Genomic DNA, 56910 nt, shown 5'->3' on the forward strand with positions numbered 1-56910 from the left:
TACGGGGTCGTGTTGTAACGCGACGCGGCCCGGTTTCGTCGAGCCTGCTCGCCTGTCGAAAGACACGCGTGCGCTCGCGTCCCGCGTTTCGGTTACGCCCGGTACGCAGCGAACCCCGCCCGTTTCACGGCATGCATCACGCTTCCGCGACCTCGATCACCGGCTCGCACCGGATCGGGAAGTTCACGGAGTTCGCCACATAGCACTTCGCATGCGCGTCATGATGCAGCCGCTCGGCGAGCGCACGATCGTCGCCCGCCTGGATCGTCACGCGCGGATGCAGCACGATTTCGGTGAAGCGCCCCGGCCCGGGGCTGTCGAGCATCGTCCCTTCCGCGTCATCCACATACGCCAGCACGCGGATGCCCGCATCGGAACACAGATGCAGATACCAGAGCTTGTGACACGCCGAGGCCGACGCGAGCAGCAAGTCTTCCGGATTCCAGCGCGCCGCGTCGCCGCGGAACGCCGCGTCCGACGAGCCCGGAATGTCCGGCTTCGAACCCGCGCGGATCACGTAATCGCGGCCGTATTCGCGATACCCCGAAGTGCCGGTTCCCCGGTTGCCGGTCCACTCCACTGCCACGCGGTACTTGTGTTCGCCATGCGCCATCTCGCTCTCCTTCGATATCGGAACGTGAGGCCGTCATTGTGGCACCGGAATGTCATTTGGTATACCATTATTCCAAAATGAGGAGCACGGGAACATGGAAGCCAGACTCGATTCGACGGCGGACGCGGTGGCTGCATCGTTGCGGGAGATGATCATCAACGGCGAGTTGCAGGCAGGCGAGCGGCTCGTCGAGCGCGACCTCGCCGAACGCTTCGGCATCAGCCGGATTCCGATGCGCGAGGCGATCCAGCGCCTCGAACGCGAAGGATTGCTGGATATCTTCAGGAATCGCGGCGCGGTCGTGCGGATGCTGAGCGCATCCGACGTGCAGGAGATCTACGACATGCGCGCGCTGCTCGAAGGCGACGCGATCTACCGCAGCGTGAAGCGGCTCGATGACGAAACACTCGCGCGCGCCGAACTCGTGCACAGGCTGCTCGGCGAATCGAACGTGCCGCGCCGGCAAGGCGAGCTGAACCGCGAATTCCATGCGCTGCTGTATTCATGCTGCGGCAACGAGCGGCAGTTGAAAGCGATCGCGGAGCTGCGCAGCCAGGTCGAGCGCTACGAGCGACTGCAGGCGACGTTGCTCGCGGATACGCCGTCATTCCAGGTCGAGCATGAGGAAATCCTGCAAGCGTGCCGCGAACGCAATGCACGTGGCGCCCGCGCGATGACGGTCGCGCACCTCGATTCGGCCCGACGCATCGTGATGCGGCTCGTCGAGGACGATCTGCGCCTTGGGGCGTGATCGAGCCACTCGTGTGATTCCATCTACCGGCCCGCGGCCGGCCTCTACTCAGGCTTAGCCCGTCGGCTTCGGCTTCGGCTTCGGCTTCGGCTTCGGCTTCGGCTTCGGCTTCGGCTTCGGCTTCGGCTTCGGCTTCGGCAAGCATGACACTACGCGACGCGCCCCGCGTGGCCGCCTTCTCCCGCTAAGCCATCGCGCACCGCCCCCGTCGTCCCTCGCACCACCAGCCGCGGCACCGACGCCGTCCGCACGCGCGATGCATCGTCGACCTGACCGCCCGCCTCGCGCAACGCGTTGAGCAGTTCGACCGCGAGCCCCGCGGCCTCGGCGGTCGGAATCGCGACGGTCGTCAACGTAGGACGCGTATCGCTCGCCAGATGAATATCGGTGATGCCGACGATCGACAGATCGTCGGGCACACGCCGGCCGCGATCGGCGGCCGCATGCAGCGCGCCGATCGCGGGCAGGTCGTTGGTCGCGACCAGCGCGGTCAGCCCGGGATGAGCGTCGAGCAGCCGCCCGGCCGCACGCACGCCGCCTTCGATCGAATCGGGCTCGGCCGCGACGATCGACGCGTCGAGCCCCGCTTCGCGCATCACATCGACGAAGCCGTCGTAGCGCGCCGCCTGCACACCGCTCGCCGAGCCGCCGACGATCACACCAATGGACTTGTGCCCGAGCTCGACCAGATGCCGCGTCGCAATCCGCCCCGCCTCGCGAAAATCCACCGCGACGCACGGCAAGCCTTCGGGCGGCGCATCGGGCCGCTCCCACAGACACAGCACGACCGGCACGCCGCGCCGCGCGACGTCGACCAGATCCGGCAGGTGCAGGTTCGCGTTGGTCACGAGAATCCCCTCGGAAATCGTGCCGGCGATCTGGTCGAGATACGCGCGCCCCTGCAACGGATCTTCGTTCGTATTGCAGACGATCAGGAATTGCCCGTTGCGCCGCACCGCGCGCTCGACCGCGAGCGCGAACTCCGGATAGAACGGGTTCGCGATGCTCGACACCATCAGCGCGACCGTCGGCGCGCGCCCTTCAGCCAGCGCCCGCGCGGCCAGATGCGGCCGGTAGCCGAGCGCCTGCACCGCTTCGAGCACCCGCGCGCGGGTGGCTTCGCCGACCCGGCCGCGGTTGCGCAGCACGTTCGAGACCGTCGCGGCCGTCACGCCGGCGCGACGGGCCACTTCATCCAGTGTCGCCATGATTTGCCCACTATATGAGACGTCGATCCAGTATTTGCTTCGCTCACCGAAGCGGCGCACTATCGCCGCACACCCTGCCGCCCGACCGACGGGCGCGACTCGGCCGCGATCGCGATCGGCTCTTTTTTTGATCGCGATGCTTAAGCGCTTAAGCATCGACGAAAGCGCATTAGAACATGGAGCGGAGACAATGGCGAGCATCTCGATGCGACGCGTGCAGAAAGCCTATGGCGAGCACGCGCCGGTCATTCGCGACGTCGATCTGGAGATCGGCGCGCACGAGTTCTGCGTGTTCCTCGGCCCGTCCGGCTGCGGCAAGTCGACCCTGCTGCGGATGATCGCGGGCCTCGAGGACCTGAGCGACGGCGAGCTGTCGATCGACGGCCGCCGCGTCGACGACGTGCCGGCCGCCGAGCGCGGCGTCGCGATGGTGTTCCAGAGCTACGCGCTGTTTCCGCACATGACGGTCTACGAGAACATGGCGTTCGGGCTGAAGCTCGCGCGCGTGCCGAAGGCCGAGATCGACCGGAAGGTGCGCGACGCCGCGCGGATCCTGCAGCTCGACACGCTGCTCGAGCGCAAGCCGAAGGCGCTGTCCGGCGGCCAGCGGCAGCGCGTCGCGATCGGCCGCGCGATCGTGCGCGAGCCCGGCGTGTTCCTGTTCGACGAGCCGCTGTCGAACCTCGACGCGGCGCTGCGCGGCCAGACCCGCATCGAGATCGCGAAACTGCACCGGCAGTTCGAGCGCGCGAGCGTCGTCTACGTGACGCACGACCAGACCGAAGCGATGACGCTCGCCGACAAGATCGTGCTGCTGCACGCCGGCGCGGACACCGCGCGACACGGCAGCATCGCGCAGGTCGGCGCGCCGCTCGACCTCTATCACCATCCGGCGAGCCGCTTCGTCGCCGGCTTCATCGGCTCGCCGCGGATGAACTTCCTGCCAGCCGTCGTCACCGCCTGCGACGCGCGGCGCACGATCGTCACCGTCGTGTTGTCCGGCGAAACCTTCACGCTGCCGCGCGACGGTTCCGCGCTCGCGGTCGGCGCGGCCGTCACGCTCGGTATCCGCCCCGAACACCTGACGCTCGACGCCGCGCACGACGCGACGACGCTCGCGCGCGACGTCGCGCTCGTCGAACGCCTCGGCGAGCAGACCTACGTGCACCTCGACCAGCCCGGCGGCACGCCGCTGATCGCGAAGGTGCCCGGCGACGCCCCGCTGCGCCGCGGCGAACGCGTGCACGCGCATGCGCCGGCCGCCGCCTGCCACCTCTTCACCGAAGACGGCCGCGCGGTGCCCGCGTGCGCCGACCTTCCCGTCCACCACTACGCATAAGGATCGGGCATGCGCCTCGGAGTCTGTTACTACCCGGAACACTGGCCGGAATCGATGTGGGCCGACGACGCCCGCCGGATGAAGGCACTCGGCATCGCGCAGGTGCGGATCGCCGAATTCGCGTGGAGCCGCATCGAGCCGTCGCCGGGCGAATACGACTGGGGCTGGCTCGACCGCGCGATCGACGTGCTCGGCACGACCGGCCTCGAGATCGTGATGTGCACGCCGACCGCGACACCGCCGAAATGGCTCGTCGACCGTCACCCCGACATCCTCGCGATCGGCGCGGACGGCCGGCCGCGCAAGTTCGGCTCGCGCCGCCACTACGACTTCTCGTCGCCGACCTATCTGGAAGCGTCGCGCCGCATCTGCACCGCGGTCGCCGAGCGCTACGGCCGCCACCCGGCCGTGCGCTACTGGCAGACCGACAACGAACTCGGCTGCCATCAGACGGTCGTCAGCTACTCGCCCGCCGCGCTCGTGCGTTTTCGTGCATGGCTGCAGGCGCGCTACGGCACGATCGACGCGCTGAACCGTGCGTGGGGCACCGTGTTCTGGAGCATGGAGTACCGGCATTTCGACGAAGTCGATGCGCCGGTCGGCACCGTGACCGAAGCGCATCCGTCGCACCGCCTCGACTACCGGCGCTTCGCGTCGGATGAAGTCGCACGCTATCACCGGATGCAGGTCGACGTGATCCGCGCGCATTCGCCGGGCCGCCCCGTCGCGCACAACTTCATGCAGCTCTTCACCGAGTTCGATCATTACGAAGTGGCGCGCGACCTCGACGTCGCGACCTGGGACAGCTATCCGCTCGGCGCGCTCGAGGAGCAATGGTTCGCGCCCGACGTGAAGGCGCGCTGGCTGCGCACCGGCCATCCGGATTTCGCGTCGTTCAATCACGACCTCTATCGCGGCATGTCGAAGCTGCCGTTCTGGGTGATGGAGCAGCAGCCGGGCCCCGTGAACTGGGCACAGTGGAACCCCGCGCCGCTGCCGGGCATGGTGCGGCTGTGGAGCTGGGAAGCGTTCGCGCACGGCGCCGGCTGCGTGTCGTACTTCCGCTGGCGGCAGGCGCCGTTCGCGCAGGAGCAGATGCATGCGGGCCTGCACACGCCCGACGACCGGCTCGACGAAGGCGGCCGCGAAGCGCAGCGCGTCGCGCAGGAGATCGCCGCCGTGCTCGACGCAGGTGCCGATGCCGACGCGAACGGCGCGGTGCGTGCACCCGTCGCGCTGGTGTTCGACTACGAAGCGAAGTGGCTGTTCGAAGTGCAGCCGCAAGGCGCCGATTTCCACTACCCGCGCTTCGCGTTCGAGTACTACTCGGCGCTGCGTTCGCTCGGCCTCGACGTCGACATCGTGTCCGCGCACGCGCCGCTCGACGGCTACCGGCTCGTCGTCGTGCCGCCGCTGCCGGTCGTGCCGGACGACTTCGCGGCACGGCTCGCCGCCTCCGGCGCGCATGCGGTGTTCGGTCCGCGCACCGGCTCGAAGACCGCCGACCTGCGGATTCCGCCGACGCTGCCGCCCGGCCCGCTCGCGTCGATCCTGCCGGTGCGCGTGTGGCGCGTCGAATCGCTGCGACCGAACGTGACCGAGCGGATCGACGGCACGCTGCGCGACGGCGCGCCGCTCACCGGCGACGCGCGTCACTGGCGCGACCTCGTCGAACTGCGCGACGACGACGCGCGCAGCGTCGTGCGCGCGCGTTTCGCCGACGGTCATCCGGCCTGCGTGTCGCACGGCACGCTGCACTACTGGGCCGCGCTGTTCGACGACGCGACCACCGCGCGCCTGTTCGCCGACGTCGCGGCCGAAGCCGGCCTGACACCGTCGCCGCTCGGCGACGGCGTGCGCGTGAGCCGGCGCGGCGGCCTGACCTACGTATTCAACTACGGCAGCACGCCGCACACGATCGATGCAGTGCCGCCGTCCGCGTTCGTGGTCGGCGCCGCGCAGGTCGAGCCGCAAGGCGTCGCCGTGTATCGAAGCGGTTCGTAGCAGCCGTTCGTAGCAACCGCCCCCGGCGCCGCGACGCGCCGGTCACGCACAACGACAGACAGGAATGGAGACACCCATGACACATCGCCCCCTTCGCGTCGCCGCCCGGCTTGCGACCGCCGCCGCCATCGCGTTCGCTTCGTTCGGCGCCGCGGCGCCGGCCGACGCGGGCACGCTGACGATCAACATCGCGTTCAAGGGCGCCAGCCAGCGCGCGGTCTGGCAGTCGACGATCGAAGCGTTCCACAAGGCCCATCCCGACATCGACGTGAAGCCCACCTTCGTCGACGAGGAAGCGTACAAGGTGCAGCTCCCCGCATGGCTCACGACCGTCGCGCCCGACGTCGTGAACTGGCACGCGGGCGAGCGCATGGCGTACTACGCGAAGCGCGGGCTGTTCGAGGACCTGAGCGGCGACTGGAAGAAGAACGGCTGGGATGCGATGTACGCGTCGACGCGCAGCGCATCGTCCTATAACGGCAAGCAGTATGCGGCGCCGACCGTCTATTACTCGTGGGGGCTGTTCTACCGCAAGGACCTGTTCGGCAAGGTCGGCATCGCCGACGAGCCGAAGACCTGGGACCAGTTTCTCGATGCATGCAGGAAACTGAAGGCGGCCGGCATCACGCCGATCGCGATCGGCGGCCGCGACGCGTGGACGCTCGCCGGCTGGTTCGACTATCTCGACCTGCGCCTGAACGGCAACGCGTTCCACCAGCAGCTGATGGCTGGCGACGTGCCGTATACCGATCCACGCGTGAAGAAGGTCTACACGACGTGGAAATCGCTGATCGACTCGGGCTACTTCATCGACAACGCGCTGTCCTACGATCTCGACGGCGCGCAGCCGTTCCTGTTCCAGGGCAAGGCCGCGATGATGCTGATGGGCACCTTCATCGCCGCGGGCTTTCCGCCGAACGTGAAGCAGGAAATGGGCTATTACCGTTTCCCGATCATCGACCCGAAGGTGCCGACCGCCGAGGACGGCCCGGTCGAATCGCTGCACATCCCGACCAAGGCGAAGAACAAGGCCGACGCGCATACCTTCCTCGCGTTCGTCGAAACGCCCGAGATGGGCGCGAAGCTCGCCGAAGGGCTCGGTTCGCTGTCGGCCAACGGCAAGTCGCCGGAGCCGGCCGATCCGATCTCGCGCATCGGCTTCCGGATCCTCGCCGACACCCGCGGCGGCGTCGCGCAGTTCTACGACCGCGACATGACGAAGGAAATGGCCGACGAAGGGATGAAGGGGATGCAGCAGTTCGTCGCGAATCCCGCGCAGCTCGACACCGTGCTCGCGCAACTCGAACAGACCCGCAAGCGGATCTACAAGAAGTAGCCGCGTGACCCCTGCGGCGGCCGAGTGCCGCCGCGTCCGCCCAGGAGGCTTGCCGTGTCCAGTCCGATCACGTCCAGACCCGTTGCAACGCCGGCTACCCCGGCCGCACCGCCCGCCGCCGCGCCGCCGGCCCGCAGCTCGCCTGCCGCGCTGCGCGCGCGCCGCCCGTCGCCGGCCGTGCGGCGACAACGGCGCGCCGCGTGGCTCTTTCTCGCGCCCGCGTGCGCAATGGTTGCCGTCTATGTGATCTGGCCGATCCTGTCGACGCTGTGGCTGAGCCTCTGCAACTGGGACGGGATGACCGAGCGCACGTTCGTCGGCCTCGCGAACTACGCCGAGCTGCTGCAAGCGCCGACGTTCTACACCGCGCTGCGCAACAACGTGATCTGGCTCGCGCTGTTCATGCTCGCGCCACCGCTCGGCCTCGCGCTCGCGCTGTACCTGAACCAGGCGGTCGCCGGCATCCGGCTCGTGAAGTCGCTGTTCTTCGCGCCGTTCGTGCTGTCGGGCGTGGTCGTCGGCCTGATCTTCTCGTGGTTCTACGATCCGACCTTCGGGCTGCTCGCGCTGATCGCCGGGCACGGGATTCCGGTGCTCGGCGATGCACGCTATGCGACCTTCGGCATCGTGTTCGCCGCGCTGTGGCCGCAGACCGCGTACTGCATGATCCTGTACCTCACCGGCCTCACGTCGGTGAACCCGGAGCAGATCGAAGCGGCACGGATGGAAGGCGCGCGCGGCTTCGCGCTGCTGTGGCACGTCGTGCTGCCGCAATTGCGGCCGACCACGTTCATGGCGATCGTCGTCACGGTGATCGGCGCGCTGCGCAGCTTCGACCTGATTTCGGTGATGACGGGCGGCGGCCCGTTCGAGAGCTCGACCGTGCTCGCGTATTACATGTACGACCAGGCGATCAAGTATTACCGGCTCGGCTATTCCGCGTCGATCGCGGTCGTGCTGTTCGCGATCATGCTCGTCTACATCGTGTTCCAGTTGCGCCGCATGCTGCGCAACGAGCAGTGATTTGACCTTCCGGGGAACCATTCATCATGTTTCCAACGCCCGTTGCCCACTGGAAGCCGGTATCGCGCCGGCTGTACAAGCTGTCGCTGCCCGTCGCGCTCGTGATCTGGCTGCTGCCGATGATCGCGGTGTTCGTCACGTCGGTGCGCTCGACCGAGGAACTGGTCGAAGGACACTACTGGGGCTGGCCGCGGCACTTCTCGATGATCGAGAACTATCGCGACGCGCTGACCACGTCGCCGATGCTGCATTACTTCTGGAACAGCGTGCAGATCACGGTGCCGTCGGTGCTCGGGTCGATTGCGCTCGCGGCGATGGCCGGGTTCGCGCTGGCGACTTACCGGTTTCGCGGGAATGCCGCGCTGTTCGGGACCTTCGTCGCGGGGAATTTCGTGCCGGTGCAGGTGCTGATGATTCCGGTTCGCGACTTGTCGCTGAGGCTCGGGGTGTTCAATACGGTCGAGGCGCTGATTCTCTTTCACGTCGCGTTTCAGACGGGGTTCTGTACGCTGTTTCTGCGCAATTTCATCAAGCAGCTGCCGTTCGAGCTGATCGAGGCGGCGCGGATCGAAGGCGCGGGCGAGTGGACGGTGTTCTGGCGGATCGTGTTGCCGTTGATCCGGCCGGCGCTGGCCGCGCTCGCGATTCTCGTGTTTACGTTCGTGTGGAACGATTACTTCTGGGCGCTGTGTCTCACGCAAGGTGACGAGGCCGCGCCGATTACCGCGGGTGTGGCGGCGCTGAAGGGGCAATGGACGACGTCCTGGAACCTTGTTTCGGCCGGGTCGATTCTCGCGGCGCTGCCGTCGGTCGCGATGTTCTTCGCGATGCAGAAGCATTTCGTCGCGGGGCTCACGTTTGGGGCGACGAAAGGGTGAGCCGACGCCGAGCGCTGATCGCGGCTGTCTGCTCGCGGATTCGCATCTCCCCCTCTTCATCGAGAGGATTGCCCGCTTCGGCGGGCTTTTTTGCGCGTTTCGGGTACGAACTACACCCCAATTTCGCCCGATTCAACCGCCTGAGCGCATGTCGCGCAGCGGCTAAACAGGTCGTGTCGGGCCACGCATCGAATAGGCCGCATCGCCAGCTCGACATGCTTGACACACGCCCTGACGTCATCGGCCACGCTGGTTCACGTGACTCAAGTCCACCCTTCGAGCCGCAACGTCGAGCGCACGAGCCGCTGCTCCTCCTCTTCGATCTCGCGCAGATACTCGACGCACTGCCGGATATGCTCGCTCGCCGCCTTGCGCGCCTGGTCGGGCAGCCGCCCCGTCACCGCGTTATAGAGCCGCGCGTGCTGGCGGTCGATCTGCTTCTTCAGCGGCTCGCGATGATAGAGGTTGTTCACCGACGCGAACACGGAGCTGAGCAGCAGATCGGTCAGCGACTGCAGCGTGTTGACCAGCACCGGATTGTGCGACGCCTCGCAGATCGCGAGATGGAACGCATGGTCGAGCTTCGCGCGCGCGGCCGGATCGAGATCCTGCGCATCGGCCGCCGTCATCTCCTCGTAGCGGCGCTTGATCAGGATGAAGTCGGCGGGTGTGCCGCGCAGCGCGGCGAGCCGCGCGGCTTCGGTCTCGAGCATGCCGCGCACCTCGAACAGGTCGTACAGCGTGCGCGGCTGCGAGCCGAGCAGATGCATCATCGGCGAGACTTCGCGCTGCGGGGTCAGGCTCGCGACGAACGAGCCCTTGCCGTGCGTCGTGTCGATGATCCCGCGCGCGCGCAGCAGCTTCATCCCTTCGCGCACGGCCGTGCGCGACACGCCGAGCTTCTCGGTCAGCCGACGTTCGGACGGCAGCGCCTGCCCGGCCTTCAACACGCCGTCGACGATCAGCTGCTCGATCCGCTCGGCGACGACATCGGCGACATTGCGCGCCGGCGCTTGTCGATTCTGCATTTCCATACTGGTATGACCACTTTGGACCGATGTCGCCGATTTTCGCACAAACCCTTGTGCGGATTGCGTTTCCTGTCACATCGAGTCACTTCTCAAAAACACTCTAGGAAAAACTGGTATGACCACGCGGGCGGCATCTGGACACGCCCCCGCCGCCCGCCAAGAATGCCGTCCATCGGCGTGCCGCGCGTCCTGCGGCCGCCTGCACGATGAAGATGGTGGAGACGGAGACACACGATGAGTTTCACCTACGACGAACGGATCGACGGCCCGTTGGCGACCGTCGACCGCGACACGCTCGTCGCCGCGCTCGACGCGGCGGCGCCCGGCCTCGACGTGCTGCACGAGCGCGAGGCGCTGAAGCCGTTCGAATGCGACGGCCTCGCCGCGTACCGCACGGTGCCGCTCGCGGTCGTGCTGCCCGACACGGTCGAGCAGGTGCGCGCGGTGCTGCGCGTCGCGGCCGCGCACGGCGTGCCGGTCGTCGCGCGCGGCGCGGGCACCGGGCTGTCGGGCGGCGCGATGCCGCTCGAAAAAGGCATCCTGCTCGTGATGTCGAAGTTCAACCGGATCCTGGAAATCGACGCCGACGCCGGCATCGCGCGCGTGCAGCCGGGCGTGCGCAACCTCGCGATCTCGCAGGCCGCGGCACCCTACGGCCTCTACTACGCGCCCGATCCGTCGTCGCAGATCGCCTGCTCGATCGGCGGCAACGTCGCCGAAAACGCGGGCGGCGTGCACTGCCTGAAATACGGGCTGACGGTGCACAACATCCTGAAGGCCGAGACCCTGACGATCGACGGCGACACGCTGACGCTCGGCGCCGACGCGCTCGACGCCCCCGGCTTCGACCTGCTCGCGCTGTTCACCGGCTCCGAGGGGATGCTCGGCATCGTCACCGAGGTGACGGTGAAGCTGCTGCCGAAACCGTCGAGCGTGAAGGTGCTGATGGCGAGCTTCGACGACGTGGCCGAAGCCGGCGCGGCGGTCGCGCGGATCATCGGCGCGGGCGTGATTCCCGGCGGGCTCGAGATGATGGACAACCTCGCGATCCGCGCGGCCGAGGACTTCATCCACGCCGGCTACCCGGTCGACGCGCAGGCGATCCTGCTGTGCGAACTCGACGGCGCCGCGACCGATGTCGACGAAGACGCCGAACGCGTGGCCGCGCTGCTGCGCGACGCCGGCGCGTCGGAGATCCGCGTCGCGCGCGACGAAGCGGAGCGGCAACGCTTCTGGGCCGGCCGCAAGAACGCGTTCCCGGCGGTCGGCCGCATGTCGCCCGACTACTACTGCATGGACGGCACGATCCCGCGCCGCGAGCTGCCGCGCGTGCTCGAAGGGATCGCCGCGCTGTCCGCGCAATACGCGCTGCCGGTCGCGAACGTGTTCCATGCGGGCGACGGCAACATGCATCCGCTGATCCTGTTCGACGCGAACCGTCCCGGCGAGCTCGACCGCGCGGAAGCGCTCGGCGGCAAGATCCTCGAACTGTGCGTCGCGGCAGGCGGCAGCATCACCGGCGAACACGGTGTCGGGCGCGAGAAGATCAACCAGATGTGCGTGCAGTTCAACGCCGACGAAATCACGTTCTTCCACGCGGTGAAGGCCGCGTTCGATCCGCAGCGCCTGCTCAACCCCGGCAAGAACATCCCGACGCTGCACCGCTGCGCCGAGTTCGGCGCGATGCACGTCCATCACGGCAAGCTGCCGTTTCCCGAACTGGAGCGCTTCTGATGCGACGCGAACGCGAACCCGAATCGATCGACGACAGCGCGGCGCTCGTCGCGCAGGTCGACGCCGCGATCCACGCGCGCCAGCCGCTGCACATCCGCGGCGCGGGCACGAAGGCGTTCGTCGGCCGCGCGGTCGAAGGCCGCGCGCTCGACGTGCGCACGCACCGCGGCATCGTCGCGTACGACCCGACCGAACTTGTCATCACCGCACGCGCGGGCACGCCGCTCGCCGAACTGGAAGCGATGCTCGACGCGGCCGGCCAGATGCTGCCGTGCGAGCCGCCCACGTTCGGCGGCACGGCAACGGTCGGCGGCATGTTCGCGGCGGCGCTGTCGGGGCCGCGCCGCCCGTGGGCCGGCGCGGTGCGCGACTTCGTGCTCGGCTGTCGCGTGATCACCGGCCACGCGAAGCACCTGCGCTTCGGCGGCGAGGTGATGAAGAACGTCGCGGGCTACGACGTGTCGCGGCTCCTCGCGGGCAGTTTCGGCTGTCTCGGCGTCGTGACGGAAGTGTCGCTGAAGGTGCTGCCGAAGCCGCGCGCGACCGGCGATCTCGCCTTACAGCTCGCTGCCGCCGAAGCCGTGCAACGCGTCGCGGCATGGCGTCGCGCGGGGCTGCCGCTCGCGGGTGCGTGCCACGCGGACGGCGTGCTGCGCGTGCGGCTCGAAGGCGGCGAGGGCTCGGTGAAGGCCGCGCGCGACACGATCGGCGGCGAGCGGATGGACGATCGCGACGACGGGTTCTGGGCGCGGCTGCGCGACCTGTCGCTGCCGTTCTTCGACGATCCGCGCCCGCTGTGGCGCGTATCGGTGCCGGCGGCCGCGCCGCTCGATGCGCTGCCCGGCGCGCTGCTCGTCGACTGGGGCGGCGCGCAGCGCTGGCTGAAAAGCGACGCCGCGCCGGCCGACGTGCAGCACTTCGCAGCGCAGTGGGGCGGCCACGCGAGCTGCTTCACGCCCGGCACGACGCCCGAGCCGTTCCAGCCGCTGCCGCCCGCGCTGCTGCGCGTGCATCGGCAGCTGAAGGCGCAGCTCGATCCGCATGCGATCTTCAATCCCGGCCGCCTGTACGCGAACGTCTGACGCCAACCCGACTTCGAACCGCCGATATGCAAACCAATCTCAGCGAAGCCAGCAAGGCCCTCGACCGGGCCGACGAAGCGGAAGCGATCCTGCGCGCGTGCGTGCACTGCGGTTTCTGCAATGCGACCTGCCCGACATACCAGGTGCTCGGCAACGAGCTCGACGGGCCGCGCGGACGCATCTACCTGATCAAGCAAATGCTCGAAGGCGAGCCGTGCGGCGAGCGCACGCAGCAGCATCTCGACCGCTGCCTGACGTGCCGCAACTGCGAGACGACCTGCCCGTCCGGCGTGCGCTATCACACGCTGCTCGACATCGGCCGCGCGGAAGCCGAGAAGCGCGCGCGGCGGCCTGCGCGCGAGCGCCTGCTGCGCGCGGGCCTGCGTCACGTGGTGCCGCGGCCGGCAACCTTCGCCGCGCTGCTGAAGGCCGGCCGCGCGCTGCGCCCGCTGTTGCCCGGCACGCTGCAGGACAAGATTCCGGCCGCCGTGCCCGCCGCCACGCCGCGCCCGCCGGTACGCCATGCGCGGCGCGTGCTGATGCTGGAAGGCTGCGTGCAGCCTTCGCTGTCGCCGAACACGAACGCGGCCGCCGCGCGCGTGCTCGACCGCCTCGGCATCAGCGTGACGCCCGCGCGCGAAGCCGGCTGCTGCGGCGCGACCGAATATCACCTGAACGCGCAGGATGCCGGGCTCGCGCGCGCACGCCGCGACATCGACGCGTGGTGGCCTGCGATCGAAGCCGGCGCGGAGGCGATCGTGCTGACGGCGAGCGGCTGCGGCGCGTTCGTGAAGGAATACGGCGACCTGCTGCGCTCCGACCCCGTCTATGCGGACAAGGCGCGGCGCGTCAGCGCGCTCGCGCGCGACCTCGCGGAAGTGATCGCGGCCGAGCCGCTCGACGCGCTGGCCGAGTCGACGCGACGCCGCGTCGCGGTCCACTGCCCGTGCACGCTGCAGCACGCGCAGCGGCTCGGCGGCGCGGTCGAAAGCATCCTGACGCGGCTCGGCTTCGATCTGACGAATGTCGCCGACGGCCATCTCTGCTGCGGCTCGGCCGGCACCTATGCGCTGACGCAGCCCGAACTCGCGGCCAGGCTGCGCGACAACAAGCTCGACGCGCTCGAAGCCGCGCGGCCGGACCTGATTGTCACGGCCAACGTCGGCTGCCAGACTCACCTGAACGGCGCGGGCCGCACGCGCGTGCGCCACTGGATCGAGCTCGTCGACGACCGACGGGTCGACTGATTCCACCGACCGCTGATTCCGGAGGAACATGATGCAAACCAAACCCGAACTCCAGCTCGCCGACGCCGAACGCATGCTCGCGGCCGCCCGCGTGGAAGCCGCACGGCACGGCTGGGCCGTATCGATTGCCATCGTCGACGACGGCGGCCACCTGCTCGCGTTCGCGCGCCTGGACGGCGCGTCGCCGGCCAGCGCCGTCATCGCGCAGGACAAGGCGCGTGCGGCGGCCCTCGGCCGGCGCGAGACGAAAGCGTATGAGGATATGATCAACGGTGGCCGCACCGCGTTTCTCAGCGTGCCGCTGACGGGCTTGCTCGAAGGCGGCGTGCCGGTAGCGTTCGACGGCCGGATTGCGGGCGCAATCGGCGTGTCTGGCGTAAAGTCCGAGCAGGACGCGCTGATCGCCCGCGCCGGCGTACAAAGCGTCGCGACATGAGTCAGCCAAGCCGCGCGCGAATTTTTTCCCCGGGAGGAATCACGATGATCGACCAAGCAGGACTGCAAGTCGCGCCAGCGCTGAGCCAGTTCATTGAAAACGAAGCACTGCCGGGCACCGGTATCGACAAGGCCGCGTTCTGGAGCGGTTTCTCGGCCCTGGTACACGACCTCGCGCCGCGCAACCGCGAGCTGCTCGCGGAACGCGACCGCCTGCAGCAGGAACTCGACACGTGGCATCGCGCGCACCCCGGCCCGGTGCGCGACCATGCCGCGTTTCGCGCATTTCTCGAAGAGATCGGCTACCTCGTGCCGGTCCCGTCGAACGTCGCGGCAGCCACCGCGAACGTCGACAGCGAGATCGCGACGCAGGCCGGCCCGCAGCTCGTCGTGCCGCTGTCGAACGCGCGCTATGCGCTGAACGCCGCGAACGCACGCTGGGGCAGCCTGTACGACGCGCTGTACGGCACCGATGCGCTGCCCGAGGACGGCGGCGCCGAGCGCACCACGGCATACAACCCGACGCGCGGCCAGCGCGTGATCGACTACGCGCGCGGCGTGCTCGACAACGCGGCGCCGCTCGCGAGCGGCTCGCACCGCGACGCGCTGCGCTATCGCGTGGAAGACGGCCAGCTCGCCGTCGAAACCGGCAAGGGCGTCGTGCACCTCGCGCAGCCGGCACAGTTCGTCGGCTACCAGGGTGCGGCGGGCGCGCCGTCCGCGATCCTGCTGAAGCACAACGGCCTGCACCTCGAGATCCAGATCGACGCGTCCACCCCCATCGGCCGCGCCGATCTCGCGAACGTGAAGGACGTCGTGCTCGAAGCCGCGGTCAGCACGATCATCGACTGCGAGGATTCGGTCGCGGCGGTCGACGCCGACGACAAGGTCCAGCTCTACCGCAACTGGCTCGGCCTGATGCAGGGCACGCTGGTCGAGGAGGTTGCGAAGGGCGGCAAGACCTTCACGCGCCGCCTGAACGCCGATCGCGAGTACACCACGCCGGCCGGCGGCACGCTGGTGCTGCACGGCCGCTCGCTGCTGTTCGTGCGCAACGTCGGCCACCTGATGACCAACGGCGCGGTGCTGGACCGCGACGGCAACGAGATTCCGGAAGGCATCCTCGACGGTGTCGTCACGACGCTGTGCGCGCTGCACGACCTGAAGGCCAAGCGCAACTCGCGCACCGGCTCGATCTACATCGTGAAGCCGAAGATGCACGGCCCGGTCGAAGTCGCGTTCGCCGACACGCTGTTCGCGCGCATCGAGGATCTGTACGGCCTGCCGCGCAACACGCTGAAGATGGGCATCATGGACGAGGAGCGCCGCACCAGCGTGAACCTCGCCGCCTGTATCGCGGCGGCCGCCGCGCGCGTCGCGTTCATCAACACCGGCTTCCTCGACCGCACCGGCGACGAGATGCACACCGCGATGGAAGCGGGCCCGATGATCCGCAAGGGCGACATGAAGTCGTCGGCGTGGATCCAGGCGTACGAGCGCAACAACGTGCTCGCGGGCCTGTCGGCCGGCCTGCGCGGCCGTGCGCAGATCGGCAAGGGCATGTGGGCGATGCCGGACCTGATGCACGCGATGCTCGAGCAGAAGATCGCGCATCCGCGCGCCGGCGCGAACACCGCGTGGGTGCCGTCGCCGACCGCCGCGACGCTGCACGCGCTGCACTACCATCTCGTCGACGTGCAGGCCATCCAGCAGGAACTCGAGAAGACGCCGTACGCAAGCGAGCGCGACACGCTGCTCGAAGGGCTGCTGACCGTGCCGGTCGTCGAGCGCGCCGCCTGGAGCGAGAGCGAAATCCTGAGCGAGGTCGAGAACAACGCGCAGGGCATTCTCGGCTACGTCGTGCGCTGGGTCGAACAGGGTGTCGGCTGCTCGAAGGTGCCGGACATCCACGACGTCGGCCTGATGGAAGACCGCGCGACGCTGCGCATCTCGAGCCAGCACATCGCGAACTGGCTGCGCCACGGCGTGATCACCGAGGCCTTCGTGCTCGACGTGTTCAAGCGGATGGCGCGCGTCGTCGACCAGCAGAACGCCGGCGACCCGAACTATCGCCCGATGGCGCCCGGCTACGACCAGTCGACCGCGTTCAAGGCCGCATGCGCACTGGCGCTGCAGGGCACGTCGCAGCCGAGCGGTTATACCGAGCCGCTGCTGCATCGGTTCCGGCTCGCGTACAAGGCGCAACAGCACGGCGCGTAAGCCTTCGCATGCGGGCTTTCCCGCATGCGGTTTTCACGAAGCGGGCAGCCATTACGGCTGCCCGTTTTTACATTCGAATTCATGCAAACGCTGAAACGGATAATCGATCCGAATCGCACGATTTAAGGTTCCGCGTCCGCCTGCCGTTAAAGCATGTAAATCGGCGACGGCGGTATGCGCGCTGCCCCCTCCTGGCGCAAAGCCTTGCGCTGCAACGTTCCCCACGCGACTGGCAAGTCTCTGCCAGGGCGATAATTTGATCCGGATCAACGGTCCGCAACATTTTCCGCGTGCACGAATGCGCGCGTTATACTCGGACCAATCCGCGCCGCCCGATTCGTCGGATCGTCGAATCGCGGCAACTCTTGCCGGTGAGCAGGTGATGCAGCGGTTTATCCGGCCGCCATCGCCGATCATCGGCATCATGTTCCAGATCGGTCGGGCGGAATGCGCACCGGGGGGTGCATTCCGGATCATCGCCGGCAAATCATACGAACAATCGCATCGGCCCGCCGCCCCGGCGACGATGCCCATCGATCCACGGACCATGGCAGAAACCGACTACGCAATGCCCAGCGAATCCGGCCTGACAAGCCGCGTCGCCGCCCAATTGCGCCGGTTCCTGCTGCCGCACCTGATCTTCTATTCAGGGCTGCTGATCGCACTGATCCTGTTGTTGCTGTGCGGCATCCTGCTGTACGAAGGCCGGATCGACGCACGCGATCGCGCGCGCACCACCCAGCAGAACATCGCGCTGATGGCGTCGTGGGACATCGAGCGCAACATCGAGTTCTATGCGCTGTCGCTGCAGGCGGTCGTCGAAGGCGAGAACGATCCCGCGGTCCTCGCGCTGCCGATGCCGCTGCGCCGCCAGGTGCTGTTCGATCGCGCGACGACGGCCAAGTATCTCGGCGGCATCTACGTGCTCGACTCGAACGGTGACATCGCGGTCGACGGCAAGAGCGACGTGCCGCGCAAGGCCAACTTCGGCAACGAGTCGTACTTCACGGTGCACCGCGACAACCCGGACGTCGGCCTGTACGTCAGCGACCCGTACCGTTCGCGATTGCGCGGCGGCTCGCCGAGCATTGCGCTCAGCCGGCGGATCACGCGGCCCGACGGGTCGTTCGGCGGCGTCGCCGTGATGTCGATCCGGCTCGAATATTTCCAGGACCTGTTCTCGCGCCTCTCGCTCGGCGATCGCGGGTCGATGGCGCTGATCAATACGAAGGGCCTGATGCTCGCGCGCCAGCCTTACGATCCGGCGATCGTCGGCCGCAACATCAGCAAGGCCAGCACGTTCCGCCGGTTCATGACCGCCAACGAAGGGAGCTTCGCCGATACCGCGTCGATCGACGGCGTGCGGCGCCTGTACGTGTTCCGGCACCTCGACCACCTGCCGCTGATCATCATGGTCGCACGCTCGGAGGCGGACACCTACGCCGCCTGGTACGACCGCGCGATCCCGATCGGCTCGGCGATGGCCTTGCTCGCGCTCGGCTTCGTCGGCCTGTCGATGCTGCTCGACATCCAGCTGCGCAAGCGGCACCGCGCGGAAACCGAGCTGGAAGCGCTCGCGCGCACCGACGGCCTCACGGGCCTCGACAATCGCCGGATGCTCGACGTCACGCTCGCGCGCGAATGGCGCCGCGCGGCGCGCTCGCAGCACGCGCTGTCGCTACTGTTCGTCGACGTCGATCACTTCAAGCGCTACAACGACACGCAAGGCCATCAGGCCGGCGACGATGCGCTCGCCGCGGTTGGCCGCTGCATCGCCGGATGCCTGCGCCGCCCGGCCGACTATGCAGCGCGCTACGGCGGCGAGGAGTTCGTCGTGGTGCTGCCGGACGTCGACACGCCCGGCGCCGTGACGATCGCCGAATCGATCCGCACCGCCATCCTCGATCTCGGCATCCTGCACGACACGGATGCGTCGGACCGCCTGACCGCGAGCATCGGTGTGACGACCTGCTATCCGGAACTCGACGACAGCATCCAGGCCGCACTGAAGCTCGCCGACGACGCGCTGTACCGCGCGAAGGAAGGCGGGCGCAACCAGGTCGTCGTGCAGACGGCCCCGTCCGCCGAGCGCACGCTGCGGCGCGCCTGAGCCACGGCTGGCCGCCCGGCCGCCACAGCGCCGGCCGCGGGCGAAATCGCCGACAATGTCGGCTCGCCCGGCCGCCGCGCGACACGCGCGCCCGCCGGCTCGCGCCCGCTTCACACCACCATGAGACTCAAGGCAAAGATTTTCCTTCTGGCCATCGTGCCGTTCCTGCTCGCGATCGCCGGCATCGGCTTCGGCGTGCGCCAGCAGGCGACGTCGCTCGCGCGCACGCAGCACGCGACGATCCAGGCCGCCTACCTGTCGAGCAAGGAAGTCGAGCTGAAGCATTACGTCGAACTCGCGACGAGCGCGATCATGCCGCTGTACGACGCGAGCGGCCGCAATGCGCGCGACGACGGACTGCTGCGCACGCAGGCGCTCGCGATGCTGCAGAAGATGGATTTCGGCCCCGACGGCTATTTCTTCGTATACGACCTGCACGGCAATGCGCTGATGCATCCGCGCGAGCCCGAGCGCGTCGGCCACAACTACTGGTCGATGCGCGACCCGCAGGGCGCGCTGACGATCCAGCAGCTGATCAGCGCCGCGTCCCACGGCGGCGGCTACGTGCGCTACACGTGGCAGCGGCCGTCGACGGGCAAGCCCGCGCCGAAGCTCGGCTACGTCGTCGCGCTCGAACGCTGGGGCTGGATGGTCGGCACCGGCATCTATCTCGACGATGTCGACACCGCGCTGCAGCGCATCGACGCGCGCGCGTCCGCGAACATCGAGCGCACGATGAGCTGGCTCACCGCGATCGCGCTGACCGGCGCGGCGGCGATCGCCGTCTGTGCGCTGGTGCTGAACGTCAGCGAGTCGCGCAGCGCCGACGCGAAGCTCAAGCAGCTCGCGCAGCGCGTCGTCGAATCGCAGGAGCAGGAGCGCGAGCGGCTGTCGCGCGAGCTGCATGACGGGATCAGCCAGATGATGGTGTCCGCGAAGCTGATGCTCGAATCCGCGCTCGCGCGCTTCGAGCGCGGCACCGCGCGCATGCCTGAGGCCGAGCAGGCGCTCGCATCGGGCGTCGGGCGGCTCGGCGACACGCTGCGCGAAGTGCGCCGCATCTCACACGCGCTGCGCCCGGCGATGCTCGACGATCTCGGCCTCGCCGCCGCGCTCGAGCAGCTCGTGCGCGAGCTCGGCGCGGAAAGCGGCATCGACATCGGCTATACGCAGGTGGCGCACAGCGGCGCGCGGCCGCTGCCCGCGCCGGTCAACACGGCGCTGTTCCGGATCGCGCAGGAAGCGCTCAGCAACATCGTGCATCATGCGCAGGCATCGCGCGCGGCCGTCACGCTCGACGTCGGCGCGCATGCCGTCACGCTGACCATCGCCGACAACGGCTGCGGCTTCGACGCCGAGCGTACGCAGACCGACGCGCGCCGCGGCATCGGGCTGCGCAACATGCGCGAGCGGCTCGACGCGCTGGGCGGCATGCTGACGATCACGTCGCAGGTCGGCCACACCGTCGTAGCCGCGCGCGTGCCGCTGCGCGCCGCCTGAACACGATCCCCATAACCGGAGACCTTGCCCATGAGTGCCCCCGACACCGCCCGGCCCGCTGCCCGACTGCTGCTGGTCGACGATCATCCGCTGGTGCGCGACGGCCTGCGGATGCGGCTCGAGGCGGCCGACCTGTCGGTGGTCGGCGAAGCCGGCAACGCGGACGAGGCGCTTGCGCTCGCCGCGTCGCTCGAGCCCGACCTCGCGCTGATGGACGTCGGCATGAACGGGATGAACGGCATCACGCTCGCCGGCGTGTTCCACGAGCGCTTTCCGGGGATTCGCGTGCTCATGCTGTCGATGCACGACAACATCGAATACGTGACGCAGGCCGTGCGCGCCGGCGCGAGCGGCTACCTGCTGAAGGATTCGCCCGCGAGCGAGATCGTGCGCGCGATCGGCTCGGTGCTGGCCGGGCAGACGTTCTTCAGCGAAGGGCTCGCCGCGCGGATGATCCAGGCGAGCGCGACCGCGTCGCCCCTCGACCGGTTGACGCCGCGCGAGCGCGACATCCTCGATGCACTGGCCGAGGGGCTGTCGAGCAAGCAGATCGCGCAGCAGACGGGGCTGTCGGTCCGCACGGTGGAAACGCATCGGCTCAACCTGAAGCGCAAGCTCGAGATCGAAGGGCAGGCGGAGCTGATCAAGTTCGCGGTCGAGCATCGGCGGCGGTAGGGCGGCGACGTGCGGCGCCGCAAAAGGCACTCTGCGCGTCGGTCACATTGATCAGCTCTACGATGCTGTTTTTTCTCGCTTCGCATGTGATTCGCCGAGTCGGCATCGCGCAGTGGAATCACCGCTCGACCGCTCGACTGACCACGAACGAAAAAGGCGCCCGGAGGCGCCTTTCACTCATCCAAAATCCAGACTGCGCGCAGCGACGCTCAATTCGTCCGCGAATTGTGCTTCTGCAGATACGCGATCAGGCCGTCGATCCCGCCCGACGCGAGCTGGCTCTTGAACTGCCCTTGGTAGACCTGGATCAGCCACGCACCCGACATGTCGATGTCGTAGATCTTCCAGTCGCTGCCGACCTTGCCGAGACGGTAGCCGACCGACTGGCTGTCGCCCGGCGTCGTGACCGTCGACTGCACCAGCGCATCGGCACCCGACGCGCCGCCGGCCTTGAACGAGAACTTCGCGTCCTGGCTGCCGAGCTGCGCGAGCGACGCGGCATAGGTACGCGTCATCAGCAGCTTGAACTGCTTGTACAGCTCCTGCTGCTGTTGCGGCGTCGCCTGCTTCCAGGCATCGCCGACCGCGATGCGGGTCGTGCGCTCGAAGTTCGTCGCGGGCAGGAAGCGCTGCTCGACGACTTGCGTGACTTTTGCCATGTCGCCGCCGCGCGCACCCGGATCGGCCTTCATCGCGTTGACGGTGCCTTCGACCGCATTACGGACGATGTCGACCGGCGCGCTCTGCGCGAAAGCGGAAACCGACACGGCGGCCGCCGCGACGAAAGCAAACAGATGACGTTTCATACGGATATTCGCACTCGGTGAAAAAAACGGACGGCGGATTGCATCGATCGCATCGGCCGGTGGGTCGAAGTATAGCGGCCCGGCGGCCCGCCTGCCGTGCGGTGACCGACTGTTACCTTTCAGCCCCTTTTGTCACAGGGTGCCGGCCGCTGCGCGATCGGTGCCGATTATGTCAATTTCCGCCGCCCATTCGTCCGACGATTCGCGGCGATTCCCTCCCGGCGCAGCAAATATCCTTCCCGCCCCTTTACGCTCCAACGTGGCGACCGACGTCACGTGGCGCCGGTATACTCTTTGCCTTGTCCTTGCCAGCCCCTCCCCACCGCCACATGGTGACTTCTCTCATCGTCCGACTCGTCGCATTGTCGGTACGCCGCCCCGTCTGGGTCGTCGTGCTGTCGCTCGTCATCGCCGTCTTCAGCGGCGTCTACGTCGCGCAGCACTTCAAGATCAACACGGACATCAGCAAGCTCGTCGACGCGGAACCGCAGTGGGCCGCGCTCGGCCAGGCCGTCGACAAGGCCTTCCCGCAACGCAACGGCACGATCCTCGCGGTAGTCGAGGCACCGGCCCCCGAATTCGCGACGGCCGCCGCGCACACGCTCACCGAAGCCCTGCGCAAGCAGGCCGACGCCGGCCGCATCGGCCAGGTCGCCCAACCCGGCGGCGGCCCGTTCTTCGAGCACAACGGGCTGCTGTTCCTGTCGCCGCAGGAAGTGTCGGATACGACGTCGCAGCTCGCGAGCGCGCGGCCGCTCGTCAACGAACTCGCGAAGAACCCGAGCCTGACCGGGCTCGCGACCACGCTGTCCACCACGCTCGGCCAGCCGCTCCTGACCGGCCAGGTGAAGCTGCCCGCGATGGCGAAGCTGCTCGCGCGCAGCGCCGCGACGGTCGACGACGTGCTGGCCGGCAGGCCCGCCGCGTTCTCGTGGCGCGGGCTGGTCGACAGCGATGCCGCACGCCAGCCGGCACGCGCGTTCGTCACGGTGCAGCCGGTCGTCGACTATGGCGCGCTGAAGGCCGGTGCCGAAACGACCCGGGTGATCCGCGACACGGCGAAAGCGCTCGGCATCGAGCAACGCTACGGCGCGGTCGTGCGCCTGACCGGCGAACAGCCGCTCGCCGACGACGAATTCGCGTCGGTGCAAGACGGCGCCGCGCTCAACGGCGTGCTCACGCTGCTCGCCGTGCTCGTGATCCTGTGGCTCGCGCTGCGCTCGAAGCGGATGATCGGCTCGGTGCTCGTCACGCTGTTCGTCGGCCTCGTCGTGACGGCCGCGCTCGGCCTCGCGATGGTCGGTTCGCTGAACATGATCTCGGTCGCGTTCATGGTGCTGTTCGTCGGCCTCGGCGTCGACTTCTCGATTCAGTACGGCGTGAAGTACCGCGAGGAACGCTTCCGCGATCCGCGCATCGATCACGCGCTGGTCGGCGCCGCGCACTCGATGGGCATGCCGCTCGCGCTCGCCACCGCGGCGGTTGCGGCGAGCTTCTTCTCGTTCATTCCCACGGCCTATCGCGGCGTGTCCGAGCTCGGCCTGATCGCGGGCGTCGGGATGTTCGTCGCGCTGCTGACCACGCTCACGCTGCTGCCCGCGCTGCTGCGCCTGTTCGCGCCGCCGGGCGAATCGAAGACGCCGGGCTTTCCGTGGCTCGCCCCCGTCGACGACTTCCTCGATCGCCATCGCAAGCCGATCCTGATCGGCACGCTCGCGGTCGTGATCGGCGCGCTGCCGCTGCTCGCGTTCCTGCACTTCGATTTCAACCCGCTGCACCTGAAGGATCCGAACAGCGAATCGATGGCGACGCTGCTCGCGCTGAAGGATTCGCCCGAAGCGGCCGTCAACGACGTCACGCTGCTCGCGCCGTCGCTCGCCGAGGCCGACGCGGCCGCGAAGCGCCTCGACGCGCTGCCGGAAGTCGGCCGCACGACGACGCTCACGACCTTCGTGCCGGCCGACCAGCCGGCCAAGCGCGCGGCGATCGCCGCGGCCGCGAGCGAGCTGCTGCCCGCGCTGACGCAGCCGGCCGCGCCGGCCGCGACCGATGCGCAGCGCGTCGCCGCGCTCAAGCGCGTGTCGGACCTGCTCAGCTACGCGGCGGAAGATCACCCGGGCCCCGGTGCCGCCGCCGCGCAGCATCTGTCGGCGTCGCTCGCGAAGCTGGCCGCCGCCGACAGCGCGGCGCGCGATCGCGCCGAACGCGCGTTCTCCGACACGCTGCGCATCGCGCTCAACCAGCTCGCGACGCTGCTGCAACCGCAGGACATCACGCGCGAATCGCTGCCGCCGCAGATCGTGCGCGACTGGGTCGCGCCGGACGGCCACGCGCTCGTGCAGATTTCGCCGAAGGTGCCGAAGGGCGTCGACCCGAACGACGACACGATGCTGCGCCGCTTCGCGAAGACGGTGAAGGCGGCGGAACCCGGCGCGACCGGCGGGCCGATCTCGATCCTGCATTCGGCCGACACGATCATCAACGCGTTCCTGCACGCGGCGCTGTGGTCGATCCTCTCGATCACGATCCTGCTGTGGATCACGCTGCGCCGCTTCGGCGACGTGCTGCGCACGCTGGTGCCGCTGCTCGTGTCGGGGCTCGTCACGCTCGAGATGTGCGTCGTGCTCGGCATGTCGCTGAACTTCGCGAACATCATCGCGCTGCCGCTGATGCTCGGCGTCGGCGTCGCGTTCAAGGTGTACTTCGTGATGGCGTGGCGCGCAGGCCAGACGGGCCTGCTGCATTCGAGCCTCACGCACGCGGTGCTGTTCAGCGCCGCGACGACCGCAACCGCCTTCGGCAGCCTGTGGCTGTCGCATCATCCGGGCACGTCGAGCATGGGCAAGCTGCTCGCGCTGGCGTTGACCTGCACCCTGATCGGCGCCGTGGTGTTTCAGCCCGTCCTGATGGGCAAACCGCGCGTCAAACGCGCCAAGAACCAATTGCAAGGAAACAATGAATAAGGTGCGAATCATTGCGGCGACCGTCGCTGCCAGCGCAGTGCTGAGCGGCTGCGCGACGGGCCCGAACCGCAACCCCAACGACCCGCTCGAGCCGATGAACCGGGCGATGTACAAGTTCAACGACACGGTCGACACGAACATCGCCGTGCCGATCGCGAAGGGTTACCAGAAGATCACGCCGACGCCCGTGCGTACCGCGATCAGCAATTTCTTCTCGAACCTCGGCGATCTCGGCAACATGGCGAACAACCTGTTGCAGCTGCGCATCACCGATGCAACGCAGGACCTGATGCGCGTGGCGATGAACTCGGTGTTCGGCGTCGCCGGCCTGATCGACATCGCGACGCCGGCCGGGCTGCCGAAGCATCACCAGGATTTCGGGCTGACGATGGCGCGCTGGGGCATGCCGTCCGGCCCGTACCTCGTGCTGCCCGTGTTCGGGCCGAGCACGATCCGCGACGGCGTCGGCCGCGCGGTGGACGTCCGCTTCAACCTGCTCAACTACATCGAGCCGGCCGTGCGCAATCCGATGTACATCGCGCAATTCATCAGCGCGCGTTCGGATCTGCTCGGCGCGACCGATCTGCTGAAGCAGGCGGCACTCGATCCGTACTCGTTCGTCCGCGATGCGTATCTGCAGCAGCGCAAGTCGCTGACGTATCACGGCCAGTCGGCGTCGGCCGCGCCGCCGAACTACACGGAGCCGGGTGAAGCGGGGGCGGTGCCGGCGGCCACGCCGGCCGTGCCGGGCTTGCCGAACTACGAGGATCCGGGCGAGTCGGGCGGCGCGCCGAACAACGCGCCGGCGGCGCCGGGCTTGCCGCAGTACGACGATCCGGGTGCGGACGGCGCGATGCCCGCGAGCGCGCCTGCCGCGGCCTCGGCCGCTGCGCCCGTGGCGGCGCCGAGCGGGGCGACGACGGCGCCGGCCTCCAACGGCGCGCCGATCGCGCCAGCGATGCCGACCCTGCCCGCGAGCGCACCGGCCGCGCAGTAACGCGGCACGGAACCCGCCGACAAGCCGAAGCGCGCTGCATCACGCAGCGCGCTTTTTTTGTGCGTCCGGAAAACGGGAACGGAAGGGGGAGAGGAGAAGCGGCGAACGCCGCTCAGACGATCCGCATCGCGCCCGCACGCTCGAATGCGTGCCGCGCCTGGATCAGCGTCGTGCGTGCCGCGCGCGCGTCGCCCGCGACCTGCAGCAGCGGGCCGAGCTGCGACGGCTGCTTCAGCAGTTCGCGCAGGATCGGCAGGATGGCCGTGCTGCCGTCGTCGCGCAGGCCGGCCGTCGCCGCGCGCGGCAGCGTGCGCCACGCCGGGTCGACGATCGCGCGGCACACCGCGAACGGTACGCCGCGCGACGCCGCGAAGGCCGCGGCGATATGCGATTCCATGTCGACGGCGAGCGCGCCCTTCGCGCGATGCAGCGACGTCTTTTCCTGTTCGCTGACCACCGGCGCGCCGACCGCCGCCATCGTGCCGCGCGTGACGCGTGCCCATACCGGCGTGTCGTGCAGTGCGGCGACGAGCCGCGCGCTCCAGCCCGGATCGGTCTGCACGCGGCCGAACGGCCCGTCGATCGCGTCCGCGATCACGAGCGCGCCGGGTGCGAGATCGGGCGCGAGCCCGCCTGCCGTGCCGAAGCTCACGATGCCCGCGCAACCGCGCGCGGTCGCCTCGGCCAGCGCACGCTCAAGGCGGTCGGCCCGCGCGGCAAACACGGCCTCGACGCCCTGACCGCGCGCGATGCGCGCCTCGAACGCCATCCCCGTGACGGCGATGACGGGCAACGTGCCGTTGTGCTGCGTCGGCGCCACGCGTTACATCCCGACCGTCACGCGCGTCGCGTTGGCGCGCTTCAGGTTGCGATAGCGCGCGAGCGCCCACAGCGGGAAGAACTTGCGATAGCCGTGATAGCGCAGATAGAACACGCGCGGGAAGCCGGTTGCCGTGAAGCGCGTCTCGTCCCACAGGCCTTCTTCGTTCTGCTGAGCGATCAGGTAGTCGACGCCGCGTGCAACGGCCGGGTTGTTCACCTCGCCGGCCGCCATCAGGCCGAGCAACGCCCAGGCCGTCTGCGACGCGGTGCTCGGCGCCTGCTCGAAACCGCGGTAATTCAGCTTGTAGCTGTCGCCGTCCTCGCCCCAGCCGCCGTCCTTGTTCTGGATCGACAGCAGCCACTGCGCGCCGCGCTTCATGCGCGGATCGTCCGGCGTCAGGCCGGCCGCGTTCAGCGAGCACAGGGCCGTCCACGTGCCGTACACGTAGTTCATCCCCCAGCGGCCGTACCAGCTGCCGTCCGGCTCCTGCTCCTTCAGCATGTAGTCGAGCGCGCGACGGGCCGGCTCGCTGTTCAGCGGCGTCTCGCCGAGCTGCGACAGCATCGACAGGCAGCGGCCCGACACGTCGGCGGTCGGCGGATCGAGCAGCGCACCGTGATCGGAGAACGGAATGTTGTTCAGGTAGTACTGCGTGTTTTCCGGTTCGAACGCGCCCCAGCCGCCGTCGCTGCTCTGCATGCCGACGACCCATTCGCGCGCGCGCGCCATCGAGTCGCGATACGTGTCCGTCTGCCTGAGCTTCTGCGCGCGGTCCATCGCCATCACGACCACAGCCGTGTCGTCGACGTCAGGGTAGTGCGCGTTCGCGTACTGGAACGCCCAGCCGCCGGGCCGCACGTGCGGCCGGCGCGAGATCCAGTCGCCGCGCACGTCGAGGATCTGCAGCGGGCGCAGCCAGTCGAGGCCGCGCAGCACGGCTTCCTCGGCACGCGCGTCACCGGTTTCGAGCAGCGCATGCGCGACGAGCGACGTGTCCCACACCGGCGACAGGCACGGCTGGCAATACGCTTCGTCCTCGTGCACGACGAGCAGTTTCTCGAGCGCCTTGCGCGCGATCGCGCGGTTCGGATGATCTTCCGCATAGCCGAGCACGTCGTACATCATCACCGCGTTGGCCATCGCCGGATAGATCGCGCCGAGGCCGTCCTCGCCGTTCAGGCGCTCGTCGATGAACGACACGGCCTGGCGGATCGCGCGTTCGCGCGTGTAGTTCGGGAACAGGCCGTCGACCGCGCGCAGCGCATGGTCAACCACGCGGAAGAACGCGAACCAGCCGGGGCTCTGGTGGCCCTGGCGCGGCAGCAGGCCGGCGTTGACGGGCGGGTCGATGAACAGCTCGTCGATGCGCACGCCGCGCGGGTTCTTTGCGATCGGGCGCTTCGCGTTCAGCACCAGCAGCGGCACGATCACGGTCCGCGCCCAGTACGACACCTTCGACAGGTGGAACGGGAACCACTGCGGCAGCAGCATGATCTCGACCGGCATCATCGGCACCGCGCGCCACGGAATCGCACCGTACAGCGCGAGCTGGATGCGCGTGAACACGTTCGACATCTCGGCGCCGCCCATCGCATGGATCGCACGGCGCGCACGCTGCATGTGCTCGGCGTTCTCGTCGTCGCCGATCACCTTCAGCGCGAAATACGCCTTCACGCTCGCGCTGATGTTCGGCGCGCCGTCGGTGAACAGCGGCCAGCCGCCGTCGGCCTGCTGGATGCGGCGCAGATACTTGCCGATCTTCCGTTCGAGCTCGAGATTCGGCGTCTCGCCGAGATAGTGGACGAGCAGCACGTATTCGGCGGGAATCGTCGAATCGGCCTCGAGTTCGTAGACCCAGTGTCCGTCCGCGTTCTGCGCGGCCAGCAGCGCGTCGGTCGCGCCGGCGACGGCCGCGTCGAGCCCGGCCGGCACGGTGCCGGCGGACAGGGTGGCCATTTCGGTGAGATCGTTCATCGGTCCCTCTGTTGCTTACTGTGTCTGGAGCACGTCCGCGGCCAGCTGGCCGGAACGGATCGCGCCCTCGATCGTGGCGGGCAAGCCGGTGGCAATCCAGTCGCCCGCCAGCACGAGATTGGTCCAGCGCGTACGCACGGCCGGACGTTTCATTTCCTGCGACGGCACCGCCGCAAACCCCGCGCGCGGCTCGACCACGAGCTGCCACGCCGGCATGGTTTCCGGGTTCGCGCCGGTCACGCGCGCGACGTCTTCCCAGATGCGCCGCGCGAGCGCATCGCGCGGCATGTCGAGCCAGCGGCCCGCGTCGCGGATGGTCGCCGCGAGCGGACCGCCGCCGGTGCGCACCGCGTCGACGACGCCGTTGACGACGGTCGTCTGCAGCGGGCCGTCGGCCGGTGTATCGACCGCGAAATACGCGGTCACGACCGCACTGAACGTGTCGGGCGCGGTGAGATCCGGGACGAGCGGCTGCGCGACCTCGGGCGGCACGGCCAGCACGACCGCGTCGCCCGGTGCGAGATCGACGCGCTCGCCGCCGATCGCGACCGCATCGACCGCGTTGCCGTGCGCGCCGAATTCGAACGCATCGAGCCGCGAATTCAGCCGGATCTGCGCGCCGCCGTGCTGCAGCATCCGCAGCGCCGGTTCGACGAATGCGCTGCCGAGCCCGTGGCGCGCGACGAGCGGGCGCCATCCGGGGCCGCCCGCGGCAAACGTGCCGCACAGCGCCGCGCGCGCGAGTTCGGCGCTCGCGTGGCGCGGCTCGACGTTCAGCACCCCGAGGAAATACGGCCGCAGCCAACGGTCCCACAGCACGCCGTCGCAGCGCATCGTCTGTGCGAGTGAGCGGCCGGTGCGCGCGAACGCGAGCGAGGCCAGCGCAAGATAATCGAGCGGCGTGGTGCCCGGCGCGCGCGATGCGGCGTCGAACAGCCACGACGGCCAGCGCCCGTTGCCGAAACGCAGCGTCCAGCGCTGCTGCGACGCGACGTCGACCACCGGACATTCAGGCAGCGCGGGCCCCGTGAGCCGATCGGCCGCGCCGATCGCGCGCAGGTAGCGCTGGGTCGCGGATTGCCCCGCGAATACCTGATGCAGCCCGCTGTCCAGCGTCGTGTTCAGCACGCCGTCGAACCATGAGCGGCAGCGGCCGCCCGCATGCGCATGCGCGTCGTGCAGCACGATGCGCCGCCCGCGGCGTTGCAGCTCGACGGCGGCCGACAGCCCCGCGAGTCCTGCACCGATCACGTGGACGGTTCTGGGCATCGGCTCAGAACAGCGCGTAGCGCGCGGCGATCATCAGCATGCGCGCCTTCGGCTTGCGCAGCGGCGCGCGCGGGGCGGCGAAGCCGCGCGCGATCGCGGCCTCCAGGATGCAGCGATACGCGCCCGACATGATGCGCGGCGCCTTCACCTGCGCACGCGTGCACGTATCCATCACGGCGTCCGCTTCGCGGAAGTGCTCGAGCGCGCGCTCGACGAGCGTCGCGCATACGCGCGGCAGCGCCGGATCGCGCACGATCGTCGCCGGATCGGTGATCGCGATGCCTTCGCGCGCGAGCAGCTCGCGCGGCAGGTAGCAGCGGTTGATCGCCGCGTCGTCGTCGATGTCGCGCAGGATGTTCGTCAGCTGCAACGCGCGGCCGAGGTGGTGCGACAGCTTGATGCCTGCCGCCTCCGGGATCCCGAAAATCCTCACCGACAGCCGGCCGGCCGCGCTCGCCACGCGATCGCAGAACAGGTCGAGCGTCGGTTCGTCCGGCGCACAGATGTCCTCGGCGGCGTCCATCGCCATCCCGTCGATCATCGCGTGGAAGTCCTCGCGCTTCAGGTCGAACGCGCGGATCTCGCGCTCGAGCGCGACCAGATGGCGCGGCGGCTGGCCGGCGAAGCACGCATCGATGTCCGCGCGCCAGCGATCGAGGCCCGCGTTGCGCTCGGCGCGCGGCAGGTCGCTGTCGGCGATGTCGTCCACCGCACGGCAGAATGCATAGACCTGGAACATCGCGTCGCGCTGCACGGCCGGCAGGATGCGCATCGCCAGATAGAAAGAACTGCCCGATGTGACGGCAGCGGCGTCGGTTTCTTGTTCGTCCACGACGAGATTGGAAACGGCCAAGACGAGCTCCACGGAGACACCCACGCGGGGCGATTGAAGAAGCCATGCCCGGCTGGGTTGGTCAGGGCGTCAAATGCGTGCGAGATATGCGAACGATCGACGCAGACAGGCACAAATTACCGGCCGGAAGCCGGAATTGGGCGAAAGTATAGCAATCTTTGACGTTCGATGGCGGACACCGCCGCGCCCGGGGGCCCGCGCGGGGCTTGGGAGACCGGCCGCGGCGGGGAGCGGCGCCGCGCCGCCCGTCAGCCGTAGACGATGTCGCGCTGCAGGTCGAGCGCGATGAGCCCCATTTCGCGGGTCAGCTGCAGCATCGAGCGGCGTTCGAGCCGCGAGCCCATGAAGCTCGTCACGCGCCCGTCGGGCTCCGCCGTGAACTGGAACGACGGGCCGCCGGTGCCGAACCACGCGCCCGGCACGTCGGGCGATTCCTGCCAGTCGATCTGCTCGAATACGCGCGCGATCCCCGCGCGCACCATGTCGCTCGGGCCGATCGGCGGCGCGGTCTCGCCCAGGTCGTCGAGGGAATAGGGGCCGGGTTTGTCCGGCCGCCGGTAGAAGAGGTAATCGACGTTCATGGGGCGCAATCGGGAGCAAAGCGTCAAATTAGCGCGCTTCGGCGCAAATTCAAATCAGATCAAGACGAAATGTGGCCTGTACGAGACAAAAGCGCCGCATCGCGAGAGCCGGTGCGCGCCCGCGCACGCCCGGGCCGTGCGTTCATGCCGGGGCGCGCAGCTTCGTCGACGCGGCTTCGTCTAAGATGAACATCTTTCTCAAAAAACACGGACACCATGGAGACGAACGTAACCGCCACCGCGCCATCCGACCATCCCGTTTTCGTGCTGGTGCACGGCGCGTGGCACGGTGCGTGGTGCTACGCGCACGTCGCGGCCGCGCTGGCCGCGCGCGGCTACCTGTCGATCGCGCGCGACCTGCCCGCGCACGGCATCAACGCCCACTTTCCCGCATCCTATCTCGAACGGCCGCTCGACAAGGACGCCTTCGGCGCCGAGCCGTCGCCGGTCGCGAACACCACGCTCGACGATTACGCGACGCAGGTGATGCAGGCCGTCGACGACGCGTATGCGCTCGGCCGCGGCAAGGTCGTGCTCGTCGGGCACAGCATGGGCGGCCTCGCGATCACGGCCGCGGCGGAGCGTGCGCCGGAGAAGATCGCGAAGATCGTCTATCTCGCGGCGTTCATGCCCGCGTCGGGCGTGCCGGGCCTCGACTACGTGCGCGCACCCGAGAACAAGGGCGAAATGCTGGGCCCGCTGATGCTCGCGAGCCCGCGCGTCGCGGGCGCGCTGCGGATCGATCCGCACAGCGGCGATGCCGCGTATCGCGGGCTCGTGAAGCGCGCACTGTATGACGACGTGCCGCAGGCCGACTTCGAGGCGGTGGCGAACCTGATGACCTGCGACGTGCCGGCCGCGCCGTTCGCGACCGCGATCCCGACGACCGTCGCACGCTGGGGCGCGATCGATCGTCATTACATCAAGTGCCTGGCCGATCGCGTGATCCTGCCCGCGCTGCAGCAGCGCTTCATCGACGAAGCCGACGCGTTCGTGCCCGGCAAGCCGACGCACGTGCACCAGCTCGACAGCAGCCATTCGCCGTTCGTGTCGCAGCCGGCCGTGCTGGCCGGCGTGCTGGCGGATATCGCGAAAAGCTGACGGAGGCGCGGCACGCGCGGTGTGCGGTGTGCGGTGTGCGGTGTGCGGTGTGCGGTGTGCGGTACGCCGCAGGTAACCGCGCTGCGGCCGCGCCGCGCTTACGCGTATGCGATCGACCGGTCGCGCCCGAGCCGCTTCGCGCGATAGAGCGCGGTATCGGCCTCGTTGACGAGCACGTCGCACGCCAGCGCGCCGGCCGTCGCGCACGCGCCGCCGACGCTCGCCGTCACCGGCACGCTGACGCCTTCCGCGTCGACTGGCGTGCTGCCGATCGCGTAGCGCACCTTGTCCGCTACCCGCATCGCTTCGTCGAGATTCGTGCACGGCAGCAGCAGCGCGAATTCCTCGCCGCCGAAACGGCCGAACGTATCCTGCGCGCGCACGATCGACGCGACGCGGCGCGCCGTCTCGCGCAATACCGCATCGCCGGCCGCATGCCCGAACCGGTCGTTGATCGTCTTGAAGTGGTCGAGGTCGAACAGCAGCACCGACAGGTCGCCGCCGTAGCGCTGCCAGCGCGCGAACTCGTCACTGAGCCGCGCCTCGAAGAAGCGCCGGTTCGCGATGCCGGTGAGGCCGTCGAGATTCGCATGCTCGCGCAGCTTCGCGACCGCCTCCTCGCGCTCGCGCTGCATCACGCTCACGTGCGTGACGTCCGAGATCGTCACGCACACGGCCTCCACTTCGCGGCCGCGCGTGAGCGGCATGAACGTGCAATCCTGCTGCATGTAGTCGACGCCGCCCGTGATCGGCCGGTCGTGCTCGAAGCGAAACAGGTAGGGCCGCTGCTCCCAAGAGCTGAACGCGAAGCTGCCGAGCTGGAACACGCTCTCGAGCTTGCGCTCGAGCCACGCGCGCGGCAGCGCCGGAAAGCAGTCGAACAGGTTGCGGCCGATCACCTCGGCGGCCGGGATGCCGCTGTGGTCCTGCATGAAGCGATTCCACATCAGCACGGTCATCGCGCGGTCGAGCACGAACAGGCCGAAGCCCACCCGTTCGATCACGAGATCGCTCAACGACGCGGCAGTGGCGGTGGCGGCGGCGGTCGCGTTCATAGCGCGGACAGCAACGCGTCGAGCGCTTCGCCCATCAGCCGGATCGAGTCCTCGGCCATCAGCATCACGAAATGTGCGCGGAACGCGTGATCCTCGAGACCGAAGTTCACTTCGAGCAGCAGCGCGACGCTCCAGGCCAGCGCGGTCGGCTGGAACACGTCGTCGAACGACACGTTCGCGCCGAGCAGCCCCGGCGGGAAAAACACGGGCTTGCGGCCGAGCTCGTCGAGGATCGACGCGACGCATGCGCTCATCAGCACGTTCGAGACATCGAACACGAGTTCGTCCTGCGTGGCCATGCCGGCATACACGCCGTCGCCGAACGTGCGCTCCATCAGCGACATGAGCCGCGCGACGCCCGCGCTGCGGCACAGCACGATCGCCTCGCCCTTGATGTCGGAACGGAATCCCTGGCGCACGGCCGTCACGTTTTCGTGGATGCCCGTCATCTCGCGCAGCGCGTCGCCCGCATCGGCGGCCTTCACGACGCGCACGCGCGGTACCGACAGCTCGATGAAGTGCCCGAGCAGCAGCGCGAGCCGTGCGGCGGCACGGCCCATCGCGAGGTTGGCGATTTCCTGCAACGCGTCGCGTTGCTCCGCCGTGAACACCGATTCAGGCATACAACCCATACTCCTTGAGAATGGGCAGCAACGCCTCCGACGTCACGGGCTTGGCAACGAATGCGATCGCGCCCAACTCGCGCACGCGTGCTTGCGCCTGCGGCTGGATATCGGCGGATACCACGATCACGAACGTGTTCAGGTCTTCGTGGCGCAGTGTCTCGAGCACCTGATAGCCGTTCATGTCGGGCATCGTCAGGTCCAGAAACATCACGGAAGCCTTGCCGTCACGATAGAGCGCCAGGGCCTCGCGACCATTCGCCGCATACGCGACGTCGACGTCCCAGTCTCCCGGCAGTGCCTTTGTCAGAAGTTTGCGAGCGAGCAAGGAGTCGTCGGCGATCACGATCGGCAAAGGCATGGCGGCGAAGCGGTATACGGAATGGTCTCTCTCGCGTTAACGACCGCGCGGCGCGCTTCTTTAGGCGCCATGCGATCAAGCGCGGCCACCGCCGTGCGGCCGCGCGCGGGCGCCGCGGCGCGAGGCACGCGACACACCGCGCCGCAAACGCCGGCGGGCGCATATATCTGTCATGGGGAAAGCAAGGCGCGATTCTCTGAGTAAACCGAAGGCGGTGCAACTCGCCATTTTCACCATTTCGAACAAAATCGCTTCATTCGCCCGGCATTCCGAAAACAGCCGCGACCATTTTCGAGATAAGCACGCAAAATTTTTCTTTGTGTACGTTTGCGCTGCCGGATTCATAGCGTTTTCAAACTTTCACCGTGCCCCTGTCGGAATCACCAGGTTGCACATCGGTGCGGCGGTACGGCGCACGTGCGCAACTCGTTTATGATGGAACACCTCCGCTTCACCCGCTTTCTTCGATGACGTCCGAACGTCCCGCCGACTCCCGCACGCACACCGCACCGCCCGCCGACGACTGGCAGGACGACGGCAACTATGCGTCCGGCGCGCCCGAGCACGATTTCGCGGTCCGGCGCGTGACGCTGATCGTGCTGCTGGTCGCGGCGATCGTGCTGCCGTGCATCTACGTGTCGGTCATGGCGTACAACGACCTGAAGGCCCGCGAAGCCGCGGCGAGCGACGTGACGATGCGCACCGTGCGCGTCGCCGAGGAACATGCGCTCAAGGTGTTCGACCTGAGCGAGACGCTCGATGCGCGCATCGTCGACCTCGTGCAGGACATGGACGACGCCACCGTGCGCCGCCACGAATCCGACATCCACGAAGCGCTGAATACGATCGGCGGCGGCTATCCGCAGGTGGCCGCGGTGTCGATCTTCGGTGCGAGCGGGATGCTGCTCGCCAACAGCCTCTACTATCCGGCGCCCTATGCGTCGATCGCGAACCGCGACGACTTCGCCGGCATCCGCGACGGCCGCGTGATCGAACACATCTCGAAGCTGATGATGGGGCCGCTCAAGCTCGAGAACATCCCCGTGTTCAACACGGGCGTCGCGCGACGCCATAGCGACGGTTCGTTCGCCGGCATGGTGTCGATCGCGCTGAAGTCGTCGTATTTCAACGCGTTCTACCGCGACCTGCTCGGCGGCGCGGCCACCCCGATGACGATGGCGCTCGCGCGTTCCGACGGCGCGGTGATCGCGTCGTATCCGCCGCCGCCGTCGCTCGCGCACACCGATCTCACGACCACCTTCGGCAACGCGCAAAGCGATCCGCGCGCGGGCGTCGTGCGGGTGCGCCACGACGGCGCCAGCAGCGAGATCGTCGCGTACCGCCAGGTCGGCAGCTACCCCGTGTACGTGACCTGCGCGTACCGCACGTCGGCGATCTGGCGTGAATGGTACGAACACCTGAGCGTGCTGTTCATCTCGATGTTCGCGCCGTCGATCGCGCTGTGGTCGGTGATCTGGCTGTCGCTGAAGCGGCTGAAGGCGGAAGAGGAGGCCTGGGACCGCTGGCAGGCCGAAGCGTCGATGCGACGCTCGATCGAATCCGCGTACCGGCAGTCGCGCAAGATGCAGGCGCTCGGCAACCTGGTCGGCAGCGTCGCGCACGACTTCAACAATCTGCTGATGATCATCTCGAGCAACGTGCAGATCGCGCGGCGACGCGGCGTCCAGCATCTCGACAAGGAACTCGGCGCGATCGAACGCGCGCTGAAGAACGGCCAGTCGCTCACGCGCCAGTTGCTCGGCGTCGCGCGCAAGCAGCCGCTGCACAGCGAGACAATCGACGTCGGTCAATGGCTCGGCACGTGCCGCGAACTGCTGAAGACGTCGCTCGGTTCGAAATCGCTGCTGGTCGTCGCGATCGAGCCCGGCGTATGGCCGATCCGGGTCGATGTCGCGGAGCTCGAGCTCGCGGTGATCAATCTCGCCGTCAACGCGCGCGATGCGATGACGGTCGGCGGCCGCTTCACCGTCGGCGCGCGCAACGTGACGCTGCGCCGCGAGGACGGCTTTCCGCTGACCGGCGACTTCGTGCAGATCTCGCTCGACGATACGGGCTCGGGCATGCCGCCCGACGTGCTCGCGCGCGCGTTCGAGCCGCTCTTCACGACGAAGGCGCAGGGGATGGGAACGGGGCTCGGGCTGCCGCAGGTGTTCGCGTTCTGCGAGCGCTCGGGCGGACTCGCGACGATCGACAGCGCGGTCGGCGCCGGGACCTCGGTGCGCCTCTACCTGCCGCGCGCACGCGTCGAGGACATCGTCGCGCGACCGCAGGCCGCCGTGCACGACGCGGGCGGGCTTGCCGGCCTGCACGTGCTGCTGGTCGAGGACAACAGCGAAGTCGCGGCCGGCACCGAGGCGCTGCTCACGCTGCTCGGGCACCGCGTCACCTATGCGCCCACCGCCGACGACGCACTGCGCCTGATCGAAGGCGCGGCCGCGAACGACGCATTCGACCTGGTGATCTCGGATATCCACATGCCGGGCCGCCTGAACGGCATCGATCTCGCCGAAGCGATCGACAAGCGGCCGGGGAAGCTGCCCGTGATCCTCGTCACGGGTTACGCGGAGGAACTCGACCGCACGCGTACCGTCGACGTGCGCGTGCTGTCGAAGCCGTTCGACATCGCGCTGCTCGACGAGATCCTGCTCGGCATCCGCGAAGCGCGCGACGCACGGCACGCCGGCGCCTGACCCGCGGCATGCGGGCCGGTGCCGGCGGCGACAAGGAAACGGCGATCAGGCCGCCTTCAGCACGCGCACCCAGTCGACGTAGCGGTCGACGAAACCCTGCAGGAACTTGCGGGTGTCTTCGCTGACGATCTGGCCCTCGTCGTCGATACGCGCCGGGTCGTGCTTGATGAACATTTCCGGCTGGCCGAGCGTCTTCACGTCGAGATACGCAAGCACGTTGCGCAGGTGCTGCTGCGCGAGCGCGGTACCGGTCGCACCCGGTGACGTGCCGAGTACCGCACCCGGCTTGCCGGACCACGAGTTGTGCCCCCACGGGCGCGAGCCCCAGTCGAGCGCGTTCTTCAGCACGCCCGGGATCGAGCGGTTGTACTCGGGCGTCACGAACAGCAGCGCGTCGGCCGCCTCGATCGACTGCTTGAAGCGCTTCGCGACTTCCGGAAAGTCCGCGTCGTAGTCCTGGCTGTAGAGCGGCAGTTCGCCGATCTCGACGAATTCGAACGAGAAATCGGCGGGGGCGAGCGAGATCACGGCTTGCGCGAGCGCGCGGTTCCAGGAACCGCGACGCAGGCTGCCGACGACGACTGCAACACGATAGGACATGGCTTTCTCCTTCCGGTGAGTAAGGAATCGGGTCGATTGATTCTGGACAGGCGACAAAGGTCTGTTTATAGGCAAGCCAGCCCGCGAGCCGTCCCACGGGGCCGACCGGCCGACTTTCCACAAGGTTTTCCACAGAAATTGTGGATAACTTGACCGTCATGGTCTGATGTTACAGACCGCCCGCGTCGCGATTTCGCGGCGCGCGACGCCGGGCTTCGGCAAGCATAGCGCAGCGCGCCAGCCGGCTTCGTGAATTCGCGACGGAACATGCGTTGCAGCGCAGCGTCTCGCCCAGTAAGCTGCTCGCACACCGCGATGCGCCCGCCCGGTGGCGCGCACGCGAGCGCTTTCGCTTCGTAAGGCTCCCGACCTGCCATGCTGTCCGCGTACGACGATCCTGCCTATCTCGCGCAACTGCGGCGCGACCTGCTGCGCTTCGCGCGACTCCAGCTCCGCGACACCGATGCGGCCGAGGATGCCGTGCAGGAAGCGCTGACCGCCGCGTGGTCGCATGCGGGCGAGTTCGCGGGACGGTCCGCCCACAAGACCTGGGTGTTCGGCATCCTGCGCAACAAGCTGATCGACATCCTGCGCGCGCGGCAGCGGACGGTGAGCCTGTCCGCGCTCGATGCGGAACTCGACGGCGAATCCGCGCTCGATCGCGAACTCTTCAAGGAAAACGGGCATTGGGCGCCGCACACGAAGCCGCGGCCGTGGCCGCGCCCCGAAACGCTATTGCAGCAACAGCAGTTCTGGATGCTGTTCCAGGTCTGCCTCGACCACTTGCCGGAACACATCGGGCGCGTGTTCATGATGCGCGAATTCCTCGACGTCGAGATTGCCGACATCTGCAGCGAACTGACGTTGACGACGAATCATTGCAGCGTGTTGCTGTATCGGGCGCGCACGCGCCTGCGCACCTGCCTCAGCGAAAAAGGAATGACGACCGAAGATGCTGCCGGGGAAATGTAGGGACGTGACGCGACTGCTGTCGGATGCGCTCGACCGGTCCTTGACGCTTCATGAGCGCATGCAGGTGCATGTGCATCTGCCGACTTGCGGCGGATGCCGCGTGTATCGCGGGCAGATCGCGCTGCTGCGGACGGCAGCGCATGCGGCGGCAGGACGGGGGACGGGGGATGAAGCGGGTGGCGATCGGGATGAGTCGTCGGGCGACCGGCAGGGCTGAGTTGCTGCCTTGTGATTTCTGCTACGAGCGGTTCATTTGATGACGGCTGGGAGCGTAGCCACGGTGGACGGTTGTGATATTCGAATTCAGTCGAGCGATCCGACGCGTCTCGTGATTGCTGCTACGAGTGGTTCCATCGATGACTGCTGGCAGGGCAGCCACGGTGGACGGTTGTGCTACTCGAATTCAACCGGTCGATCCGATGCGTCTCGTGATTTCCGCGACGCGCGGCTCATTTGATGACCATCGGCAGCATAGCCACGGTGGTCGGTTGCGGCCCGCGAATTCAGCCGCATCATCCCGGCGCGCTCGCGCCGGGATGATGCGATAAGAAAAATACGCCGAACAACAATTATTCGAACAGCGCGCGCACCGACTCGGGCGGACGACCGATGGCCGCCTTGCCTCGATACACGACGATCGGACGCTGCAACAGAATAGGATGAGCCGCAATCGCTTCATAGGCCTCCGCGTCGGTCAGACTCGCACGGGCAAGATCCAGCGTCTTGTACGGCTCTTCGCCGTCGCGAAGCATGTCGCGCACCGGGCGCCCGAGCTGACGATGCAACGCTTCCAGTTCCTCGACCGTCGGCGGCGTCTTCAGATACTCGACGACATTCACCTGCGTGCCGGCGGTGTTCAACGTCTCGACCAGTGCGAGCGTCTCGCGGGACTTCGAGCAGCGGGGGTTGTGGTAGATCGTGATCATCATTCGGACCTGGATAGGAAAGGCACGTATTGTAGCCAGTCTGGTTGCGTGCGTTTCGGCGGGGACCGGCGCGCGGGCGAAAGGGGAGTTGGAGTACGGTGCGGCGTGCGGGGAGGAATCGTTCGCGCTGACGCGCGTGCAGAGCGCGTGATGCCTTTATGCGCATAAAGTGCGTTGTATGGACCATCGCCAAGGCCGTCTACGGCGGGGAGCGCAGATGAACAACGACGCATCGCTCTGGCGTGTTGCAGGTTCCGACGCGAGGGCCACCCGCACGGTTTATGCGTCGCCGAGTTTATGCGCATAAAGCTATCGCTTCGCGAGGTGGGGAGGTCCACTGATATCGCGACTGGCCCGGACACTTCGATGCCTCGAACGATCAGCGGGGCGATACGCGATCGCGTCCGTCCGGGGCATTGTCGCGGGACGTATTAATGCGCGCTTGCCGACGTGGGGCCGCCGATCGCGGCCGAGCCTCTCGATGGTTTATGCGCATAAACGCTGGGGGCGGCCAGCGCTTCACCGCTTCACCGCTTCACCGCTTCACCGCTTCGCCACTGCACGCTGCACGCTGCACGCTGCACGCTGCACGCTGCACGCTGCACGCTGCACGCTGCACGCTGCACGCTGCACGCTGCGCACGGCACACGGCACACGGCACACGGCGTGAGTATCGCGCCGGCCTGGGTCGCGCCGCGTTCGTCATCCAGGCTCGTGCTCAAGCGAGGACGACGACTCGCAGATGCTCTCCAGCACCGCCGAAGTTTATGCGCACAAACTCCTCCGTCACCAAGGCCCCGCGCGTTCGGCTATCGACGGGGCAGGCGCCAACACATTGCGCCGATCAGCTTCTCGAACGAGGGGGCAGAAACGCCTGTCGTCACGACGATCCATCCGCTCATCATCCACCGCAGCAATCTCGCCGCCATCCGCTGCAGTCAGCCAGCGTCCCCATTCGTTTATGCGCATAAACCGATAGCCCGAATGGTTAACGCGTAGTTGGCAAACGACAATTTCATTGAAATATAAATATCGTCCTGTAGAATTCCAACGACCAAAAACAGGAGTGAAAATTGGCCGCGGAAATCATTGCAGTCACTCAACAAAAAGGTGGCGTCGGCAAAAGCACGATTGCCATGCACCTCGGCGCGGCATTCCATGAGAAAGGGAAGCGCGTCCTCGTCATCGACGCCGACGGTCAAAACACACTGGTTCACTGGTCGAGCGCATCCGGTGACAGCGACGCCGGCATCCCGTTCCCGGTCGTCAATCTCGCCGAAGCCGGCGGCCAGATCCATCGCGAGATCAAGAAGTTCATCAACGACTACGACATCATCGTCGTCGATTGCCCGCCGTCGATCACCGAGAAAGTCTCCGGCGTCGTGCTGCTGGCCGCATCGATCGCCGTGATTCCGACTTCGTCGTCGCCAGCCGATTACTGGTCGAGCGTCGGGCTGGTCAAGCTGATCCAGCAGGCGCAGGTGATGAACGAAGACCTCCGTGCCGTCTTCCTGCTGAACAAGACCGAAGAGAAGCGCATGCTGACCCGCGAGCTTAAGCGTGCGCTCGAGGAGCTCGGCTTCCCGTTGCTGAAGACGCAAATCCCGACCCGGGAAGCGTATAAGCAGGCAATGGCGCTCGGTCAGACCGTGCTGCAGATGAACGATCGCGGCGCCAAGCTGGCCGCCGCGGAAATTCGCGCATGTGCCGACGAAATCGTCGCCATGCTGCCCTGACTTTATGCGCATAAAGGAGTCACATGAAACCCTCCCAATTTGCAAAAGGATTCCAAGCGCGCCCGGATATCACGACGAGCGAGAAGCGCACGGCGCTTGATCGGCTGAATGCCATCGACGGCATCGTCAAATCCGAGACGGCCACGCCGGTCCCGACGAAGTCCGCCAAGAAGGACATCACGCCGCCACCGTCTCCGGACGTCCTGCTCGATCCGTCGATCGACGAGTCGCCGCAATATCGCGCGTGGCGCCTCGAGAACCGCTATGCGCCCGGCCAGGTAATCGAACTGCCGTTGAAGGCGATCAAGCATAGTCCGTTCAACCCGCGGCACTTCTATCTGAAGTCGTCGATTGCCGAACTCGCGGTCAACCTCGCGAAGCAGGGGCAGCAGCAGGCGATCCACGTGATTCCGGACTATGACAATCCGGGTTCGTATTTCGTCAGCGATGGCGGCCGCCGCGTGCGCGCGCTGAAGGAAGCGAACAAGGAGTCGGTAAAGGCGATCGTGATCGACGTGCCGATCGGGATCCAGAGCTACAAGCTCGGCTACGACCTGAACGTGCAACGCGATTCGCAGACGGTGTTCGACAACGCCGTCGTATGGCGCCGCTTCCTCGACGACAAGCACTTCCTGAGTCAGAAGGAACTGTCCGAGCATCTCGGCCTCGACGAGTCGACGGTCGCGGTCGCGCTGTCGATCGGCAAGCTGCCGGAAAGCGTGATGCAGGAGATGGTCGCGCGTCCCGATCGTTTCGGTTCGAACATGGCGTATCAGGTCGGCCGTTACCACAACGCGCGCGGCACCGAGGCGACGCTGCGCCTGATCAACAAGATCGTGTCCGACGATCTCAGCACGCGTCAGGTGTCGGACATCGTCAAGGGCCGCGTCGCGGCGCAGGAAACGCCGAAGCCGGCGGGCCGCCAGCGCTATGCGCAGCGTCTCGAGATCAAGCTCGGCGGCAAGTCGGTCGGCGACCTGAAGTCGTATGGCGAAGACCGCATCGAACTGCGCCTGCGCGGCCTCCCGAAGGACAAGCGCGACGCGATCCTCGAGCAGCTCGAGCGGATGCTGTTGTCGGACTGATGGAAACGGCCGGCAGGGCCTGGCGATGCGCCGGGCCCGCCGGTTGGGCGGGCGGCCGGCGGCGGCCCGTCAGAGGGGCCTGAACAGGCCTCAGGCGGCCCGCGATTGATTCAGGGTGAACGACAGCAGGTCGCCGTCGGTCGGCTCGCCCCAGGTCTTCTGAGCCAGCCAGTCGAAAAACGCCGTCTCGGCCAGCTTCGAATCGAGGCCGCGCTTGCGCCAGTCGTCACGCAGGTGCGAGCCCATCGTCGGCAGCACTTCCGACTCGAACGACTCGCGCGCCACTTCGCGCTCCGCGTCGCCCTGCTCCTCGTACAGCACCTTCGCTTCCTTGCGGCGGAACGCCGCGAATTCGCTCAACAGACGCGCCTTCAGATCGTCCGGCTGCGCCGCGACGACCTTCGCGGCAGGCGCGCCCGACGGCAGCGCGTCGACGGACTCGACCGGCGGCGCATAACCCTTCTTCAGCGCATCCTTGAACAACGCGGGCGCGCTGCGCACCGGCGGCAGCGTCGTGCTGCGCATCCGTTGCTCGGTCATCTGCAGCGCGGCGCGAATCCGGTTTTCCTCGCTGTCCGCGTAGAGCGTCTGCGCTTCCTTGAGCGGAATCCCGAGCTTCACCATCCGGTCGACCAGCGTGCTGTCGAACACGTTCGGATGCTCGTCGAGCGCGAGCATCGGCTGCTTGCGCTCGGTCACACGGAACTGGATCTCCGCGACCCGGCGCCCTTCGCGATGTTCGATCAGTTCGACGAAGATATTGGTGACCGCATTGACCTCGGCGATCGCCGGACGCAGGTAGTCGCGCTTGAAGTACTTGTACTCGCGCTTCGCCTCGTCGCCGGCTTCGGTATCAGGCGTGCCCGACAGGATCGGCCGCCACCATTCCCACGGCTCGCGCATCGTCAGGTGGCTCGGGTTCGTCAGGTAGCGCACGCAGATCTCGTAGAGCGCGAGACCGGCGCTGCTGCGCAGCTGGCTCTGGAACTGCAGGCTCAGACGCGCGTACTGGACCGGGTCGAGCAGCTTCTTCTTGATCTTCGGTGCGAACGAGAATTCGACCCACACGCGGCGGGTAGCCGGATCCTCGAGAATTTCGGCATCGGCGATCAGCGTCGAGATCCCCCACTTGCGGCCCGGCTTCTGGCTCGACGTCCCCGTGCTCCATTCAACCTGGACCGACACCATGCGGCGCAGGTGTTCCTTCACCAGCGCGGTGTCGTTCGAATCGAAGGCGGAGTTGGCGACGATATCCGACAGCAGCGCGCGATACGTATCGCCCGAGTCGTCGGCCTGCTGCGCGACGGCGAGCAGGACGTTGAACAGCTTGCGGGTCAGGAGCGTGATCTTGCCGCTCTTCGGCTGAATTGCGATCGCCTCGACGGCCTTACGCAATTCGGCTGAACTGGCACTCACCACATCCACATCGGTTTTCTTGGCGCGCTTCGTGGCCATGCGTCGGGTCGGAGGAGAAGTTTCACGGAAGGATAGCGCCTGTGGTGATGTGCGTCCAGAACGACATGCTCACCATAGCGGGTGAAGTGCGCGTGTGAAACGGCACTCACCCCAACCCTCTCCCGAAAACCCTCACCGGTCCGGATTTACAGCGTTTCGGACTCGTCCAGACGTGTCGCGGGATGCGCGGATTCACAGATTTTCGCCTGTGCTCGACACGTGCGAAACTTGCTCCCGTATCGGCTCACCTTTCGATTTGTCGTAATTTTGCGACTGCACTTCCGGGGTCCTCGTCACAGGGTCGCCACTGGACGTCGCGACATCGAGCGGACAGGCCCGCACCGGCCTGTATGCATGTACAGGCGTGGCTGTACCGAGGCGACCGCAACCACGCCCGGCACCCGGGAAGCGCGCCAAAAAGGATGCGCCTCGAGGCCATCGAAGCCGATTCACAGGCCCGGGCGCGCATTGTACAGCGCACGGAAACCGTTCGGTCCCGAAAATTCTCACCTCAACGGCTCGGAATTCTGTGCCCCGGATCCAGACGAGTCCCCGGCACACGCGGGATCGCCAGCCAGGACCTCCCGAAAAGCCTCACCTTATTGAAAAAGTGGCGCTCCAACGGACGCGGATATGGCTCCCGAAAAACCTCACCGTAACCGCCGCGGTATCAAAAATGTCAATGCCGTCCGATACTTATGTGCAGCAGGCGTTCCGCTGTGTCCGGCGATCGCCCCCCGAAAAGCCTCACCTTTGCGTTAGGCGAACGTCGGCGGCAGCTGTGTATCGACTCCTGAAAACTCTCACCTGTGCCAAAAAGTGGCACAGCAAAAATCAGATTTCTGCCAGTCCCGGCGGGCTTTTCAGCGAATTCGCCCCGTTATGGGTCCCGAAAAGCCTCACCTTTGCCCTATTTTCGAGCAAATGGCGCTCCCGAAAAGACTCACCTATCAGGCAAACGGCAGCCTGTGATCGATGTCCCGAAAAAGCTCACCTCAACGGGATCCGGGCAGGAAAACCCGGATTTCGCTCCCGAAAAGCCTCACCTTTCAGGCTTCACAGGCCCCACAGGGCACTTTTGCTGTGCAAAATGACCGTCGGTTCCCGGAAATCCTCACAGCAAATCCCTGTGGAGTCCCGTGAAACCTCACCTTTCATGAAAACTGCCCAAAAGATGGGCAGAATAGGGGCGCGAGTAAGGTCCCGCAAATTCTCACCTATGTCTGCACAGGCAGAAAACTGTGCGCGCAGGCACAGCGCGGGTTCCATGGCTGTGCGGCCCCGAAAAACCTCACCTTTGGGAAATCTCGCATTTCACTGTGATCCCGAATCCGCTCACGACCTTTCCTGCATCGGCTCACGCAGATCCCCGAACCCCATCACTTCAGCTCCCGCAGAAGATCACCTTGGTTCCCGTAAAACTTCACCTTGTCGGCCGGAAAGCCTTGCTACATAAGGCTGTGCCGTGGCGTTAACGTTTTTAACTAAGGGTTCAAGGGTGTTTACTTCTAATACTCTCAAGACATCGGTCGTCGAGTTTTCCACAGAGACCCCAACCCCTGAACACCGACAGTGAGCGTGACGCCCATCATGTGAAACAAATGCCCTTTTTCGGGGCTTGCTAAAAAACGCTTTCAGCACAAGTACTTGGCTCGCTTTCTTCGCTTTGTTTCACGGAATCGGGACGCTGGCTCATCCAGATCGGCTCACAGCGCCGATTTCTGTGCACAGTGACGTAAATTCACCGCGGCCGACAAAAACAGGTATCAAAAAATACGTATTCCGTTATGATCACAACATTTCAATGTCTGTGAGTCCTGCTATGACGCTGGATGAAATACGTGAAGCCATCCGGGAAGAACTCGAATCGCTACGCGCGAGCGGCGCGCGCCGCCAGGAGTTGTCGCTGCATGCCTGCAAGCGCCTGTTTTTCGATCTCGGCATCCGGCCGTCGGCCGCCAATGTCCGCGATCTGACCCAGACCGGCAGTGCCAGCGACATTCCGAAGGACATCGATCATTTCTGGGAACGGATCCGTGCCGCGTCGAAGGTTCGGCTCGACGGTGCGGCGATTCCGAAAGCGGTCGAGGAAAAGGCGGGCGCATTGCTTGGCGCGCTATATGAAGAGGCGTTGAAAGCGGCCAGGGAAAGTCTCGATGTCGACCGCGAGCAGATCCGCGCCGGCGTGACCGATGCGGAACAGCGGCTGCGCGACGCCACGGTTCGCCAGGAAACCCTCGAGGGCGCGCTGACGCGCAGCGAAGCCCGCAACGAGCAGCTGCAGGCGCGTGTGACCGAGCTCGAGGTGCAGCTGGCCTCGCAATCGACGCACGGTTCGGCAAACGAGGCGACGCTGCTCACCACAGTCGCCCGACTCGAAAAGGAACTGGCCGCCATGGCCGGCCGCGTCGATGCCGAACAGACGCAGAACGCGGCGCTGCGCGACCGTATCGACACGCTGCAAGCCGAATTGCAGCAGCGCACCGAACACTATGCGCAGCAGATCAAGGATGCGGTGGCGGAAGCCGAGCGCCGCGTCAAACCGATGCTGGTCGAGCTGGACTCGCTGCGCAGCATGGCGTCGACCTATCAGAGCGGTTTGCGCGACGTGCAACGCAAGGAATTCGATTTCCTTCAGCAACTGAGTTCGACCAAGGCCCGCGCGGACCGGCTCGAGGAACAGCTTCGCAGCCAGGGCGACGAGTTGGAGCGCGCGACGCGCGAGGTGAATACGCTGCGCGCGAGCCGCGGGATGAACCCGGAGATTTCCGCGCTGATTCGGCGCCTGGCCGATGCCGGTCAGCTGGATGCCGATGCGTTTTCCGCGATCGGAACGTCACTGGACCATGAAATTCCCGTGCCGACCCAGTGCCCGCATTGCGACGGCGAACCGGAGTTGTCGCACGGCGACGACGGGTTCGAAGTATCGTGCCCCGAATGCGAACATGCGTCGGGGCCCTGGCCTTCACGATTCGAAGCGATCGCACGCTTTGCACGCGATTGACGCGCCGGTCGGCACAGCGATCACACAGGTGAGGTGATTCGGGACGTGTGAGGTGAGGTTTTTCGGGAGCTGGGAAACGGTGAGGCTACGCCGCACAAGGCTGCTCACGGATCACGTCGCGTGAGCAGCCGGTTCGTCATCAGTGAGTTTCGTCCTGGTCGGAAGCGTCACCATTCGCGAGATCGTCACGCCAGTTTTTCCACGCGCGGTGCAGCCGGTTCGACGAGATCGGCCGCACGAAGCCGAGCCATTTGCCGACCCGCTCGGGCGGTACGTCGTGTTCGAACAGCTCGGCCGCATAGGTATTGCGCAGCGTTTGCGGACTCGCGCGCGCTGTGCGCGACGACGTCAGCCCGGCGGATTCGACGATCGCGTCGATCGCGCGCAGCATCGTCGCCTTGTGCATCGGCCGCCCGGCGTGCGATGCGGGAAACACGAGCTCGCCGGGAATCTCCTGGCGCTTGCGCTCCACGAGCCATGCTTCGAGCAACGCGATCGCGAACGACGCCAGATGGGTTTCGCGCGCGAAATCGGGATGCGTCGACGGGATCTGCAGCGACGTTCCGCTCGTATTGATGCAACTAATCGTGAGCACGCGTGCTTCGCCGGTCTTCACGCCGGCGCCGAGAAACGCGGCGACGAGCGCGCGGTCGCGGCGCTCTTTCCAGTACGCGGAGCCGGACACGCCGATCGGCGAAAACAGATAGGCCAGCAACTTTGCGCGTTCGGCCGGCGTCAGGAAACCGGTTGGCTCGTTGTCGCGTGCCTGACGCCAGTTCGCTTCGCCATCCTGAGCAATGAAGCGGGCCGGGTTGGTGGACGCGAACTCGGTGCGCCGGATGTGGTCGAGCACGCGTTCGATCAGCCGCAAATAACGCATTCGCTGCGTTTTCCGGATCGGAAGCTCGCCGACGAAGTTCGCGATCGTTGCGGTATCGACCGTGGCCAGGTTTTTCTGGTTTGCACGCAGCCACGCAAGAAAGGCGCCCCATTGCGCGCGGTAGACGTCGGCCGACGAACGGCGGTAGTCCTGCATGGCAAGCCACGCGTCGAACGCGGCTTCGGGCGAGATGATCCAGTCGGACGCGCCGCGGTCGAACAGATCCTTTTCTTCCGGGCGTGCCGGGGTGTCGGAGGGCGTGGGAAGGGACATGTCATTTATTCCGTTAGTTGCGTATATGGTAGCCCTTTCCGCGACGTCGCGGACAGCAGGATGCGGGAGCCGCCCACCGTGTCGGACGCTCGGGGCCTGACGTCAGTCGCCCCACGCCTTCGACGGGCGGTGAACGCGCTCGCGGGGCGCCGCTTCCTGCGATTTGGCCGCGGCTTCATACGCGAGGACCGCGAACGAGAACACGGCGGGCAGCGCGTTCGATCGGCCGAAGTCGATCGGATCGTCCGTTTCGGGAAAGGTCATGTCCGATGGCCGTTCGAACAGTTGACGCATGCCGGCCTCGTGCCGGCTGGCAAAACCGAGATCGGCGAGCGCCTCGGCTTCGATCGCGTGCAGCAGGCGCCACGACAGCGGGACGCGCTGACGGATGTAGCGCCCGGCTATATGGCGGACGATCAGTTCGAGGTCGTGCGCGGCAGCCTTGAAGCTGAGCGCGGCCAAATCTTGTTCTTCTGTCATCGCAGGCTCCTGTCGACCGGCGCGGGCGCCTCGGTGCGCCGCCCCGGCCATGCATGGCGGAATGTCCGTTTACTGTACAAACATACAGTATTTTCCGCAACTGGCCTTTCGGCCAGCTAGCCGCATCGTCAGCGATGAATCACGATCAGCAGTGCGCGCGCCTCGGCCTTGCCGGGGTTGCGGATCGCGTGCGGCGTGTCGGCCGGGTAGCGCGCGGTGTCGCCCGCCTTCAGGCGTCGGCTCGCCGCCGCGGCTTCGATTTCCATCGCGCCCTGCAGCACGGTGAGGTGCTCGCGCGTGCCGGGTTCGTGCGCGTTCGACACGAGCGCGCCGCCGCCCGGCAGCGTCAGTTCGTACCACTCGAACTTGCCGGCCAGGTCGATCGGGCCCCATACGCGCAATTGATAGCGGCCGTCGTGGCCGGCGAGCGTCGGGATGTCGTGCGGGCCGTCCACGCGGATCGTCTCCGGCGCTTTCGGCTGAGAGAACAGCTCGTCGAGCGTGATGCCGAGCGCATTCGTGAGCCGCCATGCGACCGCGATCGTCGGATTGGCCTTGTCGCGCTCGATCTCGGAGAGCATCGACTTCGATACGCCAGCCGCGCGCGACAGGTCGTCGAGCGTCAGCTTGCGCTCGTTGCGCAGGCGCTGGATTTGCTCGCCGACGCGCGGCGGCGTCACGCCCGGCGCTTGCGGTGCGGCGCTGGCAGGCGTGCGCCGCGACGCGGAGGAACTTGCCATTTGGTTTCCGTTCGCTTAGAGTTGTTCGGTATTTCGAATTTTAGTTCGGAATATCGGATAAATGCGGTCAACCGAACGACCGACTATAACAGTAGCAGGCCGTTGCGCTGCCGCCACGAGTGGCGCGCGACGGGATGCGAATCCCTGTCAGGAGCTTTGAGATGCGTGATGCCTTTCTCGCCCAGGTGCGCGGGACGCTCGACCAGATCCGCGCGGACGGTTTTTACAAGACCGAGCGCGAGATCGCGAGTCCCCAGGCGGCGGCCGTGCGGCTCGCCGGCGGTGCCGGCGTGCTGAATTTCTGCGCGAACAACTATCTCGGTCTGGCGAACGATCCGCGCCTGATCGCCGCGGCGCAGGCCGGTCTCGACCAGGACGGCTTCGGCATGGCGTCGGTGCGCTTCATCTGTGGCACGCAAACCGTGCACAAGCAGCTCGAAAGCGCGCTGGCATCGTTTCTCGGCACCGAGGACAGCATCCTCTATTCGAGCTGCTTCGATGCGAACGGCGGCCTGTTCGAGACGCTGCTCGACGAGAACGACGCGGTGATCAGCGACGAGCTGAACCACGCAAGCATCATCGACGGCATCCGTCTCTGCAAGGCGAAGCGTTTCCGCTACAAGAACAACGACCTGTCCGACCTCGAGGCGAAGCTGAAGGAAGCCGACGCCGCGGGCGCGCGCCACAAGCTGATCGCGACCGACGGCGTGTTCTCGATGGACGGCATCATCGCCGACCTGAAAGGCATCTGCGACCTCGCCGATCGTTACGGCGCGCTCGTGATGGTCGACGATTCGCACGCGGTCGGCTTCATCGGCGCGCATGGCCGCGGTACGCCCGAGCACTGCGGCGTCGACGGTCGCGTCGACATCATCACCGGCACGCTCGGCAAGGCGCTGGGCGGCGCATCGGGCGGCTACGTCGCGGCCCGCCGCGAGATCGTCGAATTGCTGCGCCAGCGTTCGCGCCCGTACCTGTTCTCGAACACGCTGACGCCGAGCATTGCCGCGGCGTCGTTGAAGGTGCTGGAACTGCTCGGCAGCGACGAAGGGGCGAAGCTGCGCGAACGCGTGCGCGAGAACGGCGCGCGTTTCCGCGAGCAGATGACGGCCGCGGGTTTCACGCTCGTGCCGGGCGCGCATCCGATCATCCCGGTGATGCTCGGCGACGCGCAGCTTGCGACCAACATGGCCGACAAGCTGCTCGCCGAAGGCGTCTACGTGATCGGCTTCTCGTTCCCGGTCGTGCCGCGCGGTCGCGCGCGCATCCGTACGCAGATGAGCGCCGCGCATACGCCCGAACAGATCGATCAGACGGTCGCCGCGTTCGTGCGCGTCGGCAAGTCGCTCGGCATCGTCTGACGGAGGCGCGACCATGAAAGCACTGGCAAAGCTCGAACGCGGCCCGGGCCTCACGCTCACGCGCGTGAAGCGCCCCGAAGTCGGACACAACGACGTGCTGATCAAGATTCGCCGCACGGCGATCTGCGGCACCGACATCCATATCTGGAAGTGGGACGACTGGGCGCAGAAGACGATTCCCGTGCCGATGCACGTCGGTCACGAATACGTCGGCGAGATCGTCGAGATGGGGCAGGAAGTGCGCGGCTTCGCGATCGGCGATCGCGTGTCAGGCGAAGGCCACATCACGTGCGGCTTCTGTCGCAACTGTCGCGCGGGGCGCCGGCATCTGTGCCGCAACACCGTCGGCGTCGGCGTGAACCGTGAAGGCGCGTTCGCCGAGTACCTGGCGATTCCCGCGTTCAACGCGTTCAAGATTCCGCCCGAGATCTCCGACGATCTCGCGTCGATCTTCGATCCGTTCGGCAACGCGACGCATACGGCGCTGTCGTTCAATCTCGTCGGCGAGGACGTGCTGATCACCGGCGCGGGCCCGATCGGCATCATGGCCGTCGCGATCGCGAAGCACGTCGGCGCGCGCAACGTCGTGATCACCGATATCAACGACTACCGGCTCGAGCTCGCGCGCAAGATGGGCGCGACGCGCGCGGTCAACGTCGCGCGCGAGTCGCTGCGCGACGTGATGGCCGACCTGCGCATGACGGAAGGCTTCGACGTCGGTCTCGAGATGTCGGGCGTGCCGAGCGCGTTCACGAGCCTGCTCGAGGCGATGAATCACGGCGGCAAGGTCGCGCTGCTCGGCATTCCGCCCGCGCAGACGGCGATCGACTGGAACCAGGTGATCTTCAAGGGGCTCGAGATCAAGGGCATCTACGGTCGCGAGATGTTCGAGACCTGGTACAAGATGGTCGCGATGGTGCAAAGCGGTCTCGATCTGTCGCCGATCATCACGCATCGCTTTGCTGCGGACGATTACGAGAAAGGCTTCGCCGCGATGCTGTCGGGTGAAAGCGGCAAGGTGATTCTCGACTGGACGGTCTGAGCGCCGGCGGGGCGGTTCGGTACGTTTGCCGGCTGCCCCGCTCGTGCGGGCATGAGCGTTTGTCGGGGCTGGGCCGCTTCGACGAACGCGTAAGGTGAGAATATTCGGGAGCTGTGTTTGCGTACCGAACGGCGGCTCGATCATGCTGCCGCGTGTCGCGCAGGCGTGGAATTCAACGGGCTGCACGTCGTTTCTCGTCAGCGATACGAGGGCGATCGCACTTCGATTCCGCAGCACTCATCGGTGACATTCAATCGCGCATGCACCTCACCCATCAGCGCCGCTCCGCTGCCCACTCCGTCGCGTCGCTCGGCGCGTGCCTTTCTTCCTGCCCTTCCGTCTTCGCTTGTCGTGCCTGAATAGTGGGCCCTTGCCGCATCATCGCGTGTCATGGTTTTGCCCTGCGTCAGCGCCAGCACGTCACCACGCAACCCGGTCACGGCTCGGCCTCGAGGCGTGAGCCGATCACCGACATGCAACTCACCCATCAGCCCGCCAGCCGGCATCGATCGGTGCGCTGCCTGCTATTCGATCCGCTCACCGTTCGGCCATCGCGGCTCGAGTTGCAGACTCAACACGACGAGCCAGCGTTTCGGGCATTGCGGTGCGATTTCGATCAGATCGCCATGCGCGCCGGACACCGTCACGAGTCCGTTTTGCGCTGCATTCCGATACGCGCGCGATGCGTCCGCCTGAAGCCAGAAGCTGACCAGCGCGCACGTGACGAAGCGGAACAGCAGCAATGTCGCGGCTTCCGGCGTGTCGCCCAGCAACACGAGCAGGCTGTCGAACGCGAGCGTCAGCATCTGCGTGACCGCGATCGTGATGACCGTCAGCTTCACCAGCCCGCGCATGCGCAGTGCTGCCCGCGTGCGGGCGCGACGTAGTGCGAGCCGCGCGCGATCGTCGTCGCTTTCGCGTCTCACGACGCCGCTCCGGCGCGCTGCGCGACGTCGATCGATGTCGTGTCGGATACAGGCATCGGCGCGCCCGCTACGCCAACCGCCTTGCACAGGATCGCGCTGTCGTAGCTGTGTCCTGCAAACCGCATCACGTCGATCAACCGAAACCCTTCGCGACGATAGAAGTCGACGAGCCGGACAGCCGCATGCGGCGCATCGAGCGCGATGTGCGTCGCGCCACGCGCGGCAGCCCGCCGTTGCGCGAACGCGAGCAGCGCACGGCCGATGCCGCGGTCCTGCCAGACCGGATCGACGGCCAGCTGGCCGAGCGTCGCGACGCGTCGGCTGCGATACGGATCGCAACGCGAATCGGGATCGTGCGGTTGCATCGTGATCGTCGCGACCAGATGCGCGTTGCCGAGCGCGACGAAACACTCGCTGGTGAGCATGCGTTCGCGCGTCGCCGACGCCGGCTGGTCGACGCCCGGACAGTTGAAGCCCGCGGCGCCGAGTGGCGCGTACGCACGATGCAGCAACGCGGTCAGCGACTCATACGAATCGCTGCGCGGATCGAAACGCCGTACCACGACGCGGCCGTCGAGCCGCTTCGCATAAGCCGCATAGGCACGCGCGGAGCGTGCGGATTCCGGTCGCTGCATGATGTCCTTTCGGCCAGACAGGGTGACCGAAGTGTAGTGAGCCCCCCGCGCCAGCTTCAAGAAAAAATGTCGTAAACGCCGGCTGCAATGCGCCGCTCGCCATCGGGACCATGCGGCGATCGGCCCTTCCGACGGCAGGGCCTTTTCACGCGGCTGTTGACGAGGGAGAACGATCGTTCTACCGTAAACCCATGAACAACACACATGATGACCTCTCCGGCGAACCGGCCGTTCGCGACCGGCTGCTCGACGCGGCCGAGGCGCTGATCTACTCGGGCGGCATCCACGCCACGGGTGTCGATGCGATCGTGAAGCGATCCGGTGCCGCGCGAAAGAGCTTTTATTCGCATTTCGAATCGAAGGAGGCGCTGGTCGTGGCCGCGCTCGAGCGCCGTGACGAACGCTGGATGCGCTGGTTCGTCGACGCGACGCTGGCGCGCGGCAAGTCGCCGCGTGCGCAGTTGCTCGGCATGTTCGATGTGCTGCGCGACTGGTTCGTGGAACCCGATTTTCACGGCTGCGCATTCCTGAACGCGTCCGGTGAAATTGCCGACGCCGACGATCCGGTGCGCGTCGTCGCGCGCATGCACAAGGCGCGCTTGCTCGCGTTCGTGCGCGAGCGGTTCGACGCGTATGCCGACGCAGCCGGGATCGAGCGCCGCGGGCTGGCCCGCCTCGCGCGTCAATGGCTGGTGCTGATCGACGGCGCGATCGCCGTGGCGCTCGTCAGCGGCGATGCCGTCGCGGCGCGCGATGCGCGCGCAGCCGCCGAATGCTTGCTCGATACGGTGTCTCGAGCGTCGCGGTAACGCGTCCCAACCGGCTGCGTTCGTGCGCGGCCCCAACCTTGAACAGGAGCATCCCATGTCCGCTTCCTCGGAAGTTCGTCCGCCCGTTCCGCCCTTCACGCTCGACACGGCGCGCCAGAAAGTGCGCGCCGCGGAGGATGCGTGGAACACGCGCGACCCGCAGCGCGTGTCGCTCGCCTATACGCCGCAGAGCCGGTGGCGCAATCGCGCGGAGTTCGTGACGGGCCGCGACGAGATCGTCGGCCTGCTGCAGCGGAAATGGACGCGCGAGCTTGACTACCGGCTGATCAAGGAGCTGTGGGCGTTCGGCGGCAATCGCATCGCGGTGCGATTCGCCTACGAATGGCATGACGACGCCGGCAACTGGTTCCGCTCATACGGAAATGAAAACTGGGAGTTCGACGAAAACGGCTTGATGGCGCATCGCCACGCGAGCATCAACGATCTGCCGATTCGCGAAGCGGACCGCCTGTACCACTGGCCGCTCGGCCGCCGTCCGGACGATCATCCCGGCCTGTCCGATCTCGGGCTGTGACGCAGCACGATGACGACGCGTGAACGCGTTCGATCACGCATCGAGCGCGCCGCCTGTGCTCAACGGTGAGGAAATTCGGGAGCCGTGTATTGAGGTGAGAGTTTTCGGGAGAAGGAGCGATTCCGTGCGGGACGGTGTGATTCTTCACGTCCCGCGTCTCACCGATCATTCTTCGCAGGAAATGGCGCGATTGCGCTGACGGAAGCGCCGTGCGCATTGCAGTGCTCGCGCTTTCGTTGCGTTGCCCGCGCGCGAATCGAATGCGACATCGACACTGGCGGGATTCGATCGGTGTGTAGCGATGCGCGATGCAACTCACCGCTCGACTTCGACGTGATGCCGGTTACGGCGATGGATCGACACGTGACCGTGCGTGTCACCGCATCGCGTTGCTCACCGTTCGAAATCACATCGATACCGACACGCGCGCGTCCAGGCCCGCACATCGGAATCAACCAGGGTGCGCGGCAGCCGGTCGTGTTGCTCACCCCTGAACATGCATCCATCGACCACCTGCGCGCGCCCTGCGCATCGTTCCGTCAGCCTGCGATCCGCGCCGCGATCGCTTCACCCACTTCCTGCGTCCCTGCCTGGCCGCCGAGATCGCGCGTGCGCGGCCCAGTGCGCAGCACGTCCTCGATCGCCGCGACGATCGCATCGTGCGCTTCGCGTTCGCGGCCCGCGCCGTTGCCGAGGAAGTCGAGCATCATCGCCGCCGACCAGATCATCGCGATCGGGTTCGCGACGTACTGGCCCGCGATGTCCGGCGCGGAGCCGTGCACCGGTTCGAACAGCGACGGAAACGTGCGATCCGGGTTCAGGTTCGCCGACGGCGCGATGCCGATCGTGCCCGTGCAGGCTGGCCCGAGGTCGGACAGGATGTCGCCGAACAGGTTCGACGCGACCACGACGTCGAAGCGGTCGGGCTGCAGCACGAAGCGCGCGCACAGGATGTCGATGTGCTGCTTGTCGACGGCGATCTCGGGATAGCGCTCGCCCATCTCGGCCGCGCGCGCGTCCCACCACGGCATGCTGATCGCGATGCCGTTGCTCTTCGTCGCGACGGTCAGGCGCTTCGCGCGGCGCTGCGCGAGCTCGAACGCGAACTTCAGCACGCGCTCGGTGCCGTGACGCGTGAAGATCGACTGCTGCATGACCACTTCGCGCTCGGTGCCTTCGAACATCGTGCCGCCGACCGACGAATATTCGCCTTCGGTGTTCTCGCGCACGATCATGAAGTCGATGTCGCCCGCGTTGCGGCCGGCGAGCGGCGACGGCACGCCGTCGAACAGGCGCGCGGGCCGCAGGTTGATGTACTGGTCGAACTCGCGGCGGAATTTCAGCAGCGAACCCCACAGCGAAATGTGGTCGGGCACCGTCGCGGGCCAGCCGACCGCACCGAACAGGATCGCGTCCATGTCCGACAGCTGTGCCTTCCAGTCGTCCGGCATCATCTTGCCGTGCTGCGCGTAGTAGTCGCAGCTCGCCCAGTCGATCTGTTCGAACTGGAAACGGATGCCGAAGCGCGCCGTCACGGCGTCGAGCGCGCGCAGGCCCTCGGGCATCACTTCACGGCCGATGCCGTCACCGGGGATGACGGCAATCCTGTACGTCTTGTCGCTCATGCAAGCCTCCTTGGCTGTTCGGGCCGCCGGCAGCGTGCGCAGCGGAACGTGACGCCATTTTATTTATTTCCATTCAGATTAAAATCGTGCGAAAGGTTAATCGACTTTCCACGAATCGTGAACAAATCGCCGAATCTCGACGACCTGCGCGTCTTCAGCCTGGTCGTCCGCCTGACGAGCTTCAGCGCGGCCGCCGAGCAGCTCGCGGTGTCGCCCGCGTACGTGAGCAAGCGCATCGCGCTGCTCGAGGCGCAGCTCGGCACGCGGCTGCTGCATCGGTCGACGCGCCGCGTGACGGTCACCGAGGCCGGTGAACGCGTGTTCGCGCGTGCCGAGAAGATTCTCGACGACGTCGATCATCTCGTCGAGGATGTCTCGACCACGCGCTCGGTGCCGCGCGGCACGCTGCGCATTTCGAGCAGCTTCGGCTTCGGCCGCCACGTCGTCGCGCCGGCGTTGCTCGACTTCTCCGCGCGCTATCCGCAGCTGAACGTGCGGCTCGATCTGTTCGACCGGCTCGTCG

Annotated in this window: 52 protein-coding genes (2 of these 52 cut by a window edge); 29 read left to right on the forward strand and 23 right to left on the reverse strand. The window is 67.0% G+C overall.

Features of this window, described 5'->3' with window-relative positions:
• A protein-coding gene (locus DIE16_RS07560) for a LysR substrate-binding domain-containing protein (protein WP_124485998.1) crosses the window boundary here: on the forward strand, positions 1–18 show its end. It extends 933 nt beyond the left edge of the window; the window shows 18 of its 951 coding nt (coding positions 934–951); its start codon lies beyond the left edge, outside the window; its stop codon occupies positions 16–18.
• Positions 19–136: 118 nt separating this feature from the next.
• Here DIE16_RS07560 and DIE16_RS07565 read toward each other — a convergent pair whose 3' ends face one another.
• Positions 137–613, reverse strand: coding sequence for an OsmC family protein (locus DIE16_RS07565; protein ID WP_124520151.1), 477 nt, complete (start codon positions 611–613; stop codon positions 137–139).
• A gap of 94 nt (positions 614–707) precedes the next feature.
• On the opposite strand from DIE16_RS07565, the gene DIE16_RS07570 reads away from it, so the two are divergent.
• The gene (locus tag DIE16_RS07570; RefSeq protein WP_124485996.1) at positions 708–1364 is read left to right on the forward strand and encodes a GntR family transcriptional regulator; all 657 of its coding nucleotides are present in this window, start codon (positions 708–710) and stop codon (positions 1362–1364) included.
• A 149-nt stretch (positions 1365–1513) separates the two neighbouring features.
• Here the strand turns inward: DIE16_RS07570 and DIE16_RS07575 are convergent, their stop codons facing one another.
• Positions 1514–2572, reverse strand: a complete 1059-nt coding sequence (locus DIE16_RS07575) for a LacI family DNA-binding transcriptional regulator (protein WP_124485995.1) — start codon at positions 2570–2572, stop codon at positions 1514–1516.
• Between the two features lie 190 nt (positions 2573–2762).
• On the opposite strand from DIE16_RS07575, the gene DIE16_RS07580 reads away from it, so the two are divergent.
• The 5 genes from DIE16_RS07580 (at position 2763) to DIE16_RS07600 (ending at position 9152) form a co-directional block, all read left to right on the forward strand.
• Positions 2763–3911: an ABC transporter ATP-binding protein gene (locus DIE16_RS07580; RefSeq protein WP_124520153.1), complete on the forward strand. Its 1149-nt coding sequence runs from the start codon at positions 2763–2765 to the stop codon at positions 3909–3911.
• 9 nt (positions 3912–3920) lie between these two features.
• Complete coding sequence (locus DIE16_RS07585) at positions 3921–5915, forward strand: beta-galactosidase (RefSeq protein ID WP_124520155.1); 1995 nt, start codon at positions 3921–3923, stop codon at positions 5913–5915.
• Positions 5916–5991: 76 nt separating this feature from the next.
• Positions 5992–7251 carry an ABC transporter substrate-binding protein gene (locus tag DIE16_RS07590; RefSeq protein WP_124520157.1) on the forward strand — a complete coding sequence of 420 codons (1260 nt, stop codon included), beginning with the start codon at positions 5992–5994 and terminating at the stop codon, positions 7249–7251.
• 54 nt (positions 7252–7305) lie between these two features.
• On the forward strand, positions 7306–8274 hold the full coding sequence (locus tag DIE16_RS07595; RefSeq protein WP_409333437.1) for a carbohydrate ABC transporter permease: 969 nt from the start codon (positions 7306–7308) through the stop codon (positions 8272–8274).
• 26 nt (positions 8275–8300) lie between these two features.
• The gene (locus tag DIE16_RS07600; protein WP_039318652.1) at positions 8301–9152 is read left to right on the forward strand and encodes a carbohydrate ABC transporter permease; all 852 of its coding nucleotides are present in this window, start codon (positions 8301–8303) and stop codon (positions 9150–9152) included.
• A gap of 263 nt (positions 9153–9415) precedes the next feature.
• Here the strand turns inward: DIE16_RS07600 and glcC are convergent, their stop codons facing one another.
• On the reverse strand, positions 9416–10186 hold the full coding sequence (gene glcC, locus DIE16_RS07605; protein ID WP_044848878.1) for a transcriptional regulator GlcC: 771 nt from the start codon (positions 10184–10186) through the stop codon (positions 9416–9418).
• A 231-nt stretch (positions 10187–10417) separates the two neighbouring features.
• Here glcC and glcD point away from each other — a divergent pair, with 231 nt between their 5' ends.
• Genes glcD through DIE16_RS07630 form a run of 5 tightly spaced genes read left to right on the forward strand, consistent with a single transcriptional unit; the run spans position 10418 to position 16901 of the window.
• On the forward strand, positions 10418–11917 hold the full coding sequence (gene glcD / locus DIE16_RS07610) for a glycolate oxidase subunit GlcD (RefSeq protein ID WP_124485990.1): 1500 nt from the start codon (positions 10418–10420) through the stop codon (positions 11915–11917).
• The gene (glcE, locus tag DIE16_RS07615; RefSeq protein WP_124485989.1) at positions 11917–12999 is read left to right on the forward strand and encodes a glycolate oxidase subunit GlcE; all 1083 of its coding nucleotides are present in this window, start codon (positions 11917–11919) and stop codon (positions 12997–12999) included. The genes glcD and glcE overlap by 1 nt, the downstream gene beginning before the upstream one ends.
• Positions 13000–13025: 26 nt before the next feature.
• Entirely contained in the window at positions 13026–14246 is a 1221-nt protein-coding gene (gene glcF / locus DIE16_RS07620) for a glycolate oxidase subunit GlcF (RefSeq protein WP_124520159.1), read from the forward strand.
• 31 nt (positions 14247–14277) lie between these two features.
• Positions 14278–14682 carry a heme-binding protein gene (locus tag DIE16_RS07625; RefSeq protein ID WP_044848880.1) on the forward strand — a complete coding sequence of 135 codons (405 nt, stop codon included), beginning with the start codon at positions 14278–14280 and terminating at the stop codon, positions 14680–14682.
• 44 nt (positions 14683–14726) lie between these two features.
• A complete protein-coding gene (locus DIE16_RS07630) occupies positions 14727–16901 on the forward strand; it encodes a malate synthase G (protein ID WP_124520162.1) in 2175 nt (724 codons plus the stop codon).
• 51 nt (positions 16902–16952) lie between these two features.
• On the opposite strand, the gene DIE16_RS07635 is transcribed toward DIE16_RS07630, so the two are convergent.
• Complete coding sequence (locus DIE16_RS07635) at positions 16953–17327, reverse strand: hypothetical protein (RefSeq protein ID WP_124520164.1); 375 nt, start codon at positions 17325–17327, stop codon at positions 16953–16955.
• 121 nt (positions 17328–17448) lie between these two features.
• Between DIE16_RS07635 and DIE16_RS07640 the strand changes: the two genes are divergently transcribed.
• From DIE16_RS07640 to DIE16_RS07650, 3 genes are all read left to right on the forward strand, one after another.
• Positions 17449–19011 (forward strand): sensor domain-containing diguanylate cyclase, encoded by a 1563-nt coding sequence (locus tag DIE16_RS07640; RefSeq protein ID WP_124485985.1) that lies wholly within the window; start codon positions 17449–17451, stop codon positions 19009–19011.
• Positions 19012–19131: 120 nt separating this feature from the next.
• Positions 19132–20511, forward strand: coding sequence for a cache domain-containing protein (locus tag DIE16_RS07645; RefSeq protein WP_124520166.1), 1380 nt, complete (start codon positions 19132–19134; stop codon positions 20509–20511).
• Positions 20512–20541: 30 nt separating this feature from the next.
• On the forward strand, positions 20542–21186 hold the full coding sequence (locus tag DIE16_RS07650) for a response regulator transcription factor (RefSeq protein ID WP_044848871.1): 645 nt from the start codon (positions 20542–20544) through the stop codon (positions 21184–21186).
• Between the two features lie 209 nt (positions 21187–21395).
• On the opposite strand, the gene DIE16_RS07655 is transcribed toward DIE16_RS07650, so the two are convergent.
• Positions 21396–21992 (reverse strand): phospholipid-binding protein MlaC, encoded by a 597-nt coding sequence (locus DIE16_RS07655; protein ID WP_124485984.1) that lies wholly within the window; start codon positions 21990–21992, stop codon positions 21396–21398.
• 329 nt (positions 21993–22321) lie between these two features.
• Between DIE16_RS07655 and DIE16_RS07660 the strand changes: the two genes are divergently transcribed.
• Both DIE16_RS07660 and DIE16_RS07665 read left to right on the forward strand, forming a co-directional pair.
• Complete coding sequence (locus DIE16_RS07660) at positions 22322–24955, forward strand: MMPL family transporter (protein WP_124520168.1); 2634 nt, start codon at positions 22322–22324, stop codon at positions 24953–24955.
• Entirely contained in the window at positions 24948–25952 is a 1005-nt protein-coding gene (locus DIE16_RS07665; protein WP_124485982.1) for a VacJ family lipoprotein, read from the forward strand. The genes DIE16_RS07660 and DIE16_RS07665 overlap by 8 nt, the downstream gene beginning before the upstream one ends.
• 112 nt (positions 25953–26064) lie before the next feature.
• Here the strand turns inward: DIE16_RS07665 and DIE16_RS07670 are convergent, their stop codons facing one another.
• The 5 genes from DIE16_RS07670 to DIE16_RS07690 form a co-directional block, all read right to left on the reverse strand.
• Entirely contained in the window at positions 26065–26772 is a 708-nt protein-coding gene (locus DIE16_RS07670; protein ID WP_082088758.1) for a phosphorylase, read from the reverse strand.
• 3 nt (positions 26773–26775) lie between these two features.
• On the reverse strand, positions 26776–28749 hold the full coding sequence (gene shc / locus DIE16_RS07675; RefSeq protein WP_124485981.1) for a squalene--hopene cyclase: 1974 nt from the start codon (positions 28747–28749) through the stop codon (positions 26776–26778).
• Between the two features lie 15 nt (positions 28750–28764).
• Positions 28765–30018 carry a hydroxysqualene dehydroxylase HpnE gene (gene hpnE, locus DIE16_RS07680; protein WP_044848865.1) on the reverse strand — a complete coding sequence of 418 codons (1254 nt, stop codon included), beginning with the start codon at positions 30016–30018 and terminating at the stop codon, positions 28765–28767.
• Positions 30019–30022: 4 nt separating this feature from the next.
• The gene (gene hpnD / locus DIE16_RS07685; protein ID WP_044848864.1) at positions 30023–30871 is read right to left on the reverse strand and encodes a presqualene diphosphate synthase HpnD; all 849 of its coding nucleotides are present in this window, start codon (positions 30869–30871) and stop codon (positions 30023–30025) included.
• Between the two features lie 248 nt (positions 30872–31119).
• Positions 31120–31452, reverse strand: a complete 333-nt coding sequence (locus tag DIE16_RS07690) for a hypothetical protein (RefSeq protein WP_044848863.1) — start codon at positions 31450–31452, stop codon at positions 31120–31122.
• Between the two features lie 216 nt (positions 31453–31668).
• Here DIE16_RS07690 and DIE16_RS07695 point away from each other — a divergent pair, with 216 nt between their 5' ends.
• Positions 31669–32553 (forward strand): alpha/beta fold hydrolase, encoded by an 885-nt coding sequence (locus tag DIE16_RS07695; RefSeq protein WP_124520170.1) that lies wholly within the window; start codon positions 31669–31671, stop codon positions 32551–32553.
• 98 nt (positions 32554–32651) lie between these two features.
• Here DIE16_RS07695 and DIE16_RS07700 read toward each other — a convergent pair whose 3' ends face one another.
• Genes DIE16_RS07700 through DIE16_RS07710 form a run of 3 tightly spaced genes read right to left on the reverse strand, consistent with a single transcriptional unit; the run spans position 32652 to position 34592 of the window.
• Entirely contained in the window at positions 32652–33608 is a 957-nt protein-coding gene (locus DIE16_RS07700) for a diguanylate cyclase (protein ID WP_124520172.1), read from the reverse strand.
• A complete protein-coding gene (locus DIE16_RS07705) occupies positions 33605–34231 on the reverse strand; it encodes a chemotaxis protein CheC (protein WP_124520174.1) in 627 nt (208 codons plus the stop codon). Before DIE16_RS07705 ends, DIE16_RS07700 begins: the two co-directional genes overlap by 4 nt.
• Complete coding sequence (locus tag DIE16_RS07710) at positions 34224–34592, reverse strand: response regulator (protein WP_040138947.1); 369 nt, start codon at positions 34590–34592, stop codon at positions 34224–34226. Before DIE16_RS07710 ends, DIE16_RS07705 begins: the two co-directional genes overlap by 8 nt.
• Positions 34593–35059: 467 nt before the next feature.
• Between DIE16_RS07710 and DIE16_RS07720 the strand changes: the two genes are divergently transcribed.
• Positions 35060–37303 (forward strand): hybrid sensor histidine kinase/response regulator, encoded by a 2244-nt coding sequence (locus tag DIE16_RS07720; protein WP_124485975.1) that lies wholly within the window; start codon positions 35060–35062, stop codon positions 37301–37303.
• A 45-nt stretch (positions 37304–37348) separates the two neighbouring features.
• On the opposite strand, the gene DIE16_RS07725 is transcribed toward DIE16_RS07720, so the two are convergent.
• The gene (locus DIE16_RS07725) at positions 37349–37903 is read right to left on the reverse strand and encodes an NADPH-dependent FMN reductase (RefSeq protein WP_044848764.1); all 555 of its coding nucleotides are present in this window, start codon (positions 37901–37903) and stop codon (positions 37349–37351) included.
• A gap of 375 nt (positions 37904–38278) precedes the next feature.
• On the opposite strand from DIE16_RS07725, the gene DIE16_RS07730 reads away from it, so the two are divergent.
• On the forward strand, positions 38279–38875 hold the full coding sequence (locus DIE16_RS07730; RefSeq protein WP_124485974.1) for an RNA polymerase factor sigma-70: 597 nt from the start codon (positions 38279–38281) through the stop codon (positions 38873–38875).
• Positions 38856–39092, forward strand: coding sequence for a zf-HC2 domain-containing protein (locus tag DIE16_RS07735; protein WP_124520176.1), 237 nt, complete (start codon positions 38856–38858; stop codon positions 39090–39092). Before DIE16_RS07730 ends, DIE16_RS07735 begins: the two co-directional genes overlap by 20 nt.
• Before the next feature lie 352 nt (positions 39093–39444).
• Here the strand turns inward: DIE16_RS07735 and arsC are convergent, their stop codons facing one another.
• Positions 39445–39801 (reverse strand): arsenate reductase (glutaredoxin), encoded by a 357-nt coding sequence (gene arsC, locus DIE16_RS07740; RefSeq protein WP_044848770.1) that lies wholly within the window; start codon positions 39799–39801, stop codon positions 39445–39447.
• 1073 nt (positions 39802–40874) lie between these two features.
• On the opposite strand from arsC, the gene parA reads away from it, so the two are divergent.
• Positions 40875–41537 carry a ParA family partition ATPase gene (parA, locus tag DIE16_RS07750; RefSeq protein WP_040138954.1) on the forward strand — a complete coding sequence of 221 codons (663 nt, stop codon included), beginning with the start codon at positions 40875–40877 and terminating at the stop codon, positions 41535–41537.
• A gap of 23 nt (positions 41538–41560) precedes the next feature.
• A complete protein-coding gene (locus DIE16_RS07755) occupies positions 41561–42622 on the forward strand; it encodes a ParB/RepB/Spo0J family partition protein (RefSeq protein ID WP_124485972.1) in 1062 nt (353 codons plus the stop codon).
• A gap of 90 nt (positions 42623–42712) precedes the next feature.
• On the opposite strand, the gene DIE16_RS07760 is transcribed toward DIE16_RS07755, so the two are convergent.
• Positions 42713–44077: a replication initiation protein gene (locus tag DIE16_RS07760; protein ID WP_044848760.1), complete on the reverse strand. Its 1365-nt coding sequence runs from the start codon at positions 44075–44077 to the stop codon at positions 42713–42715.
• Between the two features lie 1822 nt (positions 44078–45899).
• Here DIE16_RS07760 and DIE16_RS07765 point away from each other — a divergent pair.
• Positions 45900–47081: a DNA-binding protein gene (locus DIE16_RS07765; protein ID WP_044848759.1), complete on the forward strand. Its 1182-nt coding sequence runs from the start codon at positions 45900–45902 to the stop codon at positions 47079–47081.
• A gap of 139 nt (positions 47082–47220) precedes the next feature.
• Here the strand turns inward: DIE16_RS07765 and DIE16_RS07770 are convergent, their stop codons facing one another.
• The 3 genes from DIE16_RS07770 to DIE16_RS07780 form a co-directional block, all read right to left on the reverse strand.
• Positions 47221–48234 (reverse strand): tyrosine-type recombinase/integrase, encoded by a 1014-nt coding sequence (locus DIE16_RS07770; RefSeq protein ID WP_124485971.1) that lies wholly within the window; start codon positions 48232–48234, stop codon positions 47221–47223.
• A 102-nt stretch (positions 48235–48336) separates the two neighbouring features.
• Positions 48337–48714, reverse strand: coding sequence for a DUF2471 family protein (locus DIE16_RS07775; protein WP_124485970.1), 378 nt, complete (start codon positions 48712–48714; stop codon positions 48337–48339).
• 128 nt (positions 48715–48842) lie between these two features.
• On the reverse strand, positions 48843–49454 hold the full coding sequence (locus DIE16_RS07780; RefSeq protein ID WP_124485969.1) for a helix-turn-helix domain-containing protein: 612 nt from the start codon (positions 49452–49454) through the stop codon (positions 48843–48845).
• Between the two features lie 161 nt (positions 49455–49615).
• On the opposite strand from DIE16_RS07780, the gene DIE16_RS07785 reads away from it, so the two are divergent.
• Entirely contained in the window at positions 49616–50815 is a 1200-nt protein-coding gene (locus DIE16_RS07785) for a glycine C-acetyltransferase (RefSeq protein ID WP_124485968.1), read from the forward strand.
• Positions 50816–50828: 13 nt separating this feature from the next.
• Positions 50829–51857, forward strand: coding sequence for an L-threonine 3-dehydrogenase (gene tdh, locus DIE16_RS07790; protein WP_124520178.1), 1029 nt, complete (start codon positions 50829–50831; stop codon positions 51855–51857).
• A gap of 524 nt (positions 51858–52381) precedes the next feature.
• On the opposite strand, the gene DIE16_RS07795 is transcribed toward tdh, so the two are convergent.
• Together DIE16_RS07795 and DIE16_RS07800 are read right to left on the reverse strand one after the other, a co-directional pair.
• Positions 52382–52783, reverse strand: coding sequence for a hypothetical protein (locus DIE16_RS07795; protein ID WP_124520182.1), 402 nt, complete (start codon positions 52781–52783; stop codon positions 52382–52384).
• The gene (locus tag DIE16_RS07800) at positions 52780–53418 is read right to left on the reverse strand and encodes a GNAT family N-acetyltransferase (protein WP_124520184.1); all 639 of its coding nucleotides are present in this window, start codon (positions 53416–53418) and stop codon (positions 52780–52782) included. Before DIE16_RS07800 ends, DIE16_RS07795 begins: the two co-directional genes overlap by 4 nt.
• 191 nt (positions 53419–53609) lie before the next feature.
• Between DIE16_RS07800 and DIE16_RS07805 the strand changes: the two genes are divergently transcribed.
• Complete coding sequence (locus tag DIE16_RS07805) at positions 53610–54227, forward strand: TetR/AcrR family transcriptional regulator (protein ID WP_124520186.1); 618 nt, start codon at positions 53610–53612, stop codon at positions 54225–54227.
• A gap of 55 nt (positions 54228–54282) precedes the next feature.
• Positions 54283–54762: a nuclear transport factor 2 family protein gene (locus DIE16_RS07810; RefSeq protein ID WP_124520188.1), complete on the forward strand. Its 480-nt coding sequence runs from the start codon at positions 54283–54285 to the stop codon at positions 54760–54762.
• A gap of 158 nt (positions 54763–54920) precedes the next feature.
• Here DIE16_RS07810 and DIE16_RS07815 read toward each other — a convergent pair whose 3' ends face one another.
• Together DIE16_RS07815 and DIE16_RS07820 are read right to left on the reverse strand one after the other, a co-directional pair.
• A complete protein-coding gene (locus DIE16_RS07815; protein WP_124520190.1) occupies positions 54921–55250 on the reverse strand; it encodes a hypothetical protein in 330 nt (109 codons plus the stop codon).
• A 51-nt stretch (positions 55251–55301) separates the two neighbouring features.
• The gene (locus DIE16_RS07820) at positions 55302–56387 is read right to left on the reverse strand and encodes a tartrate dehydrogenase (RefSeq protein WP_044848750.1); all 1086 of its coding nucleotides are present in this window, start codon (positions 56385–56387) and stop codon (positions 55302–55304) included.
• 117 nt (positions 56388–56504) lie between these two features.
• Between DIE16_RS07820 and DIE16_RS07825 the strand changes: the two genes are divergently transcribed.
• Positions 56505–56910: the beginning of a LysR substrate-binding domain-containing protein gene (locus DIE16_RS07825; protein ID WP_124520192.1), read on the forward strand. The gene runs 518 nt beyond the window's last position; the window shows 406 of its 924 coding nt (coding positions 1–406); it begins with the start codon at positions 56505–56507; its stop codon lies off the right edge, out of view.

Origin of the sequence: Burkholderia sp. Bp9090 (assembly GCF_003857985.1) — a bacterium.
GTDB lineage: Bacteria > Pseudomonadota > Gammaproteobacteria > Burkholderiales > Burkholderiaceae > Burkholderia.

Bases quoted from the DNA above. Each gene is read 5' to 3' on its own strand.
- glcE (WP_124485989.1), top strand. From the start codon at position 11,917: ATGCGACGCGAACGCGAACCCGAATCGATCGACGACAGCGCGGCGCTC.
- DIE16_RS07760 (WP_044848760.1), bottom strand. From the start codon at position 44,077: ATGGCCACGAAGCGCGCCAAGAAAACCGATGTGGATGTGGTGAGTGCC.
- DIE16_RS07655 (WP_124485984.1), bottom strand. From the start codon at position 21,992: ATGAAACGTCATCTGTTTGCTTTCGTCGCGGCGGCCGCCGTGTCGGTT.
- DIE16_RS07780 (WP_124485969.1), bottom strand. From the start codon at position 49,454: ATGGCAAGTTCCTCCGCGTCGCGGCGCACGCCTGCCAGCGCCGCACCG.
- DIE16_RS07710 (WP_040138947.1), bottom strand. From the start codon at position 34,592: ATGCCTTTGCCGATCGTGATCGCCGACGACTCCTTGCTCGCTCGCAAA.
- glcC (WP_044848878.1), bottom strand. From the start codon at position 10,186: ATGGAAATGCAGAATCGACAAGCGCCGGCGCGCAATGTCGCCGATGTC.
- DIE16_RS07805 (WP_124520186.1), top strand. From the start codon at position 53,610: ATGAACAACACACATGATGACCTCTCCGGCGAACCGGCCGTTCGCGAC.
- DIE16_RS07635 (WP_124520164.1), bottom strand. From the start codon at position 17,327: ATGATGCCGATGATCGGCGATGGCGGCCGGATAAACCGCTGCATCACC.
- DIE16_RS07570 (WP_124485996.1), top strand. From the start codon at position 708: ATGGAAGCCAGACTCGATTCGACGGCGGACGCGGTGGCTGCATCGTTG.
- glcD (WP_124485990.1), top strand. From the start codon at position 10,418: ATGAGTTTCACCTACGACGAACGGATCGACGGCCCGTTGGCGACCGTC.
- hpnE (WP_044848865.1), bottom strand. From the start codon at position 30,018: ATGCCCAGAACCGTCCACGTGATCGGTGCAGGACTCGCGGGGCTGTCG.
- DIE16_RS07785 (WP_124485968.1), top strand. From the start codon at position 49,616: ATGCGTGATGCCTTTCTCGCCCAGGTGCGCGGGACGCTCGACCAGATC.
- DIE16_RS07695 (WP_124520170.1), top strand. From the start codon at position 31,669: ATGGAGACGAACGTAACCGCCACCGCGCCATCCGACCATCCCGTTTTC.
- DIE16_RS07755 (WP_124485972.1), top strand. From the start codon at position 41,561: ATGAAACCCTCCCAATTTGCAAAAGGATTCCAAGCGCGCCCGGATATC.
- DIE16_RS07580 (WP_124520153.1), top strand. From the start codon at position 2,763: ATGGCGAGCATCTCGATGCGACGCGTGCAGAAAGCCTATGGCGAGCAC.
- DIE16_RS07800 (WP_124520184.1), bottom strand. From the start codon at position 53,418: ATGCAGCGACCGGAATCCGCACGCTCCGCGCGTGCCTATGCGGCTTAT.
- DIE16_RS07650 (WP_044848871.1), top strand. From the start codon at position 20,542: ATGAGTGCCCCCGACACCGCCCGGCCCGCTGCCCGACTGCTGCTGGTC.
- DIE16_RS07575 (WP_124485995.1), bottom strand. From the start codon at position 2,572: ATGGCGACACTGGATGAAGTGGCCCGTCGCGCCGGCGTGACGGCCGCG.
- DIE16_RS07665 (WP_124485982.1), top strand. From the start codon at position 24,948: ATGAATAAGGTGCGAATCATTGCGGCGACCGTCGCTGCCAGCGCAGTG.
- DIE16_RS07565 (WP_124520151.1), bottom strand. From the start codon at position 613: ATGGCGCATGGCGAACACAAGTACCGCGTGGCAGTGGAGTGGACCGGC.
- DIE16_RS07690 (WP_044848863.1), bottom strand. From the start codon at position 31,452: ATGAACGTCGATTACCTCTTCTACCGGCGGCCGGACAAACCCGGCCCC.
- DIE16_RS07630 (WP_124520162.1), top strand. From the start codon at position 14,727: ATGATCGACCAAGCAGGACTGCAAGTCGCGCCAGCGCTGAGCCAGTTC.
- DIE16_RS07720 (WP_124485975.1), top strand. From the start codon at position 35,060: ATGACGTCCGAACGTCCCGCCGACTCCCGCACGCACACCGCACCGCCC.
- DIE16_RS07725 (WP_044848764.1), bottom strand. From the start codon at position 37,903: ATGTCCTATCGTGTTGCAGTCGTCGTCGGCAGCCTGCGTCGCGGTTCC.
- DIE16_RS07590 (WP_124520157.1), top strand. From the start codon at position 5,992: ATGACACATCGCCCCCTTCGCGTCGCCGCCCGGCTTGCGACCGCCGCC.
- shc (WP_124485981.1), bottom strand. From the start codon at position 28,749: ATGAACGATCTCACCGAAATGGCCACCCTGTCCGCCGGCACCGTGCCG.
- arsC (WP_044848770.1), bottom strand. From the start codon at position 39,801: ATGATCACGATCTACCACAACCCCCGCTGCTCGAAGTCCCGCGAGACG.
- DIE16_RS07770 (WP_124485971.1), bottom strand. From the start codon at position 48,234: ATGTCCCTTCCCACGCCCTCCGACACCCCGGCACGCCCGGAAGAAAAG.
- DIE16_RS07765 (WP_044848759.1), top strand. From the start codon at position 45,900: ATGACGCTGGATGAAATACGTGAAGCCATCCGGGAAGAACTCGAATCG.
- DIE16_RS07585 (WP_124520155.1), top strand. From the start codon at position 3,921: ATGCGCCTCGGAGTCTGTTACTACCCGGAACACTGGCCGGAATCGATG.
- DIE16_RS07645 (WP_124520166.1), top strand. From the start codon at position 19,132: ATGAGACTCAAGGCAAAGATTTTCCTTCTGGCCATCGTGCCGTTCCTG.
- DIE16_RS07700 (WP_124520172.1), bottom strand. From the start codon at position 33,608: ATGAACGCGACCGCCGCCGCCACCGCCACTGCCGCGTCGTTGAGCGAT.
- tdh (WP_124520178.1), top strand. From the start codon at position 50,829: ATGAAAGCACTGGCAAAGCTCGAACGCGGCCCGGGCCTCACGCTCACG.
- DIE16_RS07705 (WP_124520174.1), bottom strand. From the start codon at position 34,231: ATGCCTGAATCGGTGTTCACGGCGGAGCAACGCGACGCGTTGCAGGAA.
- DIE16_RS07775 (WP_124485970.1), bottom strand. From the start codon at position 48,714: ATGACAGAAGAACAAGATTTGGCCGCGCTCAGCTTCAAGGCTGCCGCG.
- DIE16_RS07730 (WP_124485974.1), top strand. From the start codon at position 38,279: ATGCTGTCCGCGTACGACGATCCTGCCTATCTCGCGCAACTGCGGCGC.
- DIE16_RS07820 (WP_044848750.1), bottom strand. From the start codon at position 56,387: ATGAGCGACAAGACGTACAGGATTGCCGTCATCCCCGGTGACGGCATC.
- DIE16_RS07735 (WP_124520176.1), top strand. From the start codon at position 38,856: ATGCTGCCGGGGAAATGTAGGGACGTGACGCGACTGCTGTCGGATGCG.
- DIE16_RS07640 (WP_124485985.1), top strand. From the start codon at position 17,449: ATGGCAGAAACCGACTACGCAATGCCCAGCGAATCCGGCCTGACAAGC.
- DIE16_RS07625 (WP_044848880.1), top strand. From the start codon at position 14,278: ATGCAAACCAAACCCGAACTCCAGCTCGCCGACGCCGAACGCATGCTC.
- glcF (WP_124520159.1), top strand. From the start codon at position 13,026: ATGCAAACCAATCTCAGCGAAGCCAGCAAGGCCCTCGACCGGGCCGAC.
- DIE16_RS07810 (WP_124520188.1), top strand. From the start codon at position 54,283: ATGTCCGCTTCCTCGGAAGTTCGTCCGCCCGTTCCGCCCTTCACGCTC.
- DIE16_RS07600 (WP_039318652.1), top strand. From the start codon at position 8,301: ATGTTTCCAACGCCCGTTGCCCACTGGAAGCCGGTATCGCGCCGGCTG.
- DIE16_RS07660 (WP_124520168.1), top strand. From the start codon at position 22,322: ATGGTGACTTCTCTCATCGTCCGACTCGTCGCATTGTCGGTACGCCGC.